The organism is Amycolatopsis nivea (assembly GCF_004522235.1).
In the GTDB taxonomy this organism is placed as follows: Bacteria; Actinomycetota; Actinomycetes; order Mycobacteriales; family Pseudonocardiaceae; genus Amycolatopsis; species Amycolatopsis nivea.
The window spans coordinates 1-57,110 of sequence record NZ_SDLT01000002.1; the positions used below are offsets into that span (position 1 = coordinate 1).

Genomic DNA, 57,110 nt, shown 5'->3' on the forward strand with positions numbered 1-57,110 from the left:
AAAACCTCAACTCGGTGGATCCAGGTCTGATTCCCTCAAGGAGCCCTTCACGGACGTCAGAGGATCTCGGCGGCCGAACCGACGTCCGGCGGGCCGAGGTCCGGGTTCAGTGCTCCGGCGTCGACCAGTTCCACCTCGACCTTGTGCGGCTGGATCCGCCCGTCGCGGATGTCCTCCGCGTAGTGGCAGGCCACCCGGTGTCCGGCGCCGATCTCGCGCAATTGCGGGCGATCGGTGTCGCACAGGCTTTCCTGCTTCCACGGGCACCGCGTGTGGAAGCGGCAGCCCGACGGCGGGTTGGCGGGCGACGGGAGGTCGCCGGCGAGCAGGATTTGCTCGCGGCTGTCCTCCACCACCGGGTCCGGCACCGGGATCGCCGACAGCAGCGCGCGCGTGTACGGGTGCAGCGGGTTTTGGTACAGCTCCTCCGACGTCGTTTCCTCGACCAGCGCGCCGAGGTACATCACGCCGATCCGGTCGGAGATGTGCCGGACCACCGCGAGGTCGTGCGCGATCACCACGTAGGTGAGACCGAGTTCGTCCTGGAGGTCCTCCAGCAGGTTCACCACCTGCGCCTGCACCGAAACGTCCAGCGCGGACACCGGTTCGTCGGCGACGATCAGGTCCGGCTCCACCGACAGCGCCCGCGCGATGCCGATGCGCTGGCGCTGACCGCCGGAGAACTCGTGCGGGTACTTCCGCAGCGAGGACTCCGGAAGGCCCACCGCGCTCAGCAGTTCGCGCAGCCGCTTCGCGGTCGACTCCTTGTCCTTGTCGAGACCGTGCGCGCGCATGCCCTCGACGAGGATCGATTCGACCGACTGGCGCGGGTCCAGGCTCGACATCGGGTCCTGGAACACCATCTGCATCCGCCGCCGCGCCTTGCGCAACTGCTCGCCCTTGAGCTGGGCGACGTCGGTGCCGTCGAACACGACCTTGCCGTCGGTCGGTTCGTTGAGCCGCAGGATCGCGCGGCCGAGCGTCGACTTGCCGCAGCCGGATTCGCCGACCAGGCCGTAGGTTTCGCCGCGGCGGATCGACAGGTCGACCCCGTCGACCGCGAACACGTGGCCCACCGTGCGGTCCACGACGATGCCGCGTTTGATCGGGAAGTGCACCTTGAGGCCGGTGACCTCGAGCAGCACCTCGTCGGTGTTCGCCACCGTCATCGGGTTCCTCCTCCTGCCGCCACGGCGGGTTGCACCGGGTTGTGGCAGCGCAGCAAGCCGTTCCGGTCGGGAACCAGCTCCGGCGAATTCTCCAGGCAGGCCTGGATCGCGTTCGGGCAGCGCGGCGCGAAGGCACACCCGCCGTCCCATGGGATGTTGTCGGCCACCGAACCGCGGATCGGCACCAGCTTCTCGCCGCGGCCCTCGTCGAGCCGCGGGATCGAGGCCAGCAGGCCGTGCGTGTACGGATGCCGCGGCTGCGCGAACAGCGAATGCCGCTCCTGGCGTTCCACGATCCGGCCGCCGTAAAGCACGTTGACCTCGTCGCAGAGCCCGGCGACGACGCCGAGGTCGTGCGTGATCATCACCAGCGCGGTCCCGGTGTCCTGCACCAGTTCCCGCAGCAGGGCGAGGATCTGCGCCTGGATCGTCACGTCGAGCGCGGTGGTCGGCTCGTCCGCGATGAGCAGCCGAGGACGGCACGCCAGCGCGATCGCGATCAGCGCGCGCTGGCGCATCCCGCCGGAAAGCTGGTGCGGGTACTCGGAAAGCCGCCGCGTCGGGTCGGGAATGCCGACCTTGTCGAGCAGTTCCGCCGCTTCGATCCGCGCCTTCTTGCGCGGCATGTCGCGGTGGCGCTCCAGCACCTCGGTGATCTGCAGCCCGATCGGGATGACCGGGTTCAGCGAGGACAGCGGGTCCTGGAACACCATGCCGAGATCACGGCCGCGCCGGTCGCGCATTTCGCGGTCGGACAGGGTCAGCAGATCGGTGCCCTCGAAGCGCACCGAACCGCTGACGGTGTTGCCGCGCTTGGCGAGCAGCCGCATGATCGCGAGCGACGTCACCGACTTGCCGCAGCCGGACTCGCCGACCAGCCCGACCGTCTGGCCGGGTTCGACGTCGAAACTCACGCCGTCGACCGCGGTGAACGGACGCTCGCCGCGGCGCTGGAACACGACCTTCAGGTCGCGGACTTCGAGAAGTGCCACGGGGTCACCGCCGGTTCTTCGGGTCGAGGGCTTCGCGGAGGGACTCGCCGAGCAGCGTGAACCCGAGCGCCACGATGATGATCGCGATCGCCGGGTAGTAGGCCAGCTCGGGCCGGATGTCGAGGAAGTGCTGGGAAGCGTTGCCCAGCATCAAACCCCACTCCGCGCGGGTCGGGTCCGGGTCGCCGAGACCGAGGAACGACAGCGCCGCGGCCTCCAGGATCGCGGTCGCCAGGGTCAGCGTCGCCTGCACGATCACCGGGCCGAGCGAGTTCGGCAGCATGTGCCGGAACACGACGGTCGTCCGCTTCACGCCGAGCGACGTCGCCGCCAGCACGTGGTCCGCCTCGCGCTGGGCGAGCATCGAACCGCGCAGCAGCCGGGCGAAGATCGGCACGCCGATGATCGACACCGCGATGATCACCGTCCACTGGCTCGGCTTCGCGAACAGCGCCGCGATCGAAATCGCCAGCAGCAGCGAGGGAAACGCCAGCAGCACGTCGACGATGCGCATGAGGACGGTGTCGACCCAGCCGCCGAACGCGCCCGCGAGCCCGCCGATGAGCGCGCCGAGCAGCACGCCGATCACCGTGGCGAGCACGCCGACCAGCAGCGTCTGCTGTGCGCCGATCAGCAGCCGGGACAGGAAGTCGCGGCCGAAGTCGTCGACGCCGAGCGGGAAACCGGGCTGTGCGCCCGGAATGATGCCCCGGCCGAGGATGACCTTGTCCTGCAGGTACCGGACCTGTGGGTCCTTCGGCGCGAGCAGCGGCGCGAAAATCGCCAGCAGCAGGAACAGCAGGGTGATCACGCCGCCGACGATCGCCACCGGGCTGCGCAGCATCCGGCGCAGTGCCTCGGCGCCGAGACTGCGCCCGCCCGCCGAAGCCGCGGCGAGCTTGTCGATCGGCTCTTTCTTCTTGTTCAGCAGAGTGTTCACCGCACACGCACCCTCGGGTCGATGAGCCCGTAGGAAATATCCACGAGCATGTTCACGAGCACGTAGACCAGTGCCCCGAGAAGCAGCAGCGCCTGCAGCCGCGGGTAGTCCCGCTTGTCGATCCCTTCGGCGAGAAGGAATCCGAGGCCGCGGAAGTTGAACACTCGCTCGGTCAGCACGGCGCCGCCGAGCAGCGCGCCGGTCTGCAGGCCGATCGTGGTGATCACCGGCAGCAAAGCATTGCGCAGCACGTGCCGCTGGCGGACCACGGGCTGGGTGAGGCCCTTGGAGTTCGCGGTGCGGATGAAGTCCTCGTTGAACACGTCGAGCACCGACGCGCGGGTGATCCGGGTGATCACCGCGAGCGGAATCGTGGCGAGCGCGAGCGCGGGAAGAATGAGGTGCTTGATCGCGTCCCACACCGCGTCCCATTCGCCGGTCATCATTCCGTCGAGAATGGCGAAATGCGTGACGACGGTGGCGTCGATGCCCGGTGCCTGCCTGCCCTGCGACGGCAAGCCGAGCGGCGTGGAAAGCAGGTCCTGCATCATGTAGCCGAGGAAGAAGATCGGCACCGCCACGCCGACCAGGGTCAGCACGATGATGACGTTGTCGACGATCTGGCCGCGGAACCGGGCGGCGAGATAGCCGAACGAGATGCCGAACAGCACCGCGATCAGCATCGCCGTGATGCCCAGTTCGATGGTGGCCGGGAGGAATGTGCCGATCTCCGACATCACCGGCCGGGACGACACGAGCGAATTGCCGAAATCACCGGTGACCGCGCGACCGAGGAATTTGAAGTACTGCACGAAAATCGGCTGGTCGAGGCCGAGCACGTGGTTGAGGTTCGCCAGTTTTTCCGGTGTCGCCTTGTCCCCGAGGAGAGCCGACGCGGGCCCGCCGGGAAGTGAGCGCAACCAGGCGAACACCAGGATGGACAGGATGAGGAGCGTCGGGATCGCTTGTAGCAGCCGACGCACGAGAAAACGGAGCACGAGTAGTCCTTTGTGTACAGCCCGGGAACGAGGCCAAGGGCAGGCGCGGTAGCACCTGCCCTTGGCCTGGCTGCTCAGTGGAGCACGTCAGCCGACAGTGACGTTGTCAAAGCGTTCGTCGGTGAGCGGGCTGGCCACCACGCCCTTGATCTTCGGGCCGACCACGATCGCCGGCGTCGGGTAGGCGATCGGGATGGCGGGCAGGTATTCCATGATCTTCTTGTTGGCTTCCTGGTACGCCTTGGTGTGCGCGTCGCCCGAGGGCGCCGCGTCCGCGTCGGCGAGCGCCTTGAAGATGCCCTGGTTGTTCTGGTCGGTGAGGCCGAACTCCGGCTTCGGGCGGCCGAAGAAGGTGCCGACGAAGTTGCCCGCGTCGTTGTAGTCACCGGTCCAGCCCAGCAGGTGGATGTCCTGCTTGCCGTTCTGCTGCACGTCGTCCTTGTACCCGCCGTTCCACGACTCGGCGACCGGCTGCACGTTGATGCCGATGGCCTTCAGGTCCTCGGAGATCGCGGTGTAGGTGTCGGCCGGGTTCGGCATGTAGGGCCGGGTGACCTCGGTCGGGTAGTAGAACTTCAGAGTCATGCCCTCGGCGCCTGCTTCTTTCAGCAACGCCTTGGCCTTTTCCTTGTCGTACGGGTACTTGGTCACGTCGTCGGTGTAGCCGGAGATCGCCTTCGGCACGAACTCGGTCGCGACCTCGGAACCCTCGGCCAGCTTGGAGCGCACGAACTGCTCGCGGTTGATGCCGTAGGCCAGCGCCTGGCGGACCTTGGGGTTCTGCAGCTTCGCGCCGTTGGGGCCGGCCTGGTTGATGCCGAGGTAGAGCACGTTGAACGACGGGCGGATCAGCACCTGCTCGCCGTCGTTGCGCAGAAGGCCGTAGTCGGCGGGAGCCGGGAAGTCGTAGCCGTTGATGTCGCCGGCCTTGAGCGCCTGCTTGCGGGCGTTCTCGTCCGGGATCACCTTGAACACGAGCTTGTCCAGCTTGGCAGGCTGCGGCATCGTGCTGGTCTCGTTGCGCACCAAGGTGATCTGGCCGTTGCCCTGGTCCCAGCTCTCGAACTTGAACGGGCCGGTGCCGGTCGGGTGCTTGTAGCCGTACTCCGGATACGTGATCGACGTGCCGGAGCCGGTGACCTTGTCCGCGTTGTACTTCTGCAGCGCGGTGGGGCTCTGGATCGCGAACGACGGCAGGGTGAACGCGGCCGGGAAGGCGCCCTTCGCGCGGGTCAGGTTCAGGACCGCGGTGTGGTCGTCCTTCGCCTCGCAGCTCTGGTAGACCGGCTGGCCCTTGGTCGTGCCCTCGTTGTTCTTGAAGCCCTCGAAGACGTCGCCGTAGTAGATCATCTGGCTCTGGGCGGTGGCGCCCTTCATGTTGTACCAGCGATCGAAGTTGAAGCAGACGGCCTTCGCGTCGAACGCGGTGCCGTCGCTGAACTTCACGCCCTGCTTGAGGTCGAAGGTCCAGGTCTTGCCGTCGTTGCTCGGCGTCCACTTCGTGGCGAGCGACGGGGCCAGGTCCGCGGTGCCCGGCTTGTTCTGGATCAGCGTGTCCAGCATCTGCCGGGTGATCCGGAACGTCTCGCCCTCGTCGTTGAAGATCGGGTCGAACATCTTCGGGTTGCCGGTGTTGCCGAAGACCATGGTGCCCCCGGACCCACCGCCTCCGGACTCGTCGCGCTTCGATTCCGCGCACGCGGACAGCGAGACTGCGAGCGCGCCCGCGAGCCCGATCAGAGCTGCCCGGCGTGTTCGGGTCAGCCGCAATTGCTGCATCTGGCACCCCTTGGGAATGTTCGGTGTCTCGAAAGCACCGTCGGCGGTCAGTTCGGGAAGACCAATGCGATCGGTGTGTTCGGTGACACTAGCGGGAACTCGGCCCCCGCTTAAGCACGTGAGGTTACGATCGCGCTACGTAAGGCCCAAATTGAGCGCAACGTGTCGGCAATTGTGTGCACAGCGTAGCGAAAACTGCCGGTTTGGTACGTTGAGTGGCGGTTTGCTCACCCGGTTGGCCTAGCGGTCCGGGTTGTCCGTTCCGGGTGCCGTGGATGTTCCGGAATCTCTCCGGCCGGCCTGGAGAGTTGCCCGCGAAGGCCGCCGAATCGGCCCGAATGCACTCGTGTCCGCCGTGCTCGCGCATTCCGCGCAATAGCCATTTCGCCTGCCGCAAACCGATGTCGAGCCGGGATTCCGGTTGTTCAGACCAGCTGGTCGGCGGCCTCCCGGGTGCCGTCGACGGCGAACCAGCCGCGCTCGAACAACTGCCAGCGGCGCAGTTCGGCCCGTGCGGGCTCGCCGTCCCGGGCGACTGCCCTGGACAACCGTTCAGCCTCGGTGCCGCCCTCGACCCAGCACAGCCACGACAACCGGGACCGCACCGCGCGGCGTCCGCTCGACACGCCTTCCAGCACCAGCACCTCAGGCACCTCGACGCGCACCAGCTCGCCCGGCCGCGGAGTGCCAGAGGTCCAGTCCATCCGCCGGTACTCGCCGGGCAGGCCCTGTGCCAGCGGCGTCAGCACTCCGTCTTCCAGCTGCGGCCACCACGCGACGGGATCGTCCCAGGTGGCGAAGGCGTCCGTGCTGACCAATGCGGCACGCGAACCGAGACCCTCGACCGTCTCGGCGGCGAGAGTGGATTTCCCGGCTCCGGACGGACCGTCGACGGCGAGCACCCGAACGCCGCCGAGCCGGGGCGGGGCGGCGAGCAGCGCGGAGATCAGGGAACGCGTGCCGGCCTCGCTTCGGGCAGGCCGTCCACGGTGTCCGGCGCGGTCGTGCGTTTCTCCAGTTCGGCGATGCGTGCTTCGAGCTCGCGCTGGGTGTCTTCCAGTTCGCAGCGCAGCAAGGCGGTCTCCTCGACCGAGGTCCGTACCTCTTCCTCCAGGTGCCCGACCTCGGTCGAAAGCTGCAGCGAAACCATCGCGAGGACCACTCCGGACAGGAAGAAGACGAAGTTCGACGGGGTCTCCACGCCCGTCAGGTGCGCCACGAAGTTCGCCACCGCGGGCACCACGGCGAGGATCACGACCCCGATGGCCACCACGAGCCAGATGCCAGCGTACTTCTCGCGCAGTTTGCGCCGCCGCATCATCTCGATGACGACGAACAGCACGAGACACGCGATGACGATGCTCAGCACCCGCCAGCCTGCCATGGAGGGCCTCCTTACACGGCGTCGGAAGAATCGACGGAGGGACGGCGGCGGACCAGGGCGAGCAGCAGCGCCAGCCCCGCGCGGCCCAGGTACACGGCGGATTTCACCGGCGAATGGCTCGGCGTGCCGCCCGCCCGCTCCCGCATCAGGACCGGGGTTTCCGCGATCGCGAGCTTCGCCCGGATCGCCAGCATGAGCGCCTCGACCGTGTCGCCGAGGTATTCGGCCGGGTAGCCGGCGGCGAACAGCCGGATCGCGCGCGGTCCCATCGCCTTGAACCCGGACGTGACGTCGGTGAGCCTGGTCCCGGCCAGCTTGCTGAACACCAGCGACAGCACGGCCATCGCGTACTTGCGCGGACCGACGGCCCGGTACGAACCCTTGCCCGCGAACCGGGAGCCGATCGCGAGGTCGGCTCCCTCGTCGAGCAGCCGCAGCAACGCGCCGACCTCGGCCGGATCGTGCTGTCCGTCGGCGTCGACCTGGACCACGGTGTCGTACCCGCGCGAGACGGCGTAACGGAATCCGGTGCGCATCGCGCCGCCGACGCCGAGGTTCACCGACAGCCGGACCACCCTGGCTCCCGCCTCGCGGGCGAGTTCGGCGGTGCGGTCGAGCGAACCGTCGTCGACGACCAGCACGTCCATGCCGGGCAGCGACCGTTTGATCTGGGCGAGCACCGACGAGACGCTGTCCTGCTCGTTGAAGGCCGGGATCACGATGAGCACGCGGCGGGTGTGCACGAGCGTGCCGGACAAGTCAGCCATGAGCGCTCACTCCCCGTGCGAAGTGCTCAGCGCGGGTGCCACCGCGACGCCGGACTGTCCCGCGATCTCGTAAATCGTCGCGTCGGAATTGCGGAAGACGACGTGGAACATCGGGCCCTCGGCGATCCGGGCGACGCCCGCCGACTGGATCGCGGTAGCGGTGGCCAGCCCCTTGCCCTGGATGACATAGCGCACGCGCAGGTCCGTGAGGTCCCTGCGGACCCGCGGCGACGTGCCGACCTGGTCGACCTGGTCGCTGAGGTACGCGGCCGTCGTGCCCGGGCCGGCTCCGTAGAAGTTCCACTCGACGGGCGTCACGCCGGACAGCGCGTACATCCACGCGGAACCGTCGGCCTTGTTGTTCATCACGCGTTCGCCGGGCACCGTGTGCTGCGCGAGCCAGGCGTACGCGGCTTCCTCCGCTTTGGACACCGTGGGCCCGTCCTGGTACCTGGCCGCCAGCCGCACCGCGTTGCGGCCGACGTAACCGCCCCCGCTCAGCCCGCCGAGCACCACAACCAGCAGCAGCACGGCGACGCCGGTGAGCGCGACCGGCTTGAGCTTCACCCGTGGCTGCGTTTTGCGGACCAGCCAGGCGACGAAGGTGTGCGCGAACTCGCCGAACGCCACCGCACCGGCGAGCGGCACGAGCGCGGCGATCCGCCAGTGGTCGTTGTAGAAGACGCTCGTGACCGACCGCACGAGGTTCGATTCGAGCGACACGGAGACCATGAACAGCCCGCCGAACACGACGTACGCGCCGACCAGCCACAGCATCCGCCGGTGCCGCACCATCAGCACGATGCCGATGAACGCGGGCACGCCGACCCACCACTGCGGGAACTCCGACATCGGGGAGAACGTCAGCGTCTCGCCGAGGCCGCCGGCGAGGGTCGCCTCCGTCGGCCAGTGCGCGCTCGTCACGCCGCTCGCGTTGTACAGCGACGGCAGCACGAGCGGCACGCCGAGCGCGATCGCCAGCCCGGCTGTCGCGATCAGCGTGGGAGCGCTACGCCGCCAATCGATCTTCTCGTAGCGCAGCAGCACCGCGAGCAGGATGAGCAGGAAGTACGCGCCGAGCACGAACACGAGGCTGGTGTGCAGCCCGCACAGTCCGGCGACGCCGACCCCGAGCGCGACCGGGCCCGTCGCGCCGTCCGGCTTCAGCAGGTACCGCGCGAGCACGAGCATCGCCGGGATCAGCGCGACGCCCGCGACGTACGGCCACAGCGGACCGCGCCACAGCGAGTCGTACGGGAACGCGCTGAACCACGTGGTGACCGCGGCGGCTGCGGCGGTACCGAGCGCCGGCATGCCCCACACGCGGCACAGCGCCGCGACGCCGACCGGCACGGTGAAAACCACTGCCAGCGCGGCCAGGTTCAGCGTGGGCATCATGGTCAGCCCGCCCTTGCCGAAGACCAGCGAGAGCAGTGCGTGGTAGGTGTCCGGGTAGAAGTAGTTCGTCTGGTGGGGCAGGTTCGCGATCGTGCCCACGGTGGACGGCCGGGCGTCGCCGTGTTCGGCGATCCAGCGGATCAGGTTGCCGTGGAACGGCGCGTCCCAGCCCTGCTGGACCGTGTTGATCCCGTTGGTGCCGCGCAAAAACGCGACCGCGCCCACGACGAGGCCCGCGGCGACGCCCGCCGCCATCACGACGTGGTCGCGCAGCGGGAGCTTCGGAAGTTCTTCGACCGTCCAGTCCGGATGACGGCGCGCGCGCAGCCGTCGCGCGGCGAACGCCAGCCCGAAGCCGACGACCGCGAGCACGAGCGTCCAGAGCGCGACCGCGAGCATCGTCCAGCGGATGCCGAGGCCGCCGAGCACCGGGACGCCGAGCGCGACGACTCCGAAAGTGAGCAGCGGCGCGGTGGCGGCGAGCGTCCATCCGCGCAGCCGGACGGCAGCCCCGAAGACGAGCCCGGGCACCCAGAACGCGAGCAGCACCAGAAGAACGTTCATCGATTTCGCGGTCCAACCGTGAGCACCATTTTGCCTTCGCCGCACACCGATGCCGGAGGCTGCGAAGTCACACTACTGCGGCGCTATTCCGCCGTTTCATCGGAGTGGTTCGTTGCCATGATCGACGAATTGACGAGAACGAATGCGAGCACAACCGCGAGGCCGGTCATTGGCGCGGCGGCGAGTGCGATCACGGCACGGAAAACGGTGTCCCCGGGTACCGCCAGCAGCAGCACCGAAGCCGTGGCCGCGACCACCGTCCACGTGATCAACACGCGCCTGGCCTGGGCGCGCGCGACGAGCACGGCGGTGAGCAACTGCATGGGCACCAGCAGCACCGAGGACCAGACGAGCCCGGCGACCGCCCAGCCGTCCACCTGGTAACCGGCGCCGTAGACGAACCCCACCGCCCACGGGCCGATCAGCAGGCCGACCAGCGCGCCGAGCGCGGCCAGCGCGAGCGAGGCGAACGTGCCGAGCAGCAACACGCGACGCAACCGATGCCGGCCGGCCTCGCTCGTGGAAAGCCGCACGACGAACGGCACCGCAAGCGATTGCACCGGCCCTACCAGCGTCAACGGCAACCGCGCGATGACCAGCGCGGCGAAGACCGCACCGAGCCGGCCGCGGTCGCCGCCCGGCGCGAGCAGGCCGACGAGCGCGGGATATCCGGTGATGACGCTCGCGGTGAGCGCGGCACCGAGCAGCAGCATCAGCATCCGGCGGACGGTGACCGGCCAGCCGTCGCCCTCGGCGCGGACGTCGAGCAGCCGCCAGCCTTGGCGGACGAACAGCAGCCAGGCGAACGAACCCGCCGCGACTGCCAGCGCCAACGGGACCAGCCGGTAGGCCGTCGCGAGGACCAGCAGGCCCAGGACCAGCGCGCGAACCGCGGGTTCGGCGACCACCAGCCAGGCGAAATGCTTCACCTGGTGCTGCCCGATCAGCAGCCCGCGAACGCCGAACTGGCAGGCGAACGCGACGCCGCCGGCCAGCACGACGAGGGCGAGTTCCCCGTAGCCGGGGAAAAGCCGGTCGCGGACCGGCGGGGCGAGCAGCGCGAGCCCGAACGCGGCGGCCACCGCGGCGGCGGTGGCGACGGCCCGGAGCGCACCCCGGCCGGCGAGCCCGCCAGAGAGCGCGGCCACCGCGGACTGTCGGGAAAGCTCCTGCTCAAGCGGGGAAAGCGCGCTGCCGAGACCCATCAGCAGGCCCCAGAAGGTGACGAACGTGGCGTACTGGTCCGGCGGCAGAAGCCGCGCGCAAGCGACGGTGAGGACGTAGCCGAGGACGATCGACGCGAGCAGCGAACCGCCGAGTTTCCCGGCGGTTCGGTGGGTGTCGCGGACGACTCCGCCTGCCGTCTCTTCGGTCACGCTCATCGACGCCGCAGCCGTGCGCGTAATGCCAGGTAGAGCCCCCGAAACACCCCCGAGCCGAAGCCGGCCGCGAAGACCGGCAGCAGGGTGCTGACCGCGCGCGCCTCGGCGTTGGTGGCCCCGCACTTCTTCACCACGGCGGCGGCCGCGACGCTTCCGGTCACCCCGAGTGCGGCCGTTGTCTTCGGCATTTTCACCGCAAGTCCGGCCCCAATCACGCCTACAGCGAGCGAGCAAAATAACGCGTTTCTCGCTGGACCGGGTGAATTTAGGTAGGAATCCACATAGGTTGTCCCCCGAAAGAATGACTGAGCGTAGAACTTTCTGAAGGAATCACGCCCGTGGTAGATCGCGGAGAACTGCGGGGCCAGAAAAATCCGCGCGCGTTCGGCGATCCAGCGCAGCATCCGGGTGTCGTCGCTGGCGAGCCGGACGTCGTCGAACAGCGACTCGAACGCGGCCGCCGCGCCCTCCAGCAGGTCGCGGCGGGCGCAGAAGAACGTGGTGCCCTTGGGGTAGACGTCGAACTCCTCGATGGCGAACGACGTCAGCTTCGGGTCCGCGAAGTACCGTCGCCAGCCGACGGCGACGAGGCCGGCCATGAACCCGGCGTAGGGATTGTGCTCGGAGGCGACGTGGATGTGGCCGTTCCAGACCGCGCGCTCCGGGTGTTCGACCAGCTGCTCGCGCAGGAAGGCGAGGCTGCCCGCGTCGACGATGACCCGGCTGTCCAGCAGCAGCAGCCAGTCGCCGGAGGCCTTCGCCATGCCGGCTCGGCGGGCTTCGAACCGGCCGCCGTTGGGTTGGGTCAGCACCGTGATGCCGTGTTCCTCGCGCAGCCGGGCCAGCTTCCCGGGCGTGCCGTCGGTGCTCCCGTCGTCCACGACGAGCACCTCGACCGGCCACCGGGCCGCCTCGGCGGAGGCGATCAGCGCGCCCACGCTGCGGTCGATCCAGTCCTGTTCGTTGTGGACCGGGATCACGACGCTGAGCGACGGAAGGAGCGGGTGAGCACTCACGCGGCGAGGCTACCCTGCACTTGACCGGCGGGAATGCGCAGTATCCTTGCCGCCGTCGCTAACCCTCTGTTGATTGGGCATCCACGGTGATCTCCTTCGTCGCAGGCACCACCGCGGAACTGATCAAGATCGCGCCGGTCTTCCACCGCGTCGCCGAGCGCGGAGCGACCCCGAAGCTCTGGTTCACCGCACAGCACGTGGACGAGGTCGCCGACGTCCTGTCCGATCTGCGGCTGCCCGAACCGGATCTGTGGTTCGTGCCTCGCGCGCGGGCACGCGACCTCGAATCCCCGGCGCAGGTGCCGGGCTGGGCCGCGCAGGTCATGCGCACCGCGTGGAGTCGCCGCGCCGAACTCCGCGCCCAGTTGAGCGAGGACGGCCGCCCGCCGCTCGTGCTGGTGCACGGCGACACGTTCACCACGCCGTACGGAGCGTTGATCGGCAAGAAGATCCTGAAGGCCCGCGTCGGGCACATCGAGGCGGGCACGCGGTCGGGCAGCATCCTGTCGCCGCTGCCGGAGGAACTGAACCGCAAGATCGCCGGGAAGTTCGTGGACATCCACTTCTCGCCGAGCGAGCGCGAGGTGCACAACCTGCGGGGCGCCCGCGGCGTCGTGGTGAACACCGAGGCGAACACGGCGATCGACTCGATGCGTCAGGTCGTCGACCAGCCGCTGGACGTGCCGGGCCTGCCGGAGAAGTTCGGCCTGGCGACGCTGCACCGGTTCGAACTGGTGTCGCGGGCGGACAAGTACCGCGAGGCACTGGAAATCCTGCGCGCGCAGAGCCGCGAGATGCCGGTCCTGTACCTGGCCGGTGCGCCGGAGCGGGAGAAGATCCGCGCGCTGGGCCTGGACGAGCTTTTCGACGACAAGTTCATCGCGCAGCCGAAGATGCGGTACCTGAAGTTCCTGCCGCTGGTCGCGCGAGCCGAGTACGTGGTCACAGACTCCGGTGGGTTGCAGGAGGAATGCGGTTACCTCGGCGTCCCGTGCGCGGTCCACCGGGCCCGCACCGAACGACACGTGGGCATCGGCGAGAACGTCGTCCTGACCGAGATGCGCGGAGACCGGCTGCGGGAATTCCTGTCCACGTACCGAAATCGCCGCGGACAGTCCTGGACGGACAAATACCATCCGTCGGATATCGTGGTGAACTCGTTGGCACAGCTGGGTTATTGCTGACCCTCGAGCAGCTGGATCTCCCGGACGTAGAAATCCTGCGTCAGCTCAGCCATCTTCTCGAAGAACTGAAGCCCGCCGGCGACCAGCCCCGACAACAGGTCCGCTTCCCCGGCCACCGAGGTCCGGCGGAAATCGCTGCCGCTGACGGTGATCCGAACCAGCCCTCGCGACACCCGGTCCAGCGCGAGCTCCAGCGACTGGTCCGGGAAGGGTGACCGCGCGGAGCCGGTTTTCCGGTACTCCGCGACGAGATGCGCGACCGCAGACCACAGTCCTTCGATCTCCGAAGCCAGATTATCGTCGAGAATCACCACCCCGGACACGGTGAGCATGATCGCGCCGGCCAGGTCCTCGCCGTACCGCGTGTGCGGCCGCTCGGTGCAATCCACGAGGTCCACGAACTCCGTCGTCGACCAGAGCCGGGTACGGACGGGATCCACCCAGGTCATCGTGCCTCCCCCAGTGCAAAAAAGGACGCGGCGCCAAGGCCGCGTCCTTCCCTGTCAACAGCTCAGAGCGCGCGCCGCCCGGACAACGCGCGGCCCAAAGTCAGTTCGTCCGCGAACTCGAGGTCCCCGCCCATCGGCAGCCCCGACGCCAGCCGCGTCACCGAGAGGCCCGGGAAATCGCGCAGCATCCGCACCAGGTACGTCGCGGTCGCCTCGCCCTCGGTGTTCGGGTCGGTCGCGATGATGATCTCCCGGACGTCCGCCTCGCCGATGCGCTTCAGCAGTTCCCGCATCCGCAACTGCTCCGGGCCGATGCCCGACAGCGGGTCCAGAGCGCCGCCGAGGACGTGGTAGCGGCCCTTGAACTCGCGGGTCCGCTCGACCGCCAGCACGTCCTTCGGCTCCTCGACCACGCAGATCACCGTGAGGTCGCGGCGTTCGTCGCGGCAGATCCGGCACGTTTCCTGTTCCGAGACGTTGCCGCAGATCTCGCAGAACTGCACGCCTTCCTTGACCTTGCCCAGCACGTCCTGCAGCCGCGCGATGTCCGCGGGGTCGGCGGCCAGCAGGTGGAACGCGATGCGCTGGGCACTCTTCGGACCGACGCCGGGCAACCGCCCCAGTTCGTCGATCAGGTCCTGGACGACACCTTCGTACAAGTGTCAGCCGCCGAAGCCGAGGCTGCCGAGGTCCGGCATGCCGCCGCCGAGGCCGCCCGCCAGCGGGCCCAGCTTCTGCTCGGTGAGCTTCTGCGCGCTCGCCGACGCGTCGCGCACCGCGGCGACCACCAGGTCGGCCAGGGTTTCGACGTCGTCCGGGTCGACCACCTTCGGGTCGATGACGAGGCCCTTCAGCTGGCTGTCGCCGGACACCGTCGCGGTGACCAGACCGCCGCCCGCGGTGCCGGTGACCTCGGTGTTGGCGAGTTCCTCCTGGGCCTCCACCAGCTTCTGCTGCATCTGCTGGGCCTGCTGCATGATCTGCGACAGGTCGAAGCCGCCGCCGCCGGGTTGCACCATGATCGCACTCGGTCCTTCCGCGTTTGGGTGTTCCTCCCCAGCCTAGCCGCGAGTCCGGCGCGTCCGTCCCCGCGGCACGCGTGTGCTGTGGCACCGTGGTCGCGTGCGAGCGAAGACACTCCCGCTGCTGACCGGCCTGCTGCTGCTCACGGCGTGTTCCGGCGGCGGCGGGACGCCTCCGTCTCCGGCCGCCGCGCCGACGTCGTCCCCGGGATCCGCGACGCCGAGCCCGTCGTCTTCCAGCCCGCCACCGGCGCCGTCCTCGTCTTCCAGCCCGCCCTCGACGTCCGCCGTGCCGCCGGTCGGCTCGGGCAAGGTCGTGGTCCTCGATCCCGGACACAACGGCGGCAACGCCTCGCACCCCGGCGAGATCAACCGGAAGGTGCCCGCCGGGCGCGGGCAGACGAAGCCGTGCAACACCACCGGCACCTCGACCAACGCCGGGTACCCGGAGCACGCCTTCACCTTCGCGGTCGCGCAGCAGGTCGGGAATGCGTTGGCGGCCAAGGGAATCAAGGTCGTCTACACGCGACAGAACGACTCCGGCGTCGGCCCGTGCGTCGACGAGCGCGCGCGGATCGGCAACGACGCGAACGCCGACGCAGTGGTCTCGATCCACGCCGACGGGTCCACTTCGCCAACCGCGCACGGCTTCCACGTCGCGTACTCGGCACCGCCGTTGAACGCCGCGCAGGGCGAACCTTCGCTGAAGCTTGCGCGCACCATGCGCGACGGAATCCGCGACTACGGCTTTCCCACCTCCACTTACATCGGCTCGGCGGGCCTCTCGCCACGGAATGATCTGGGCGGGCTGAATCTGTCGACCCGGCCCGCCGTGCTTGTCGAATGCGGCAACATGCGCAACGCCGACGAGGCCGGTCAGATGTCCTCGGCGGCGGGCCGGGCGCACTACGCGCAGGCCATCGCGAAGGCGATCGAGGCGTACCTGGCCGGTGCCTGACGCAGAGAGCCGAAAGGGCTACTGAGCGGACAGAACACCGGACACCGTCTTCTTTCTTGATCGGTCCCGACTTACCGTCGCTGGGGACCTTTCGAGGAGGCGTCGGTGGCAACTTCACTCCGAGGACGACTGGTACGGCTGTTCGCCGTGGCAGCCATGGCGGGCACTCTCGTGTCGACGGGAGTCGCCGAGGCCGCTCCACAGTCGGTGACCGCCGGGCCAGCGCGGTTCGAAGTCCTGTCGCCGACACTCATCCGCACCGAATACGCGGGTGACGCCAAGTTCGTCGACGCGGGCACGTTCAACGCGATCGGCCGCGGCAGTTTCTCCAAAACCCCTTACACCGCAACGAAACGCGACGGCTGGCTGACCATCCGGACCAGCGCCGTCCAGCTGCGCTACAAGCTCGACTCGGGCGCGTTCTCCGACGACAACCTCACCGTCCAGCTGCGAACCGGCGGCCAGGACGTCACCGCGCGGCCGTGGGCGGGCAAGCTGACGCCGGCCTGCGCTTTCGGCACCCTCTGCGAGGCCGAACATCTGCAGCTCAACGGCCCAGGCACGGCTACCGACCACCGCGGCTACACCGGCGACGGTTTCGCGGCGGGCTTCATCAACCCCGGCGACAGCCTGGCCTTCCGCGCCACCGCTCCCAGTGATCACCAGCTGGACCTGCGCTACGCCAACGGAACCGGCGGCGACGGACAGCACACCGCCCGCACGCTCAGCGTCCTCGTGGACGGTGCGAACGCGCGGACCATCACCCTTCCGGCGACCGCGGACTGGGACACCTGGGCCGTCGCGACCGTGCCGATCACGCTGCCCGCAGGACAGCATCAGGTGACCGTCAAGCGCGGCACCGGCGGCTCGGGCAACGTCAACATCGACAGCCTCGCCCTGGTCAACACCGGTGCCGAGTACCCGCAACCCGTGCCGCCCGCGCCGACACCGTGTGCGTTCGGCGTCCTCTGCGAGGCCGAGCAAGGCGCGCTGTCCGGCGGCGCACACCCGGCCAGCGACCACGACGGACACTCCGGCAAGGCCTTCCTCGCTGGCATGGAGCGATCCGGCGCTTCGGACGCGCTGACGATCACCGGCGTCCCCGCCGACGGTGCCTACGATCTGCAGCTGCGCTACGCCGACGCGACCGCCGTTTCCGGCCAAACCCAGCCAACCTCGTTGACGCTCCAAGCCGACGGCACCGCCACTAACCTGAGCTTGGCGTCGACCAGCAGCTGGAATTCCTGGCGCACCAAGGCAATCCCGGTACAGCTCAAGGCTGGCACCAACACCGTCACACTGTCCTGTCCGGACTCGAACTGCCACGTCAACCTCGACACCGTCGCCGTCACCGCCGCGCATTCGGTGTTGCTCGCCCCGCACGCGCCGCTCGGCGGATACCGACGCGGACTCGACGACGTCGACGGAACCGCGGTCACCGCGCCAGGAATCCTTTACCAGGACGGCTGGTCGCTGCTGGACGACACCGCATCGGCGCTGTACAACCCGCGCACCAAAGTCGTCACCCAGCGACCCAATAGCGAGAACTACCAGGACGGTTACGTCTTCGCTTACGGCCAGGACTACGGCCAAGCGCTCCAGGAACTGGCCCAGCTGACCGGACCGTCGCTGCTGCTGCCCCACTGGGCTTACGGCGTCTGGTATTCCGAGTACTACGACCGCACCGCCGCTGACTTCGAGCAGACGATCGTGCCGAAATTCCGCGAGCAGCAGGTGCCGCTCGACATGCTCGTCGTCGACACCGACTTCAAATCGCCGGACCGGTGGAACGGCTGGGAAATCGACCCGACCCGCTTCCCCGACCCGAAGGCGTTCTTCCAGTGGGCGCACGACCAGGGCCTGCACACGTCGCTGAACATCCATCCGAGCATCCGCGGCGACGACCCGCAGTTCCCGGCCGCACAGGCGACCGCGAAGGGCAAACTTCAGCCCAGCTGCGGAAAAGACTGCTACGTCTTCGATTTCGGCGACCCCGACCAGCTGCGGGCCTACTTCGACCTGCACCGGCCGATGGAACAGCAGGGCAACGACGTCTGGTGGCTCGATTGGTGTTGCGACGCCTCGAAATCCAGCCTCGCCGGCGTCACCCCGGACGCGTGGATCAACCAGCAGTACGCACAGCACGGCGGCTTCGCGTTCTCCCGCGCGTACGGCTCGCTGCAAGCCGGCGGATACAGCTCGCCGACCGCCGTGCCGACCGGTCCGTGGGCGGACAAGCGCACCACGCTGCACTTCACCGGCGACACCATTTCCGACTGGGCAACGCTGGCCTTCGAGGTCGGCTACACCCCCGGTGAATCCGCGGCGACCGGACTGGCTTCGGTGAGCCACGACATCGGCGGCCACACCGGCGGGTTGCAGCAGCCGGGCACGGAGCCGGGCAGCACCAAGCTGCCGGACGACCTGTACGCGCGCTGGGTGCAACTCGGCACGTTCCAGCCGATCGACCGGCTGCACTCCAACCACAGCGACCGGCTGCCCTGGCAGTACGGAGCCGCCGCGGACGCGTCAGCGACGAAATTCCTGAACCTGCGCGAAAATCTCGTGCCGTACACCTACTCGCTCGCGCAGCAGGCCACCGCGACCGGAATGCCGATCGTGCGACCGCTGTACCTGCAATATCCGGACCAGCAGGAGGCGTACGCGCAGGCAGGCGGGGAATACCTGTACGGCCCGGACGTCCTCGTGGCTCCGGCGACCAGCCCGGGTGCCACCGCGACCACGAGCGTCTGGTTCCCGCCGGGCAGCGACTGGACGGACTACTTCACCGGCAAGACCTACCGCGGCGGCACCAGCGCGCAGATCACGACGGGCTGGGACACGATGCCGGTGTTCATGCGCTCGGGCGGAATCATGGTCACCCGCAGCGGAAATGTCGCCGGGGACGCGCACGATCCGCTGACCGCCGCGACCGTCACGGTGGCTGGCGGCCACAACGGCGCGTTCACTCTCCAGGAAGAGCGGTCCTCGACTGCCTTGCGCTACACCGAAAATGCCCACTCGGCAATGCTCGCGATCGGTGCCTCGCAACGCGCTTGGACGGTCCGGTTCACCAATGCCGCCAAGCCAGCCGCGGTGTACGTGGACGGTCGGCGCAGCGGAAGCTGGACCTGGGACGCCGCGACCCGGACCGTGACCGTGCAGGCACCGCCGACGTCGCACCCGCTCACGGTCCGGCTGATCCGCTAGTCCAGCGGACGCGCGCCGAGGTGATCCGAGAGCAGCTTCCTTGCGATCTGCTCCGGATCCTCCTCCGCGGGCGGCGGCGGAGGCGGCGGGACCGGGCTGGAATCCTCGGAGTAGATGTCGTCGTCCTCGTCCGTGGGCTCGGGCGGGAGCGGGATGTCCGGTTCGCTCGTGGTGACGCGCGGACGGCTCGGCGCTTCCGCCGCGGGCTTCGGCGGGGCAGGCGGCGCTGCCGAGGGGGCTTGCGCGGCCGCGGACGGACGTGTGAACGACCGTTCCGGAGCCGGTGCCGCCGGTTGCTGCCGGGGAGCCTGCCGCGCGGGAGCGGCCGCCGGGGCCGCGCCGTGCACGCAGCGGACCTGCCATTCGCCGCCGAGCACCTCGCTCAGCCCGGCCGCGATCTTGCTCGCGTTGCCCTGGTCGCTCAGCCGCCGGGCGAGCGGTTCGGACTTGTGCGTCAGCGTGACCGCCGAACCGTCGACCTCGGCGACCGTCGCCTGCGTGAGCATGGCTTCGAGCGCCCGGCCGCCGGTGAATTTACGCAGCGACGCCAGCAGTTGCGGCCACTTCTCGCGCACCTTGGCCGCGTCGATTCCGCCCGCGGCCGGGGCCTCCTCAGCAGGCGGAGCGGGCGGGGCCTCCGGTGCGGGAGCAGCCGCGGCAGGCGGTTCGACGGGAGCCGGACGGCTGACCTCCGGACGCGCCGGGCGCGCCGGTTCTTCGGCCGCCGGACGCGCCTCCGCCGCCGGACGTTCGGCGGGAGCTTCCTGCGCCGGACGCTGCGAAGGCCGCTGGAACCGAGCCGGTGCCTCCGCCGGAGCAGCGGTAGCCGCCGGAGCGGGTGCGGGACCGGCATTGGGCGCGGAAACAGCAGGGGCCGCGGCGGGAGCAGGCACGCCAGCGGGCCGCCGCTCGAGCCGTTCGATCCGCGCCAGCAAGGCTTTCTCCGCCTCGGTGACCGACGGCAGCAGCATCCGCGCGCAGAGCAGTTCGAGCACGAGCCGCGGCGACGTCGCGCCGCGCATCTCGAGCAGTCCACTGTGGACGATTTCGGCGTAGCGGGACAGCGTGGCCGGGCCGAGCTTCTCCGCCTGCTCGGTCATCCGCTTCAGCTCGTCGTCCGGCGCGGCGACCAGGCCGCGTTCGCCCGCTTCCGGGACGGCGCGCATCAGCAGCAGGTCGCGCAGGCGGTCGAGCAGGTCGGTGGCGAAGCGGCGCGGGTCGTGTCCGGCGTCGGCGAGTTTCTCGACGGTGCCGAACACTTCAGCCGGGTTGTCGTTCGCGAGCCCGTCGATCACCGCGTCGATCAGCGCGGTGTCCGTGACGCCCAGCAGCGCCACCGCCCGCGGGTACGTGACGCCTTCCGGACCGGCCCCGGCGAGCAGCTGGTCGAGCACCGACTGCGTGTCGCGAGCCGAACCGCCGCCGGCGCGAATCACCAGCGGGTACACCGCCGGTTCGACCGTCGCGCCCTCGGCGGCGACGTTGCGTTCCAGCAGCTCCCGCATCGAGCTCGGCGGGATCAGCCGGAACGGGTAGTGGTGCGTGCGCGAGCGGATGGTGGTGAGCACCTTGTCCGGCTCGGTGGTGGCGAAGATGAAGATCAGGTGCTCAGGCGGTTCTTCGACGATCTTCAGCAGGGCGTTGAAGCCCTGCGTGGTGACCATGTGCGCCTCGTCGATGATGAACACGCGATAGCGCGATTCGGCGGGCGCGTAGAACGCCTTGTCCCGCAGTTCGCGGGCGTCGTCCACACCGCCGTGGCTGGCCGCGTCGAGTTCCGTGACGTCGACGCTGCCAGGGCCTTCCGGCGCGAGCGCGCGGCACGAGTTGCACTCGCCGCACGGATCCGGGGTCGGGCCTTTGGCGCAGTTGAGCGAGCGCGCCATGATCCGCGCACTCGACGTCTTACCGCAGCCGCGCGGCCCGGAGAACAGGTACGCGTGGTTGATGCGCCCGGCGGCGAGCGCCGTGCGCAGCGGTTCGGTCACATGCTCCTGGCCGACGACCTCGGCGAAGGTCGCCGGACGGTACTTCCGGTACAGCGCGAGAGCCACGAGCCCGAGACTACAGTGAGCACGGTGAGCCCCTCCCGTTCCGGTCGCGGCCGTGCGCCGAGCGGCCCGCGGCCGGGCACTTATCCGGTGCGGTTCGGGACCGCCGAGCTGCTGCGCGACGCCGATCGGCCCAACGCGTGGATGCTTTCGGTGGGCGGGGTGGCGCAGTCCTACGTCGATCTGGACGACCCGACGAACCTCGAGTTCGACTACGTGCGCCGGCTCGGCGACCTGGTCGACTTCCTTCCGCCCGGCCCGCTCGACGCGCTGCACGTCGGCGGCGCGGGCTGCTCCCTGCCGCGCTACGTCGCCGCGACGCGACCGGGTTCGCGGCAGCTGGTCTTCGACGCCGACGAGCCGCTGATCGACCTGGTCCGCGAACAGCTCGACCTGCGCAGCGTCCCGAAGCTGCGGGTACGGATCGAGGACGGCCGCACGGGCGTGCGCAGCAGGCACGACGCGACGGCGGACCTGATCGTGCTCGACGCCTTCGAGCGCGCGACGCTGGCAAGCGGCTTGGCGACGGTCGAGTTCGTCACCGAGGTGGCCCGCGTGCTCCGACCGGGAGCCACGATGCTGGCGAACATCTCCGACGGCCCCGGCCTGCCGTTCGCCCGCCGGTTCCTCGCGACGCTGGCGGAGGTGTTTCCGCACGTCGTCCTGCTGGCCGAGCCCAGCGTGCTGCGCGGCCGCCGGTTCGGGAATCTCGTGCTGGCCGCCTCGCGGCTCGACCTGCCGACCGCGGAGCTGACCCGGCGCGCGGCGTCCTCGCCGTATCCGGCGCGGGCGGTGCACGGCGATGAGCTGCGGCAGCTGCGGGGGAAGGCCGCACCGGTCTTCGACGCGGAGGCACTGCCCTCGCCGACGCCGCCGGATGACGTGTTAGGCCTGTTTTAAGGCATACTGCGCCGTCTGTTGCTGATTCGACGACAGTCACGGCGGGAAGGGTTCCAGCGAGCAGATCGGCTGCGGTCCGTGCCCGCCTACTTTTCGCCGAATCAGCAAAAAAAGCGGGTTCCCCCCGTACCCGCCAGAGCCCGCTTATCCTTGCTGCCTTCCGGCCCTGGGGAAGTTCACAGGGTGGACGCCACGGGGGGTCCCCGCAGACGACTATAGCGGACTCGGTTGCCGCGCCTCCGACCCCCGCACCACGGCGGCCTCGACGAGGTCGAGCACCTCTCGCACGGACGCCGGGTCGCGGGCGTCGAACGGATGCACCGGAATGCCGTCGCGCACGGTCAACGCCCAGCGCACGTCGTGCAGCGGACGCGTGAGCAGGCCGTCGAAGCAGTTCACCCCGACCACGAACGGCAGCCGCAGCCCTTCGACCGCGTCGAGCACCGGGTAGGCGTCCGCGATCCGCCGCGGGTCGACCACCACGAGCGCCGCGTCCGCGCCCCGCACGAGGTCGGGCCAGCGGAACCAGAACCGGGCCTGTCCCGGCGCACCGAACAGGTAGCGGCACCGCTCGCCCTCGCCGAGCCTGCCGAAGTCGAGCGCCGCGGTGGTGTCGCCGGCGTCGGTGCGCACCGGCGCGATCTCCGAAACGGCGTGCACCGCCGTCGTTTTCCCGGCTCCGGCCGGGCCAAGCACGAGGATCTTCACGGGTCAGGCGAACGCGGTGTTCTTCAACTCCTCGACCAGCGCGGGGGTAAGGACTTCGGACGCGCGGTTGGCGAACATCGCCATCTCGTAGGCGATCGTGCCGAGGCTGGCCTGCTTGTTGGCCAGCACGCCGAGCGAGCAGCCGATGCTGATGGTGCAGACCACGAGGTAGCCGCGTTCCAGCTCGACCACGACCTTGTCCGGATCGCCGAGCGGATGGCTTTCGGACACGCTCTGTGCCAGCGCGAGCATCGCCGAGCAGGTCGCCGCGAGCCGGTCGGCGTCCGCGCGGTCGAGGTCCTGCGACGCGGCGATCAGCAGCCCGTCCGCGGACACCGCGAGCGCGGCGATCGCGCCCGCGGTGTGCAGCGCGAAGCGGTTGACCAGCCAGTTGAAGTTCTGCGCGGCGGCGGGAACGGTCATGATCCTCCTTGATCGGCCTGCTGGGCGGTGACTTGCTGTGCTTTGGCGACGCCGTCGGAAAACGAGTCGAAGGTGGCCCGCTCGGCGGCCGGATCGCGCAATTCGCGGCGCGGCAACGGGGTGCGGACGATCTGCGGCAGTTTGAGCCCGGGGGCCAGCTGCGCACCGGGGACGCGGCGGAAGACGCCGTCGCGGGATTCCGGCTGCACCACGGTGAACTGGTGCGTCGGAGACGGGTCCGCGGTGTCCGGAACGTCCTCTGTGGACTCTTCGGGCTCGTCAGGAATTTCCAGCGTTCCGGCGCGGGAAGCGAATTCCGGCTCCGCTTCCGGCCATTTCGGAGCCTCGTCCTGCGTCGGCTCGTCGGCTTCCGGCTCCGGCGGGTCGGTGAACCACCGGAACCCGGCCGGAGTCGGCGTGGACAACGCGGCGATCGCGGGCGCGGGCAGCAGCACCGGCCGCGGGTCAGGCACCTGCCCCGGCTCGAAAAGCCCAGGCCCGCGCCGGAAATCGACGTCGCGGGTGAACAGCGCCTGCGGTACCGAGACCTTCGCCGTCACGCCACCGTCCGGAGTGGACTCCAGTTCGACCCGCAGCGAATGCCGCTGCGCGAGCCGTCCGACCACGGCCAAGCCGAGCTGCTGGCCGGACGCCTCGTCGACCGGTTCGGCGAGGCGGCGGTTCTCCTGCGCCAACCGGTCCGCGGACAGCCCGACGCCGTGATCGGCGATGCGCACCAGCAGGTCGCCCGACGACTGGAACTCCGTCGAAATCTCCACCAGCGACTCCGGCGGGGAGAACGCGGCGGCGTTTTCCAGCAGTTCGGCGAACAGCAGCACCAGGTCGATCCCCAGCGACGGCGCGAGCAGCGCCTCCGCCGGTTCGCCGAGCCGGATCCGGGATTCGTCGTCGATTTCCGCGGCGGCCGAACGCAACGCGGTGGCCAGTTCGATCGGACCGCCGACCCGGGTTTCGTCGCGATTTCCCGTCACCACAAGCAGATCGTCCGCGGTGCGCCGCAGCCGGAGGGCCGCGTGCCCCACGCGGTGCAGCCCGGCGAGCAGCACCGGATCGTCGGCGCCGCGCGTCAATTCCTCGATCGCGGTGCGCTGGCCCGCGACCAGATTCTGCGTGCGCTTGGCCGCTCCGACCAGCAGCTGCACCCCGGCGCGACGCGTGTTCGCCTGCTCGGTCACCGCTTCCACCGCGGTGCCGCGGAGCCGGTTGAACGCCTCGGCCAGCTCGGCCAGTTCGCCGCCGGTGTCCGCCTCGAGCGCGGGCAGCAGCGGTTGCGGCGGACCCGATCCCGGTTCGGCGGCCTGAACCAATTCAGGGGCGGCGAGGTCGGCGGTCGAGCGGGCTTGCCTGCTCAGCCGCCGCAGCGGCCGGGCAATGGAGCGCGCGGCCAGCACGGACAACGCGGCAACCAGTCCGAAAAGGACAATCGCGGCGCCGCCGACGATGAAGGCCGTCCGGGTCGCGCTGGACGCTTTCGCGGAGGCCGCGCCGGCAATCGCGTCGGCGATCCGGGTCTCCATCGCGTCGCGCTGATCGGCGAGCTGAGTACCGGCAGTGACCACATCGGACACAAACTGCCGGTCCTGCCGCGGCGCCGTGGCCAGCCGGTCAAGCTGCTGGGCCGTCGCTCCGGCCTCGACCGCGTCGACCTGTGCCGCGTCCTGCTTCCCCGCCAGCCGGGCGAACTGTTCTCCGTAGACGGCAGCGCGCTGACCTGCGCGATCGGCTCCGGCGGACGCGATCAGCGCGCTCGCCCGGGCCGCTCGCTGTTCGTCCGCGCGCAGCAGGGCGTCGAGCGTCCTTGCCCCGGAGCTGTCCGAAGTGGCCAGTCCCAATGCGTCGATCAGCCCAACGGACATGGAATCGTAGCCAGAAGCGACATCAGCTACGGAAATCTGACGATTGAGCGCCTTCTGCCGCAGTTTCGCCAGTTCACCGCCGGGGCTGGCCAGGCTGTCCGCGACGCCGTGCGCAGCGCTGTCGACCGTCTGCTGCTGCCGGACGAGCGCCGAGTTGGTGGCCGACGGGTCAGCGACAAAGGCGGCCGTGAGCAGGCTTTCCCGCTGCAACTGTCCGACCAGGCCGCCCATCCGCTGCCCTCGGGCCGCGGTGTCCGAAGCGGTCGCGGCTGCCGACGCGGCGGTGACCTGGGCAACCACGAGCGGAACTGCCGCTGCCAAGACCAGGACCAGCGGAGCCACGACCAGCACGGTTACTCGCGCCTGCACGGTGCGGATCCCGAGGCGGTCAAGCAGCCGCGCAGCGGATTCCCGCGACCGGGGCGAGCCGTCGCGCATCCACGTCACCTTCCGTTCCCGAGGAGTCCCGACGAGACCGAGGCGTGGAGTGCACCGAACGGGGACACCCGCAGGACGCTACTACTCTCAGTAGTACTCGTCGCGGTACGCACATGGTCGGACACCCCACGTCTGCGCAGAGCTTAGCGAGATCGGCAAGGGATGGACAATGCCCTCTTGCACCGTGTCGCGCCCTGACACGCTGGGGTTTTCCCGGCGAGCGGCACGCGAGCGAGCAGGACCCGGAGCAGAATGGCCGATATGCGCACCGCACCTGTCGCCGCCGACGTCGCCGCTGCCCATCTCCGCCTTCGACCACACGTCCGGTGGACACCGCTGTTACGCACCGAAATCGACGGCCGTCCCCTCGTGCTCAAGCTGGAGCAGCTCCAGCGGTCTGGTTCGTTCAAACTCCGCGGCGCGGTGAACGCCCTGCTCAACGGGCCTAAGCCGAAGCGCGTCGTCACGGCGTCGGGCGGCAATCACGGCCTTGGCGTCGCCACCGCCGCGCAGTCGCTGGGCATTCCCGCTGTCGTCTACGTGCCGGAGTCCGTGCCCGAAGCGAAGGCCGCCGGCATCGAAGCGGCCGGCGCGAAGCTCCTCCGGCACGGCGCGGCGTACAGCGAGGCCGCCGCAGCCGCGCTGGCCGTCGCAGAAGAACCCGGCACCCGCTACCTGCACGCGTACGACGACGCCGACGTGATCGCCGGGCAAGGAACCGCGACCGCGGAGATCGTGGCCGACGCACCGGACGTCGATGCCATTGCCGTCGCGGTGGGCGGCGGTGGACTGGCGTCCGGTGCGACGCTGGCCGCGGACGGCCGTCAGGTGTTCGCGGTGGAGCCGGAGCACTGCCAGGCACTGCACGCCGCCCTCGCCGCGGGCGAGCCGGTGGACGTCACCATCGACTCGGTCGCCGCCTCCGCGCTCGGCGCGACCCGTGTCGGCGAGCTGGCGTTCAGCATCCTCAACTCGCCAGGCGTCACGTCCGTGCTGGTGTCCGACGCCGAGCTCCTCGCCGCGCGCGACCTGCTGTGGCGCGACTTCCGGCTCGTCGTCGAACCGGCCGCGGCGGCCCCGCTGGCCGCCTGGCTGGCCGGTCGGATCCCGGCCGAGCTGCCGTGTTTTGTGTTGTGCGGAGCCAATACCTCGGTCACTTTTGCGTGAGGTCGTAGACCTTCGCGCCGCCGACCGTGGTGGGGTGGAAGTGCTGCTCGACCCAGGCGGTGATCCTCCCGGACGTGCCGCGGCTGCCACCCGGGCCGCCGCGGCCGTTGCGCGCTCCGACGACGAAGTAGTGGATCTCCCCGCTCGCCACGTACTGCTGGAATTGCGCGAGGGTCGGCGCGGGGTCGCCGCCGCTGAACCCGCCGACGGCGAGCACCGGTTTGCCGCTGCCCAACGCGAGCCCGGCGGCCTGCATCGCACCGGTTTCCGCGGCGGCCCACTTCGTCGTCGTGGACTCCAGCAGCCGATTCAATTCCACATTGGACTGTTGCGGTCCGCCGAAACCGATGCGGCCCTTGTGCTGCGGTCCGGATGCCGGGCTTCCGCCGGTATGCGCCGTCGACGCGGTAGCCACCGTGAATGAGGCCATCCCCAGCAGGGCAGCCACGAGTGCAAGCACCGCGACTGCCCGGCGCGCAGTCCCGATCAGCAACGCGAAAACGCCCAAGACGCCCAGCACCAGCACGGAGTATCGCACCCATGGCTGCCAGCTCGGCGTCCGTTGCAGGAGAACGAAACTCCACGCGACCGTCGCCGCCAGCATCACCGCGAGCACCGCCCGCGGCGCGAGATAAGCACGGCCACGCCACAGTTCGGTAGCGGAAATCGCGACGGTGGCAGCGATTCCCGGAGCGAGCGCGACCGTATAGTACGGGTGGATGATCCCGCTCATATAGCTGAAGACGAGGACGCTGAGCATTGTCCAGGCGCCCCACAGCAGCAGCGCGGCCCGAGTCCGGTCAGTCCGCGGCGCACGCCGGGTGAACCACAACCCGGCCACGAGCCCGATCAAGGCGGCTGGCAGCAGCCAGGACGCTTCGCCGCCGAATTGCTCGGTGAACAAGCGAGTCAGGCCCGCCTGACCGCCGAAACCGTGTCCGGCACCGGAAAACTCCGGCATCTTCGGCCGGGCGTCCCCACCGTGCGACTGTCCGAAAATCCGGCCGAGCCCGTTGTACCCGAAGGCCAATTCCAGCACGCTGTTGTTCGTCGACCCGCTGATGTAGGGCCGATCCGCGACCGGCCACAACGCCACCGCGAGCACCCACCAACCCGCGGAAACCACCACCGCACCGGCGGCGGCGAGCAATTGCCACATCCGCCGTCCCAAGGAAGTCGGCGCGGCAACCGCGTAGGCGAGCACGAAGGCAGGCAACACCAGGAATGCCTGCAACATCTTGTCGAGGAATCCGAAACCGATCGCGACCCCCGACAGCAGCAGCCATTTCGTGCTCGCCGTTTCCAGCGCCCGCACCAGGAAATACCCGCCCGCGACGAGCAGCAGCACCAGGAACGCGTCCGGGTTGTTGAACCGGAACATCAGCGCGGCGACCGGGGTGAGCGCGAGCAACGCGCCGGCCAGCAATCCGGCGACCGGACCGGAAAACCGCCGCACCGCCAGGTACAGCAGGCCGACCGAGCCCACGCCGGCGAGCGCGTCCGGCACCAGCATGCTCCAGCTGGAGAAGCCGAAGAGCCGCCCGGACAATCCCATCACCCACAGGGAAAGCGGCGGTTTGTCGACGGTGACCACATTGCCCGGGTCGAGCGAACCGAAGAACCACGCTTTCCAGTCCCACGTGCCCGCTTGCACGGCCATCGCGTAGAAATCATTGCCCCAGCCGGAAATCGCGACATTCGTGAGATACAACGCGGCGGTGCCCAGCAGCAGCACCGCGACGGCGAGGCGCACCCAGCGCGGCGCGACGGCAGTCGTCATGCCCGTCATTCTCACGGCCCCGGCTGTGCGCGGGCTGTGAATCGCTCACTAAGGAGTGTTGGCACCGTCACGCAATTGCGGGAACGAGGCCACGAATTCGGTACGCCCCGGACCGCTGTTCACCATCACGCGTCCGGAATGCGCGGCCACGACCGCAGCGACAATCGCCAGCCCCAGCCCAGTGCTTCCGGCGGCGCGCGAACGCGAATTGTCGCCGCGCGCGAACCGCTCGAATACCTCGGGCAGGATTTCCGGCGGAATTCCCGGCCCATCGTCCACAACGGACAAAGTGACCCATCCGTCCCTAGTGGACAGTGCGGTGGTCACTATGGTGCCCGCGGGCGTGTGCGTGCGGGCGTTGCCGAGGAGGTTCAGCACGACCTGGTGCAGTTGCCCGGCATCGCCGAGCACCGCGATCGGTTCGCCGGGAAGTTCCAGCAGCCATTTGTGTTCCGGGCCGGCGACGTGCGAATCGGCGACCGCGTCCGCGACCAGCCGGGACAAATCGACCGGCTCGTGCACGACCGGACGCCCGGAATCGAGCCGGGCGAGCAGCAGCAAATCCTCCACCAGCGTCGTCATCCGCGCCGATTCGGATTCCACCCGGCTCATCGCGAACGCGATGTCCGGCGGCACCTGTTCGCTGCCGCGCCGGGTCAGTTCGGCATATCCGCGAATCGCGGCGAGCGGCGTGCGCAATTCGTGGCTCGCGTCCGCGACGAACTGCCGCACCCGGCTTTCGCTGGCATGCCGGGCGGCGAGCGCTTCGGCGATGTGACCGAGCATCCGGTTGATCGCCGAACCGACCTTGCCGACCTCGGTGCGCGGGTCAGTGTCCACTTCGGGCACTCGCTCGGACAACGCGACCTCGCCGCGGTCCAGCGGCAGTTCGGACACCCGGGAAGCGGTGGCGGCGAGCCGGTCCAGCGGAGCCATCGTGCGCCGGATCGTGACCGCACCAGCGAACCCGGCGACGAGAATCCCGCCGAGCGCGACGCCGCCGAAGATGAATCCCAGCCGCCACAACGTTTCCGAGACCCGGCTCATCGGCAGCCCGATCACGGTGAACTCGCCGCGCGGCGAATACGTCGCGACCACCCGGTATTTCTTGAGACTCCCGGGAAGTTCGACCGTGCGGCTCTGGCCGTTCGGCGCGAGGACGAGCAGGACCCGGTCCTGCTCCGGGGTCAGCGGGACGAGGCCGAACGGGCCGATCACCTGCCCGTTGACCTTGCCGTCGTGGACGACCAGGCTGAGCGTCCCCTCGGGCTGGCCGAGCACGCGCAGCGGATCCGGCGGCAGCTTGCCGGAACCGTTGATCGGCGGTCTCGGAACGCCGTGCCGGAACCCGCGGTCGCTCGCCGCCGACAGCTGCCCGTCGAGCTGCCCGACGAGAAAGCTGTTCAACGCGAACTCGGTGACCACGCCGACGACCAGGCAGACCAGCGCGAGCAGCGCCGCCAGCTGAACGATCAGCCTGCGGCGCAACGACCACGGACGGCGGCGCTCAGCCCGCGGCGGGTTTGAGGACATACCCGGCGCCGCGCATGGTGTGGATCATCGGTTCCCGATCGGCGTCGATTTTCTTGCGGAGGTAGGAAATGTACAGCTCGACGATATTCGCCTGGCCGCCGAAATCGTAGCTCCACACGCGGTCGAGGATCTGCGCCTTCGACAGCACCCGGCGCGGATTGCGCATCAGGTAGCGGAGCAATTCGAACTCGGTCGCCGTCAGCGGCACCAGATCGCCGCCCCGGTGCACCTCGCGACTGTCCTCGTCCAGGGTCAGATCGCCGACCACCAGCTGCGAGCCGGTCGATCCGGACACCCCGCCCGCCCGGCGCAGCAGCGCGCGCAGCCGCAGCGCCACTTCTTCCAGGCTGAACGGTTTGGTCACGTAATCGTCGCCGCCCGCGGTGAGCCCGGCGATCCGGTCCTCCACCGCGTCCTTGGCGGTAAGGAAAAGAACCGGCAGATACGGCGTTTCGGCGCGCATCCGGCGCAGCACCTCGAGGCCGTCGAAATCGGGCAGCATCACGTCGAGCACCACGGCGTCCGGCCGGAAATCGCGGCCGACGCGCACCGCCTCGGCGCCGGTGCCCGCGCTGCGCACCTCCCAGCCCTCCATCCGCAGGGCCATGGACACGAGTTCGGCCAGCGTCGACTCGTCGTCGACGACCAGCACGCGGACCGGGCTGCCGTCCGCGCGGCGCAGTTCGGCCTTGCCCCGGCCGGCAGACGCGGCGTTCACACTGCTCATGGTGCCATCTTCGGGCCCCGTCTTCAGGTCGGCCTGTGCGCCGGCTGTGTGTTTCCTGTGCGCCGTTCCCCCGCCTGGGTGCACAGGTGTCCCCCACGTCCGGCACAGCTTCCGCACAGCGGCCGCCCCGACGCTCGGAAAGGACAAGCGCGAACGTTCCGGAGGAGACCATGACGACCGATCCAGCAGAGGGCGCGACCTGGGGAGAGCAGCCCGCCCCCGCATCCGGCGGCAGCGGCCAGGGCAAGGCGTGGTCCGGCCGGAAAACCGCGATCGCGGCGGGAGTCGCGGTGGTGATCGCGGTCGGTGGTGGACTGGCGATCTGGGCGGGTACCAGTGGCAATAACGCGGCCGCGCAGCAAGGGCCGGGCGGATTCGGTGGGCCAGGTGGGCCTGGTGGGTTTGCCGGTCGCGGGGGGATGGGCGGGATGGCTGCGCTGCGGGATGCGTTGCATGGCGATTTCGTGGTGGCGGATTCGGCTGGCGGGTATGTGACTGAGCGGCTGCAGACGGGGACGATCACCGAGCTCAGTGCTACTTCGGTGACTTTGACTAGCAAGGACGGTTATAAGCAGAGCTATACGTTGGATTCTTCTACGGAGAAGAGTGGGTCGCCTAAGGCTGGGGACAATGTGACTGTGGTGGCGAAGGTGCAGGGGGCTACGGCTACTGCTACTTCTCTGGGGGAGGCGCAGCAGTTTGGGGGGCAGCCTCGTCGGCGGGGGTAGGTGCTTGGTGAGTGGTTGCGTGGGGCACCCCGAAGTTTGATTGTGCTGACGGTTCGGGGGTGCTTGTCAAGGCGGGAAAGATGCCTTGACAAGCACCCCCGAACCGCAGGGAGGCTTCGTATCGGGGTTGGGGGAGGGCTGGGTGCCTCGCTCGTTGGGTGCATCGGTGCGGTTTTTGGGGTGGGTACCTCGACCGTTGGGAGCACCGGCTGCGGTTTGGGCGGAGGTGGGGGCTTGCGCCCCAATGTGGCATTGGGTGCGTCAGATGCACCCAATGTGGCGTTCGGTGCGTCAGATGCACCCAATGCCACATTGGGGGCACATCCGGGCCGGGGCTGGGCTGGGCGGGTCGCGAGGGGGAACCTTGAGACACTCCTCAAGAGGGTCCGTCTAGCTAGGAGATGCTCGTGAAGCGGTGGATCACGCTGGCGTGCGGTGTGGTGCTGGTGCTCGTCGGCGCGGTGTGGGTGCTGCAGGGCGTCGGGGTGCTGACCGGCAGTTTCATGACCGGCCAGAAGCTCTGGTTCCTGATCGGGCTGGTCGCGTTCCTCGTCGGCGTGGTTCTCGTCGCGGCCACCACCTTCCGGAAACGCGTGCGCTGATCACCGGGTGAAGATCTCGAACACCGGGTAGCCGGGCGCGATCTCCAGCAGCTTCTCCTCCGGTGCCTTCGCGTCCACGCCCTCGAAGAACGTGCCGACCTCGAATGCCCAGCGCTTGAGGTACGAGCGCAGGATGGCGGGCTTCTCCTCGTCGGACAGCTCGCGGTAGGTGAACGTCTCGGTGCGGCGGCCGACGGTCAGCTGGCCCTCGCCCGCGGCGCGCAGGTTCCGCACCCACTGGGTTTCGCCGCGTGCGGCCACCAGGTACTGCTTGCCCTCGAACGGCAGCAGGTTCACCGGCACCTCGCGCAGTTCGCCTGACTTGCGGCCGCGGACGCCCAGCACCCGGCTGCCCCACACGCTGAGGCCGCGCTTGGTGAGCCAGCGGACGAAGCCGTTGAACGCCGCGGTCGCCTTGCCCGGTTCGAGGTAGCGGGTGCTGGTCATCGGGTCCTCCTCGATCTGCGAGAGCGGTGCTCTCTGTTGTGAACAGTGAACACCCACAGGCCGTCTCGCGTCAAGAGCAGTGCTCTCGGTTTTGCGCAGCGCTCTCGTTCGAGGCACACTGATCGCATGACTGCCGCACCCCGGACCGCCCGCGAGCGGGTCCGTGCAGAGCTGACCCGCGAGATCAAGGACGAGGCCCGCCGTCAGCTGGCAGACGTCGGCGCGCACGGGCTTTCCCTGCGTGCGGTCTCCCGTGAACTGGGGATGGTCTCGTCGGCGCTGTACCGGTACTTCCCGAGCCGCGATCACCTGCTCACCGCGCTGATCGTCGACGCGTACAACGCCGTCGGCCAGGCCGCCGAACAGGCCGACCCGCACACCGGCGACCCGCGCGAACGCTGGCGGGCCATCTGGCGCGCGACCCGCGACTGGGCCCGCGCGAACCCGCACGAATACGCGCTCATCTACGGGTCGCCGATCCCCGGTTACCAGGCTCCGCAGGACACCGTCGGCCCCGCCGGGCGAGTGGCCTTCGCGCTGGTCGCGGTGCTGCGCGACGCCCATCCGCACGAGCCGGCGGTCACCGCGCCGATGTCGGAGGAACTGCGCGCGCAGGCCGACCAGCTCAGCCGGACTCTGGACCTCGACGCGCCGGCCGAGGTCGTCATGCGCGCCATCGCCGCCTGGACCCAGCTGTTCGGCGCGCTCAATTTCGAGCTGTTCGGCCAGTACGTCGGCAGCGTCGACCCGGCGGACGCGTACTTCGAACACCTCGTCGGGCAGATGGCGGACTTCGTCGGTCTGTAGTCCGGGGTAAGTTCGCCGTGGCGCCAAAGCGAAAGGCAGGTTCGACGTGACGGGATGGGCCGGACGGGTCGGCAGGATCCGCGTGATCGGCACCGGGGTGATGGGACGCGGCATCGTCCAGCTCGCCGCGACCGGCGGGGTCACCGTGGAACTCGCGGACGTGCAGCCGGAAGCGGTCGCCGCGGCGATCGACCACGTCGGCGCGATGGTCGACCGGCTGGTCGCCAAGGAGAAGCTGAGCGAGGAGAAGGGCCGTGCGGCGAAGGAACGCCTCGTCCCGGTCGACGGCCCGCTTGCCCCCGCCGACGGGGTGGACCTGGTGATCGAAGCCGTCCGCGAAGACCTCGACACGAAGCAGACGCTCTTCGCCGGGCTCGAGAAGATCTGCGGCCCCGAAACGATCTTCGCGACCAACACCAGCTCGCTGTCGGTCACCCAAATCGCCGCCGGGCTCGCTGACCCGACGCGGATGATCGGCCTGCACTTCTTCAACCCGGTCCCGCTCATGCGCCTGGTCGAGGTCATCCCCGGCGCGCGCACCGCCGACTGGCTGCCCGGTGAAGCCCTCGAACTCGTCCGCGGCTGGGGCCACGAGCCGGTGCTGGCGAAGGACGCCCCCGGCTTCCTCGTCAACCACGCGGGCCGCGGCCTGAACACCGAGGCGCTGCAGATTCTTTCCGAATCCCTCGCCGCTCCCGCCGAGATCGACCGCATCGCGCGCGACGTCCTCGGCCTCAAACTCGGCCCGTTCGAGCTGCTGGACCTCACCGGTTTGGACGTCTCGCACGCGGTGCTGGAAAGCATCTGGAGCGGCTTCCACTCCGAACCGCGCCTGCGCCCGTCGTGGCTCACCCGCCCGCGCGTCGCCGCCGGACTCTTCGGCCGCAAAACCGGCGAAGGCTTCTACCGCTATGTCGACGGAAAACAAGAGGTCCCGCCGGAGCCCACCGCTCCGCCCGCCCCGACCACGCCGGTCTACGCCGCCGACGAACGCCTCGGCCGTCTCCTGTCCGCAGCAGGCGTCGACGTCGTCCCCGACGCCTACCCCGACACGGTTCTCCTGGTGACCCTGCGCGGAGAGTCCACTGTGGACGCTGCGAGGCAACTCGAACTGCCCGCCGCGCGCGTCGTCGGAATCGACGCCCTCGGCTACGAATCGCGCTTCACCATGTCTGTCCACCCTGGACTGGACCCGCACTACGGCCGCGCCGCCTGGGGCGCCCTGGCCGCCACCGGAACCCCGGTCACGGTCGTCCGCGACGGTGCCGCCCCCATCGCGCAACGCCTCCTGGCCTCGATCATCAACACGGCTTGCTACATCGCCGACCAGGGTCTCGCGGCCCCCGCCGACATCGACACCGCGGTGCGCCTTGGCCTGGGCTACCCCCGCGGCCCCCTGGCATGGGGCGATTTGGTCGGCCCGGAAAAGGTCCTGCGCATCCTGAACGGCCTCCTGCGCGGCACCGGGGATCCGCGCTACCGCCCGAGCAGCTGGCTGACCGAACGGGTGGCGCTGGGTCTGCCACTCGCCTCCACCGGCACCCGTCCGGCTGATCTGGCCTGAGTTTTTGTCGGTGGTGCGCAGTAGCTTTTCGGCATGACTGCCACCATCGATCTCACCCTGGACTGCACCAACGCACAACTCCTCGCGGGTTTCTGGAAAACGGCACTCAGCTATGTCGACGAACCTCCGCCGCCACAAGGGGACCAGGCCCCGGCTGGCGGCCCTGGATCAAAGCCGAGGCTGGACGCCTGGGGTCGGCGGGCGGGAGATTCTGGCGGAATTCGAGGGGCGCCATGTGGTGATGGCGGATCCGGAGGGGAGCGAGTTCTGCGTCGCGGCGGTCTCGGCTTAGGTTGTCGAGCTGCTTCGGCTTAGGTTGTGCCGCAACGAAATCTGCCGCAACGGGTCTTCCACATGCCACTATGCCGTCGCAGAATCCCTTCGCCGCCACGGAAACCGTCTCCGGAAAACCGTCAAGACCTGTGCTCGGGAGCCGCCCCGATCCAACGGCGGTAAGCGGCTTCATCGACGTTGCTCCCGCAGACGATCGTGACCACGTGCCGTCCAGCGAAGCGGTCGCGGTTTTCGAGGATCGCGGCCACGCCGAGCGCGGCTGAGGGTTCGACGACGAGTCCGGCGCGCTCGAACAGCAGCCGCATGCCAGTGATGATCGACGCCTCCTGAACCAGGACGGCGTCGTCGGCAACGAGAAGGAGGTCATTCAGCACCGCTGGAATAGGAAAGCGGCCCGCGACGCCGTCGGCGATGGTGTCGGTCGAGTCGGTTGAGACGACGCGCTGCTGGTGCCAGGAGCGCGTCATCGCCGGTGCGCCCAGTGGCTGGACGCAGATCACCTCGACCTCGGGCGCGCGCTCCTTGAGCACGTGTCCCACGCCGGTGGCCAGTGCCCCGCCGCCCAAAGCGATCAGTACGGCATCGAACGCGGGCAGGGTGTCCGCCAGTTCCAGGCCGATGGTTGCCGCGCCTTCGCAGGTCTCGAGGTCCAGGCTGTCTTCGACCAGCCGGATGCCGTCGCGCCGTGCGATGGCTGCTGCTCGTTCGCGTGCCGTTTCGATGTCGCCGTCCACCAGTTCCAGCCGGGCGTCCAGCGCACGGATCCGCTCGAGCTTGGCGGCGGGTGCGAAGCGGGAGGCCACCACGGTCACGTCGAGTCCTCGGTCGCGGCCGGACCAGGCGAGGGCTTGGCCGAGGTTTCCCGCGCTCGCGCAAACGACAGCGGAGGCGTGGTTGTCGGCGAGCGCGCTGGCGACGACTTCGGTGCCGCGCGCCTTGAAGCTGCGGACCGGGTTCGCCGTTTCGAGCTTGATGCTCACCGCGCAGCCGAGGTCGCGTTCCAGCGCTTCGCAACGGAACAGCGGAGAGTCGAGGAAGGCAGGATCGATCCGCCGGCGAGCGGCCCGGATCCGAGCAGTGTCGAGACGCGTCATCGGCTGGCTCCTGCGTACTGGTCTAGAACGGTGAATACGGTGAGCGCGTCCCGAAGCGCTGCGACGTCGTGAGTCCGGATGAAATCGACGCTGTGGCTGGCGGCATAAAGCTCCGCGGCGAGGCTGGCCGGACCGATCTCTGACAGCTCGCGTCCGGTGATCGCGCGCAGGAACGACTTCCGGGACGGCGAGACCATGATCGGGACACCGAACCGGGTCCGGATCGCGCGGAGTGCCGCCAGGACAGCCAGCGACGGTTCCGGCGTGGCGCCGAGAAAGTATCCGAGTCCGGGGTCGATGATCAGCCGTTCGCGGTCGATGCCAGCCGCTTCGAGCGCGGTCAGCCGCTGGTCGAAGAACTGCTCCAGCGACGTCAGCACCGCCTGCGGGTCGGTGCGTACTTTGGTCGCGGGCCCCCGCCGCTGCACCGAGTGCATGACGACGAGGCGGCATCCCGTACCGGCCAGCTCCGCATACCGTTCAGGGTCCGGAAATCCCTGGATGTCGTTGAGAAACGCGGCACCGCGAGAAGCGGCGAACAGGTGGGTCCGGGGCTGGAACGAGTCGACCGACACCGGGACGCCGTCGGCGACCAGGTGGTCGAGGACCAGGTCCAGCCGCCGGATTTCCTCGTCGGCGGTCACCGACTCGGCGCCCGGATGACTGGCCGCGGGGCCGAGTTCGACGACGTCCGCGCCCGCCGCCAGTAATCGGCGAGCGTGCGCGAGCGCGTTCGCCGGGGTCAGGAATCTGCCGCCGTCGGAGAACGAGTCCGCGCTGACGTTCACGATTCCCACCAGCCGCGGCCGGTGCCAGGACGCTTCCGAAAAAGCCAGAGCTTGAACCATCGCCGTGTCTCCCGGATCTCGATCCCACAAGAGCCCAGGCGTACGGCACGACGTCACGTGGACGAGGTCGCTCCCCGATGGTGATCCATCTTCACACGCCAGTCACGACCTGCGGACACAGTAACAAGAAACTCCGGTGCGGAGCTACCACCAGGACGGCCGTCGGCGAGGACACCGACGGCAGCCCCGAGCCGACTCACCACCGGTAATTCGTGGTCACGCCATACCGGTAAATCACATAACCGCCCTGGAAATCGCTTCGGGCCCCGCCACTGATCGGGTACTCATCCGAGGTGGGCAACCCCAAATAACCCCACTCCCAGCCCAGCGCGGCCCACCGCTTGCGAATCTCCCCCTGCACCATGTGCGCCCCGGTACGCGGGCTCCAGTAAATCGACCCGCCGCCGTTGAAGTGGTTGTAGCGCGCGATCCCGTTAGGCGTACTGGTTTCATCGGTAGTCGGGTAACCGAGACCGCGCTCCCAGCCGAGAGCAGCCCACTTGTCCCGAATCGCCCCACCAATCTGATGCGCCCCAGTAGACGGCGTCCAGTAGATCGACCCGCCCACCGTGAAGTGGTTGTACCGGCCGACCCGGTCCGGAGTCGCGGACTCATCCGTAGTCGGGTAACCAAGACCGCGCTCCCAGCCGAGAGCAGCCCACTTGTCCCGAATCGCCCCACCAATCTGATGCGCCCCAGTAGACGGCGTCCAGTAGATCGACCCGCCCACCGTGAAGTGGTTGTACCGGCCGACCCGGTCCGGAGTCGCGGACTCATCCGTAGTCGGGTAACCAAGACCGCGCTCCCAGCCGAGAGCAGCCCACTTGTCCCGAATCGCCCCACCAATCTGATGCGCCCCAGTAGACGGCGTCCAGTAGATCGACCCGCCCACCGTGAAGTGGTTGTACCGCCCCACTCCGTCCGGCGTCGCAGACTCATCCGTGGTCGGGTAGCCAAGCCCCCGCTCCCAGCCCAGCGAAGCCCACTTGTCCCGAATCGCCCCGCCGATCTGATGCGCGCCACCTGTAGGCGTCCAATAAATCGAGCCACTGGTGAAGTGGTTGTACCGCCCGACCCCGTCGGGAGTCCCGGACTCGTCGGTGGTCGGATACCCGACCCCGCGTTCCCAGCCGAGAGCGGCCCACTTGACCAGAATCTGTCCCTGGACCGAATGCGCCCCGGTGGACGGCGTCCAGAAAATAGCCGCGGCCTGGCTTCCCGGCGTGCCGATCAAATGGTTGTACCGGCCCACCCCGTCCGCGGTCCGGGTCTCGTCGGTCGTCGGCGGCCCGTACACCTGATGCCCGCCGATCGCGAGATAGCGGGCCAGGATCTCCCCGCCGATCTCGTGCACCCCGGTAGCCGCGGACCAGTACAACCGCCCATTCGCATACGGCCGGTACCGCACCGGCCCGTCAACGACCTCGGGACCCGTCGGCGCGCCGATCGAACTCCGCAACTCCGGCTCAGCCGCATACCGCTGATCGATCGCCGTCAGGTAGTTGGCGGTCAGTGTCATATCACCAGCGCCGACAGTGATCGACCACGAAGAGGTAGCCGGACCTCCCTGCCAACCGGTGAACTTGGAAACCCCATCGGTGCCAACCAACGCAGCAGTCACGTCAAAGGTCGCACCCTCAGTGACCATCGCACTGCTGACGCCACCCTCGCTCGGGATGCTCAACGCGGCCGGCTGCGTGCCCACCAACGTCAACCGATGCTGGCGCGGGTAAGCGACATACGTCTTGCTCGCCTGCACCCCGGCGCTGTCCGTGACTGTCGCGGTGAATTCCATCCGAGAATCCGTGTGATCGGTAAACGGAACCGTCAACGTCGGCCCCGTCGCACCGTCATTGGGATGCACGTGGCAGGCGCCGAGATCCGGACAGTGCCGAATCAACGACGTCCACGTGACGGGAAGCTCGCCATCCTCCGCGTCAGTCGCCTTGGCGGACAACGAAACCTGCTCACCCACCGCAAAAGTCTTGTCCGGCGCGGACAAATTCAGCACCGGCGAATGATTGCCCGGGGCGACAGTGATCTTCGCGGTCCCGACGCCGCCGAGCGGATCCGAAACCGTCAACGTCGCGGTGAACGAAGCGCCGTCCCCGTACTGATGGCTGACCTGAATCCCGGTGCCGGTGCTGCCGTCGCCGAAGTCCCAGGAATAGGTGAGTGGATCGCCGTCAGCGTCAGTCGAATCATTGGCAGCAAAGGAAACCGTGCGAGTATCCGGATCCGTCGAGGAAGTAGCCTTCGCCACCGGCGGAGCATTGTTCGTCGAGTAGCTCAACCGCCGCAGTACACCGGAGTTGAGGTCCGTGAAGACGATGTCCCCGTTGGGCGCAGCGGAAATTCGGGTAACCCCGCCGACATTCTGGAACGGCGCGGGACTCGTGGGCGCCTGGGTGAGCTTGCCCTGCGCGTCGTACCGCAGCGTCCAGATCTTCTGCCCCGCGTAGTCCCCGAAGAAGTACGCACCCTGGTAAGCGGCCGGATAAGTCGTGCCGCCATACACAATCCCGCCGGTGACACTGTTGCCCTGCGCCGGACCGGTCCCGTGCTGGTAGTCCCACAACGGCGGCGTGTTCACCGCCACGGCACAACGCGCGTCAGCCGAATAGCCCGGCGTCGGGTGGTTCCCCTCGTAGCAAGGCCAGGCGAGATTCGCGCCCGGCTGCACGACGTCCACCTCTTCCCACGTGTACCAGCCGACATCGCCGACCACCGGCAGCCCGCTCTTCGGGTCGAGGCTGAACCGGAACGGGTTGCGGAATCCGCTCGCGAACACCTTGCTGCGAGCGGAATCCGGCGCGGCGGCGTTGTAGTACGGATTGGTCGGCACGCCCTTGCCGTCCGCGGTGAGGTGCAGGATCTTGCCGAACGGCGAATCGAGGTCTTGCGCGACGAAGGCGACCGGGTTGGTCTTGCCCGCGTCGCCGTTGTCTCCGACGGAGTACCAGAGCGTGCCGTCCGGCGCGGGGTAAACCGTGTCGAGGCCGTGGATGTAGTACGGACTGCCGGGCAGGTCGAAAATCACCTTCTCGCCGGTCAGCCCGGACGGATGTCCCGCGCCGTCGAGCCGCACGGTGAACTTCGCGGCGCGCATCGTGTACTGGCCGTTGCCGAGCGAGACCGAGCGGTTCAGGTACACCTGGTGCGAGCTGGCGTAGTCCGCCGCGAGCGCGATGCTCGTGAGGCCCATGTCGCCCTGCGTCTCGACCGGGAAGGTCGCGATCCGCTGCGGCGCGCCGCTGCCCGCGGCCGGGACCCAGTTGACGACGCCGGACTTGCCGAGCGCCAGCACGCTGTCATCAGGCAGCCAGGCGAAGTCGGTGAACTCGTACTGCCCGAGCCCGGTGGGCAGGTCCCGCAAAACGAACCCCGGCGGCAGCGCCGGGGTGTCGGCTGCTGCCGCCGGGGCGACGGCGGTGATCGCGGTGGGGACAGCGACGACCGCTAATGCGGCCACCACCAGGGAACGGAGCTTGCGCCAGGCCATTCGGGACCCCTTTCTCAGCGACCGGTAATCGCTCAGAAGGGGGACGAAGTTGCCTCTATCGGGTGATATTTATTCGACCGTGACGCGGTCGGTCAGGGCACGACCTGGACCACGTCCCCAATGTGCAGGGTGTTGAAGAACCGCAGCGACGACGTCGCCGACAGGTGGATGCAGCCATGCGAGTACACCTTCAGGCTGCCGGTGTGGAACGCGTCGCCCGGATAGAAGAAGACCGAGTTCGGCATCGGCGCGTTGTCGAACTGCTTGCTCAGGTGCAGCTTTTCCTTGGACAGCACGTGGAACGTGCCGGTCGGGGTCGCGTGCCCCTTGCGTCCGGGCAGCATCGAGACGGGGCCGTAGATCACCTTGCCGTCCTGCAGCAGCCAGGCGCGGTGCGCGGAAATGTCCACGCAGGCGCTGGTGCCCGAAGCGGCGGCGGCCGCGGCGCACGGGACGTCGGCGGTGCTCGGCTCCGGGTCGGCCTTCGGCTTGGGAGCGGGCTTCGGCGTCGGTTTCGGACTCGGCTTCGCGCTGGTGCTCGCCGGGCTGCTGCTGGTCGCCGGGGCAGAACTGCTGGTCGGCGCACTGGAGGACGAGACGGGCACGCTCGCCGCCGCGGGCACCGCGCCGCCGCCGGCAGCCGATCCGGCCGTGCTGCCGGAGCACGCCACGAGCCCGAAAGCCGCGGCCAGCGCCGCCATCCCCACCAGAACCCTCTTCACGATCCGGTACCCCCGCGTTCGGTCGGGTCGCATTCGGCAGGACCCGTATCACCCGAATAGACGACCATCACCCCTTCGTGGTTGCTCGGCAATGGTCACGATCCGGCTTCTCCACCCCGGGGTTGAGCCGCGGATCCACCTGGCCCCAGCCCGTACGCCGACGAAACCCGCATCGATTCCGGCGAGGCTGGAAGCATGAACCTCGGCCCGCTCACCATCGTTCTCTACGCCGCGATCGCAGCGCTCGTCCTGTACCGGGTCGTCTACCGGCAGTGGCGCGGCACGCTCCTCAGCCGCAAGCGTTTGCTGACGCTCCCGTTCATCCTGACCGCGATCGGCGTGTTCTCCGCCGCCACTGCGTTGCAAAGCGCGACCACGACGGAGTACGCGCTGCTGGCTGGCGACGTCGTGGTCCTCGGACTGCTTGGCGTCCTGCGAAGCTCCACTTCGGTCCTCAGTGCACGCGAAGGCACGACGTTCGTGAAGGGCACTCCGCTCACTCTGGTGCTGTGGTTCGCCACCATCGGCGTACGCGTCGCCTTCTCCTTCATCGGAGCCGCGCTCGGCGTCAGCAACACCGTGACGTCCTCGACGATCATGCTCACGATCGGCGTCAGCATCGGCGTACAGAACGCCTTCACCTACTACCGCATTCAGAAGCGCGGTCTGCCGCTCTCGGAACAGACGCCAACGAGCATCAGCGCTCGCCGCTAAGCCCCACCATGCGCGCGTACATCCGCGAAGGACTCAACACCGTCGCCGGATGCAGGAACCCCGGCAACGGCGGCAAGTCCCGCGCGAAAGGCACAAGATGCGCGTACAGGACCTCCGCCCCAGACGGCCGCACAGAAGGATCCTTCGCGAGCGTCACAGCGAGAAGCGTGTTCAACTCCCGAGGCACACCGGGCACCACCGGCGCTGGTTCCTTCACCTGCTTGTCGAAGACCGCGTACGCCGTCGGCCCGGTGAAGACCGGACGGCCGGTGAGCATCTCGTGCAAGACGCAGCCGAGCGCGTACAGGTCGCTTCGCGGCTCCGCGTGCCCACGCTGGATCTGCTCCGGGGCCATGTACGACGGTGTCCCCAGCAACTGCCCCGCGCGCGTGAAGCGAGCAGTGTCGGCTTCGCGCAACACAGCGAGCCCGAAGTCCATCACCTTCACACTGCCGTCCGGGCAGAGCATCAGGTTGGCCGGCTTGAGGTCACGGTGACAGACCGCGCGAGCGTGCGCCGCCGCCAGGACCGCGGCCGCTTGCGCCGCGATCGCCGCCGCCCAGGACACCGGCAGCGGGCCGTGTTCGGCGAGCAGATCGTCCAGCGTCACGCCTTCGACGAACTGCATGACCTGGAACAACCGATCGTCATGGGCACCGAAGTCGTAGAGCGTGGGCGCGCCGGGATGGTCGAGCGTCGCGAGGATCCGCGCTTCCCGGGCGAAGCGTTCTTCCAGCTCTTCGTCGCCGCCAGGAAGCCGAAGCAGCTTGATCGCGACCTGCCTGCCGAGCCGCCGGTCGAGCCCGCGGTGCACTGAACCCATGCCGCCCCGCCCGAGCGGCAGATCGTCGACCTCGTAGCGGTCCGCGATCAGCATGGGCCCCCTCACAGCGCTCACCCGCCACCGGGCTTCAGCCGTCCTTCGGCGAGTGCGGCAAAGCCTAGCCGCACCAGGTCGCGGCCGATTTCCGCGGTTTGCCGCAGTGCCCGGTCGAAGTCGGCGAGCGCGCGGAAAGCGACGCCGTACGCACGCTGCGTTTCGAGCGGATGCCGCGGCACCTTCAGCCGCCGCGCGTCGATCCGGGTCGACGCGCTGTGCACCGGGAAGTCCGCGGCGCGCAGGCATCCGGCGAGGAACTGCGGGTCGAGCCGCTCCGGATCCACGCGATAACGGGAAAGCGCGGGCCCGAGCCGCACCGGCGCTCCACTGTGGACGATCACGGCGCCGGTGACCGACGCGACCACGTCCCCCTCCTGGGCGAGCACCGCCGCCGGATCCGGCGCGGCGTGCCCGGTCGGCGGGCCGCCGATGAGGACGTCGTCGGTGGTCAGCACGGGTTCGTCGCCGTCAGCGGTACGCGGCGGCGCGTGCGTGATCCGCAGCGCGCCCGCCTTCACCAGCTCGCCGACGGTCGTGTGCGCCGTTTCGCCGGACGCCGGTTCCAGCTTGGGCAGCTCAATCCCGATCTGCCCGAAAACCCGTTGCGCGGCAAGGAAAGCCTCGCCGGAATCGCTCTCACCGGGACGGCCGGACGGACTCAGGTCGACGTCGTCGTCGAGCACGTCGATGATGCGTTCGCCGGTGTCCGGATCGGCCAGGAAGTCCTGCCACACCTGCTCGACGTCGTCCGCGGTGGTGTCGGCGATCAGCACCGTCGCCGGCGCGCGCTGCTCCGGCTCCGGGCGCGTGAGCAGCCAGAGATCGGTGCCCGGCGCGAGCGTGCACACCGCGCGCAACGCGCCCGCCCGAAGCAGGTTGGCCCGGATGCGTTTCCCGCTCCGCCGCCCCGCCGCGGCTCCCGGCATCAGCACCGCGACCGCGCCACCTGGTTTGACGTGCGCGAGGCAGTGCTGCACCCACGCCAGCTCCGACTCGCCCCGCGGCGGCAGCCCGTACTCCCAGCGCGCGTCGCCGACGAGTTCCTCGTGCCCCCAGCCGCGCTCGTTGAACGGCGGATCGCACAGCACGACGTCAGCCAGCCGGTCCGCGAAAGCGTCCGCGCGCAACGCGTCCGAGGCGTGCACCTCCGTGTCCGCGCCGTGCAGCCGCAGCCGGATGCCCGCGATCCGCGCGGTGTCCGGGTCGACGTCCTGCCCTCGCGCCCGGGTCGCCGCGGCGGCCAGCAACAGCGACCCGAACCCGCACGCCGGGTCGAGCACCGTGGCCCCCTTCGCGCCGGTCAGCCGCACCATCAGGTCGGCGTACGCGGTGGGCGTCGTGGAGAGCCGGCGGGCGTGTGCTTCGAAGAAACGGTCGCAGAGCTGCTCGAACGTCTCCGCCGCGCCTTCGCTCGCGGCGAGCTGCGAGATCAACGCCAGCAACCCCGGATCGTCCGGCCCCTCAGCGTCGTCCGCGAGGTACTCGCCGACCGCCGCCAACCGCGCGCCGAGGTCGAGGTCGTCGCCGAGCGCACGCAGCCGTTGCCACGCTTCGTCGATCGGCGCCAGCTCGAACGGACGACCGCGCCCGCGCAGCCACGCCTGTACCTCCGGAAGCGAAAACAACGGGCTGGACGCCGTGCCGCCCACTGGTTTGGGAAAATCGTCATGGCGCCGCCGCCAGTTGCTCACCGCCGCCCGGCGCACGCCCGCCAGGCGCGCGATGTCGGCCGCACTCACCGCCGCGTCGTCTGCCATGGGGAGCACGATAGCCGACGACAGCGGTTTCCATCGTTTTGCTTGTTAACTCAGTCAACCAATGGTTTTATGGGGGCATGGCCACCGAGCAGACCCGGTTCATCCTGCGCTACTCCGCAGGCTCGGACCAAGGGCGACGACGCACCAACAACGAGGACTCCGTCTACGCCAGCGGGCGGATGCTCGTGGTGGCCGACGGGATCGGCGGCCAGCCGCACGGCGAGGTGGCCAGCTCGACCGCGGTCAGCGTGCTGGCCTCGCTGGACGCGGAGCTGCGCACGCTCGACCTCACCGCGCACAACCTGTCGAACCTGCTCTCCGACGGCGTCCGCCGGGTCGCCGGGCAGCTCGCGCAGGTGGCCGAGGAAACCCCCGCGACGCACGGCATGGGCACCACGCTGACCACGCTGCTGTTCGACGGCACCCACTTCGCCGCGGCGCACGTCGGCGACTCCCGCGGCTACCTCCTGCGCGACGGCGAACTGCAGCGCATCACGCGCGACCACACCCTGGCACAGGCCCTGGTCGAAGACGGCACCATCAGCGCCGCCGACGCCGACCACCACCCGCGCGGCTCGATGCTGATGAAGGCACTCCTGAGCACCGGCTCGGCCGAACCGGACGTCTGGGAGTTCACCCCGCAAGCAGGCGACCGCTACCTGCTCTGCTCCGACGGCCTCACCGCGGGCGCCAGCGAACCGGCCATCCAGGACGTCCTCTCCGACGGCACCCCCGAGGAAATCGTCCCCCGCCTCATCGCACTGGCCAACGAGGGCGGCGGCCCGGACAACATCACCATCGTGGTCGCCGACGTCGTGCCGGCCTGAGTCCGTCGCCGCAGGTCGGACCACCTGCGGAAGGCCGGAGGGCCATCCGGTATTCTTCCCCACGGAGGATTGGCCGAGCGGCCTAAGGCGCACGCTTGGAAAGCGTGTTGGGTTCACGCCCTCGCAGGTTCGAATCCTGTATCCTCCGCTGCAACACCACGAAGGTCCCGTCCGCAGTGCGGCCGGGACCTTCGTCGTTCAGCGGATGCGAGCGATCACCAAAGCCGCGCCGGCGGTCAGCGCCGCGCACACCGCCGCCGCCACTCGGGTTTCCGTGCTGAAGGCCGCGAAAGCCGCCTCGCGCAGTGCGTCGCCCGGTGGGAGCTTTGCCGCGGACTCCAAGGTTTTCCCGGAATCGGACGGCATCGCCGCGCGGTAGACGGCCGCGCCGATGCTGCCCAGCAGGGCGATGCCCATCGCGCCGCCGAACTCCGCGGACGTCTCCGCCATCGCCGACGCCATTCCGGCTCGCTCCGGGGGCGCGGCGGACAGGATCACGTCCGTCACCACCGCCGCGACTCCGGCGATGCCCAGCGACACCACCGTGAGCGCCGCGATGAAGTACCCGATTCCGGGCGGCGGCAGCGTCAGCAGGACGAACCCCGCCGCGGCCACCAGCAGGCCGATCGTCATCACGCGCGGTTTGCCGATCCGGCCGGCCAAGGTGGCGGCCGCCCCGATCCCGACTGGCATCACGGCGAAGGTCGGCAGCGACCACAGCGCCGACTCCAGCGGGCTCATGCCCCGCACGACCTGGAGGTACTGCCAGGTGAACAGGTTGAACCCGACGAGCGCGAACGTCGCCAGCAGGTCGATCAGCAACGGCACCGCGAACGCACGCGACCGCACCAGCGCGAGGTCGATCAGCGGACGCGCGGCGGTGCGCTGGCGGCGTACGAAAGCCACGCCTACGGCGAGACCGGCGACGCAGCTCGCGATCGACAGCCAGTCGAAGCCGTGCGCGGCGATTTGCTTGACGCCGTAGACGATTCCGAGCACGGAGACGATCGACAGCACCGCGCCGAGCAGGTCGAACCGGCCTGTCGCGGGGGCGCGGTGTTCCGGCAGCAACAGCGGGCCGAGCGTCAGCAGGAGAACCATCACCGGCACGTTGATCAGGAACACCGAACCCCAGTGGAAGTGCTGGAGCAGCAGGCCGCCGATGATCGGCCCCAGCACGGCGCCGCCCGCGAACCCTGCCGTCCACAGTCCGACGGCGGTGGCGCGCTGCCGGGCGTCGTGGAACATGCCGCGGATCAACGCGAGCGTGGACGGCGCGAGCGTCGCGCCGGCTATGCCGAGCAGCATCCGGGCGACGATGAGCGTGGTCGGCGTAGCGGCGAAGGCGGCGAGGACCGACGCGCCGCCGAACGCCGCCGCTCCGGCGAGCAGCAACCGGCGACGGCCGATCCGGTCGCCGAGCGTGCCCATCGTGATGAGCAGGCCGGCCAGCAGGAAGCCGTACGAGTCCATGATCCAGAGCAGCTGCGAACCGCTCGGCTCCAGATCGGCGGTCAGCGACGGCATGGCCACGAACATCACTGACATGTCCATCGACGCCAGCACGCACGGCAACAGCAGGACGGCCAGTCCGGCCCATTCCCGCGGACCGGCTTTCGCGGGGGAGGTTTCTTCGAGCATGCGTACAAAGTACGCATGCTCGCTGCCGCGCTTCAAAGTCTTTTATCCAGCACCTTTACCGCGCACCTGACCGACGGGCTAGACTTTCCGCACGCTCGGTCGACGTGTGACGAAAAGAGGTGTCTCGAGTGAAGTGCGGGTCCTGCGGAAAGCCGCTCGCCGCTCCGGACCGGGGCCGCCCGCGGCAGTACTGCTCAAGGGCCTGCCAGGCGAAGGCGTACCGGGCGCGCAAGGCGGAGTCCGAGGAAGACCGCGGCCACCTGACCGTCGACCGGATCGTCCGAGCGGGGATCGCGGTCGCGGACGCCGAGGGGCTCGAAGCGTTGTCGATGCGCCGGGTGGCCGCCGAACTCGGTGCCGGAACCATGGCGCTTTACCGACATGTCGCGTCCAAAGACGACCTGGTGGCGTTGATGGTCGAGGCGGCGCTCACCGAGGTCCCGCTGCCGGAAACCCCGCCGCGCGACTGGCGCGACGGGCTCGAGCGCGCCGCCTTCCTCGACTGGGACCTCTACCACCGGCACCCGTGGATCCTGGCGAAAGTGCTGGTGACGACCCGGACCCACGACAGCCCCGCGCTTTCCGCGGGCAGCGAGCACGCGTTCGCCTCCTTCGACGGTCTCGATCTCGACCCCGCCGACGCGTTCCGGTACATGTTCCTGTTCGCCTCGTATGTGCAAGGCGTAGCCCTCACCTACGTCAGCGACGTGGAGGCCGAACGCCGCGGCGCACCGGCGCATAACCCGAGCTTCGCCGACTACCCGCGGCTCGGCAGCGCGATGCGGTCGATGGCCGAGCCGTGGGACCTGGACGAACTGTTCGCGTCCGGGCTTTCCGGTGTCCTGGACGGGATCGCGGCCGATCTGGCGCGCCAGGGAATCCGCTGACGGCGCGCCGTCCCACCCCTCGGACGCTGGCAGACTTCGTTCATGGACCACAGCGCCGCGCAAGAGTTCGCCGACCACTGGGCAAAGGCTTGGAACGCCCACGATCTCGACGCCCTGATGACCCACTTCGCCGAGGACGTGACCTTCCGGTCCCCGGTCGCGGTCCAGGTGATCGGCGGCGACGGCGTGCTCCGCGGCAAAGCGGCGTTGCGCGCGTACTGGGCCGAAGGGCTCCGCCGGATTCCCGATCTCCGCTTCGAGGTCGTCGGCGTCTACGTCGGACTCGGCGCGCTCGTCATCAACTACCGCAACCAGAAGGGCGGACTGGTCAACGAGGTCCTGGTCTTCGACGGTCCGCTCGTCGTCGAGGGCTACGGCACTTACCTCGGCGACGACCCGAATCCGGCAGGCGCTCGCTGAACCGGGCGGCGGGCCGTCGCTGTCCGCAACCGCGGCAGGGGCTGGGATCGGCCGAACGGTCCTACCCGCTAGGCTTCGCCGCAGACTTCATCGCAGCCGTCCGGAGAGGTTTCCCGGTGTCACGAATACCGTTTTGACCTGGGCGTTGGCCGGCGCACCCATCCCGATAACCCGCAGGTCAGAAGGCTGAAACGCGGGTTTCGGGCCCCGCGTGCGCACCCGATGAGCCGACGCCCGACAGGCCCCGGACTGCCGACCGCGTCCGGGGCTTTGTCGATTCTCCCGTTCCCACTTACTTACCGAAGACACCTGATCACGCTAAGTTTGTATGTGGTCGTTTCAGCCCACGACGCACCGAGGAGCCCGCCCCCATGGCCGGAGTGGAAGAGATCCGCGCTGGTATCGCGCTCGCGAACGAGAAGGCGTCCGCGAGCATCGCCGCGCTGCAGCAGGCAGCGCAGGCACTCGAAGAAGCACAGCTGTCGCTGTCCCAAGCCACCCAGGGCAGCAGCCAGCACGAGGTGAACCAGGCGCACGGCCTGCTCGCCGAAGCGCTGCAGGGGATCACCGGCATGCAGAGCACCATCCAGGCCGGCATCTCGTCGGCCGATTCCTACTCGGCGCGGCTTTAACGCCGATGTCGGGGCTCGCCGAAATCCACCAGTTGCTCACCGCCGCGCGAGCGGGGGTCGGCGACGGACGGGCGCATGCCGAGCGGGCGCAAGCTCTGCTCGGCGACGCCCGGCGCGCACTCGTCGACGCGCAAGCCAAGGCAGATCCGTGGCTGCCGCAGCAATTGGCGCAGGCCGACGAGGCACTCGAGCACCTCCTCACCCGTTTAGCCGCCGCCGACGAATTAGTGGGCGGCTACCAGTCACGCCTGTAGGGATGAGATGGCCAGCAAGTCAGCCGAGCAACGCAACCGTGTGCAAACCGCCCTCGACCGGGTCCGGCACCAGATCGGGCTCGTGCTCGGGGCCGCGGCGGGCGCGCGCGAAATGGCCGAGGCCGAGGTGGCGCGGCTGACGCTGGAACAGGAGATCGTCCGGGTCGGCATGGACCACGCCGACCCGGCGCAGCAGACGGAGTGGGCCCGGCATCCGGCGGCGCACGACGTGTTCGCCGCGCTCGGCGGCACCCGCGCCGCCTTCTACACCGACTGGAGCGCCGGTCCCGGCGAACTGCGCGACCTCGTCGCCGCGCACGCGCCGGGCCCGGCCGGGCGGCCGCCGAGCGAATGGCTCGGCCGTGTCGGCACGAATCCCGGCGTCACCGCGCCCGGGCTGTGGCGGGTCGGTTCGGCCACCGCGGCCGGACGCGACATCTCGCGCACGTTCGATGTCGCCGTGCCGCTGCTGGACGAATCCCACCTGGCCATCACGTCCGCGCCGAAAACGCGGCCGGTGGTGGACGGGATCGTGCAGGGCCTGCTGATGCGCGTGCTGTCGGCGTTCGAGCCCGGCGCGGTGAAAATCCACCTGTGGGACGTCGGGCAGCTCACCGCGATCCTGCCGGACCTGTACCCGCTCAGCCGCACCAGCGCGCTGTCGCTGTACGACCCGACACGACTGGAGGACCTGCTCGACGAACTCGCCGGGCACATCCGCCGGATCCACGCCACCGGCATGCAGGCGGGCCACACCTCGTTGCGGGAACTGCGAAAAGCCACCAACCAGCGGTTGGAGCCGTACCGGATCGCGGTGCTGTACGGCAACGGCGAAACCCTCGACGCGGAACGCGCGCGCGACCTCAAACGCGTGGCCAGCGGCGCGCTCGCGGCGGGGATCTGCCTGATCCTGGTCGACGTGCCCACCGCGGTGAGCGCGTCGATCGAAACGCTGAGCCTGCTGGACGAACGCCGCGCGGTCAGCAGCATGACCGGCAGCGACCTGGTCGTTGACCTGGATCCGCCGATGCCGTCCGGGCAGGTCATCCGCGCGGCGAACCGCATCGCCGAAGCACTGATCTCGAAGCAGGGCGGCCCACGGTCGTTCGCCGATCTGATGCCCGCCGAGATCGGCCAGGAAAGCTCCGCGCGGGAACTGCGCGCGCCGATCGGGTTCCACGAGGGCGAAGCCGTCGAAGTCGTGATCGGCGACGCGAGCCCGCACGCGCTCATCGGCGGCCCGAGCGGTTCCGGGAAAACGAACTTCCTTTACGCGTTGCTGGGCAGTCTCGCCGCGCGCTACACGCCGGACGAACTGGCGTTGTACCTGCTGGACTTCAAGGAAGGTGTCTCGTTCGCCGGTCTCGCTCCCGGTCGTAAGGACTCCAGCTGGCTGCCGCACGCGAAACTAGTCGGCGTCAACGTCAACACCGACCGCGAATTCGGGTTGGCGCTGCTGCGTTTCCTCGCCGACGAACTGCGCCGCCGTTCCGCCGCGGCCAAGGAACACGAGGTCACGAACCTGGCCGACCTGCGAGAACAGGATCCGGGCGGACACTGGCCACGGATCGTCGCGGTGATCGACGAGTTCCAGTACCTCTTCGCCGGACGCGACCAGGTCACCGCGCAGGCCACGCAATTGCTCGAAGACATCGCTCGGCGCGGACGTTCGCAAGGCATCCACCTGGTGCTGGCGAGCCAGGACGTCGCCGGGATCGAAGCGTTTTGGGGCAAACCCGCGGTCTTCGAACAGTGCACGCTGCGCATCGCGATGCCGAAGGCGCGCCGGGTCCTCGCGGAAACGAACAACGCGGCCGTATCCGCACCCAAGTGGCACGCGGTGATCAACCACGATTCCGGTGTCGCACACGGGAACCAGCTCGCCCACGTCCCGGATGCGAGCAGTCGCAACGTTTTCGTGAACCTGCAGCAGAAACTGTGGGAACTCTACGCTGGCCGCTTCACCCGGCCACGCCTGTTCGACGGTGCGCATTCGCCGGTGCTGGAACAGTTCCCGGCTTATATGGAACTCAAGCCGAGCCCCCAGCCGCGAGCGATCCTCGGCCAGTCGATCGACGTCACCGAAGCCGCGTGCGGTGTCGAACTCCCCCGGGTACCCGGCCGGAACATCGCCGTACTCGGCGGCGCGACCGCGGAGGCGTTGTCCATTATGGACTCCGCCGCTCGATCGCTTTCCCGGCAAATGGAACTCGGGCAGGTCGAGTTTCTGTTGCATTGCCCCATCGTGGCGAGTTCCCCGGCAGTGTTGGATTTGAAGAGCCGCCTGGAAGCCGAGGGGCACATCGCGACGCTCACCGAAGACCTTTCCACCGAGCTGGAATCGATCGTCGAATCACTTTCCACGACGACGCCGCGCATCCTGCTGCTGTACGGCGTGGACGCCGCGTTGCCTTCGTTGGAGGCAAAGGCCGTCGGACAGTTGAAGAGCGGCCTCGACCATCTGCGCACGCTGCTGAAAAACGGCCCCGCGCATGGCGTGCACACCATCGGCTGGTGGCGCAGTACCGCGCGACTCAAGGACACCCTCGGCTTCGGCGGCACGGACGACATCGGCACCTGGGCCGCACTGGACGTTCAAGGGAATGATTTGTCACCGTTCGCCGCGGGCCAGGTCGTGCATTGGTCGCCGCGACCGGGCCGGGCATTGTTCTTCGACCGCACCACGCACGGGGCACCGGAAGTCATCATCCCGTTCCAACGCCCAGAAACCGAGCCGACCGCGGGAGGCACGCCGTGACCGAGGGAACCACCAGCCCGGCAATGCGGTACAAGGAAATCGTCGGCCTAGCCCGTGGTTCGGCAGACAGCCTGCGCGCGTGGGAACTGGCCCGAGCGGACGAAATCGAACGCCAACTGGCAGACGCGCACGCGGCGGTGGCTGCCGCGCAGGATCGGGAGGAGAAAACCCGAGAGCGCGCCAACCGGTGGTGGAAGATGGCGCTGCACAACGTTTCGAGGCTGAGTTTTGTGGAGGCGCTGGACGACCCGCAGCCGGTGACTACTGCTCGGCCGCAGTATTTGGACCGGTATTTGGAAGAGGTCAAGCCGAGTTATCAGGAACTGGTACAGGCGGTGCTGGGGCTTGGCTGGCGGGCGAAGCGTTAAGCCGCAAGGGGAACCCTGACGGAACCAGGACTCCCCTCACAGCCAACTACCTACGCCGTCCGGTGCAACCACCGGTCAAGCTGGTCCAGCACATCATTCGCGAAATCCGCGAACGGATTCCCCGCCGAAGGCCGGAACCGCACCACCTGCGGGTCATGGTCGCTAGCCTGGTCAGCGAACTCAGCATTCACATGCACCACGTCATAATCCACCCCACGCGGCGCGGCCGACGCCAGAATATGGTCCAGCACCTGCGACTGACCCTCGTACACATAGCTGTACCGCTCAGCCGGCGGCAGCGTCGAGATCAGGTCCTTCAACAACCCGCCCGACGTCAGCTTCGCCAGCGCGGGCGAGAACTGGTAGTCGTTCAGGTCACCGGCCACCACGACGTTCGCCCGCGGGTCCGCGTTCAGCAGTTGCGAGACGAACCCCTGCAGCACCGTCGCCTGCTTCTGCCGCTGCACCTCGGAGCTGCGCGTCGGCGGCTGGTAGCGGCCGTGTGTCGGCTGGTCGCCGCCCTTGGAGTTGAAGTGGTTGGCCAGCACGAAAACCGTGCGTCCGCGGAACACGAACTCGCCCGCCAGCGGCTTGCGGCTGTCCTCCCACGCGTCGTTGCCCGGGTCGACCCGGCCCGGCGACTGCGTCAGGTGCGCCTTGCCGTGGTCGGAAACCACGCCGACCGAAGACGTCGGGCTGCCGCCCGGACGATCCACAAAGGACACTCGCGACGGGTTGAACAGGAAGCCGACGCGGATGTTGCCGCCCGGTTGTCCGCCGTCCTCGTCGTTCACCGGGTCGATCTGCCGCCACTGGTACTGCGGGCCGCCGGCGGCGACGATCGCGTCGGTGAACTTCTTCAGCGTCGCGTCGGCGTCGACGGTTCCGTCGTCCGTCGCACCGCTGTTGTCCTGGATTTCTTCCAGGGTAACGATGTCCGGCGTCGCGAGGTTGTCGACGATGCCGTGCGCGAGCTGCGCGTACTTGGTGTCCGAATCGGACGGTGCGAGGTTCTCGACGTTGTACGTCGCCACCGCGAGCTCGCCCGGACGCTGCTTGCGCGTGGTTTCCTTCTGCAGCTTGTTGTCCTTGGCCGCACCCAGCTTCGACGCGAACAGCGTGTACCCGCCGAAGTTGCTGTATTCCACCGGACCGGAGGTGACGCCGGTGAGCACGTCGCCGGTGTTGACCTTCGGCGTCGCCTGCTGCGCGGCAGGAATGATCGACTGTACCTTCAGCACACCGGTGTTGATCTTGTCGTAGCCGAGGTAAACCGTGCCGCCGCGCGGAGTCGGGTTCTGCTGCGGCTTCGTGGTCACGTAAAGCTCGCCGTACTTGTTGCTCGGGCCGACCACGCGCGCGTCGGAGACCTGGACGATCTCGCTTTCGTGCGATTCCCAGAAGTCCAGCGCGTACTTCGACGGTTCGAGCGGCAACGGCTCGATGTTGCCGCCCGCGTTGGGAGCCAGCACATCCGGCACCTGGTCCGGCGTCAGCACGGTCGGGGCGGGCAGCGGGTTGCCCGAGGAGCCGACCATCCACTGTGCACTCGTCAGCTCGGTGAGCGACTGGTAGTTCGAGGTCGCGGGCGCGTCCGGGTAGTACTCCTTGACCTTGCCCTGCGCGGTGACCGCGTCGCCGACCGCCACCGCCGGGGTCGTCGATCCGGTGAACACGAATAGGCCCTCGCTGGTGCGCGGGTCGCTGTCGGGATGCGGGTCGGTGATCCAGAACCCGCGCGCCGAGCCGAAGCTCCGCACCGCGGTGACGACGCCGGTGACGTCCTCGACCTGCTTGTCCTTGAACGGCGAAATCCGCGTCGTGCCCTGGATGTCGTGGATCTTCGCCGGAACACCCGGTTCGCCCGGCTGCGTACCGGTGGTCTCGCCCTTGGTGTTGGTAGGCGTCGGGTCGCCGACGGCGAAGTCCGCACTGTTGTCGTCGGTGTCGGCGAGCGTCGCGGCACGCGCGACCGAGGTCGTGTTCGACGCCGCGGCGGCCGGGTTTCCTTCGCGGACAACGGCATCGCCGAAGCCGACGAGGTCCTTGACGTGGCTGTCCGCCAAGCAATCCGCAGCGGACTTGCAGGTCAGCGGCGCGCTGTCGGACACGAGCGCGACCGTCCCCGCGGTCGCGGACATCGCGATGCCCCCGGTCGCGTCGGGCGTCGGCAGCGCGATCGTGCCGCCGTTCCCCTTCCCCTCCGCGACGAGGTAGCGGCCCTTCGGCGCGACGGACCCGGCGAGCGGCGTGACCTGCCACTTGCTCGACGCGCTCGCCGAAGCGGGCAGGTACTGGACGCTGTACCCGTCGAGCGCGACGGGCGCGCCGCCGTGGTTGGCCAGCTCGATGAAGTCGTTGGTCAGCGTGGCGCCGGAATTGCCGCCACCGCCGTAGACCTCGGCGATCAGGGCGTCCGCGCTTGGCGCCGCCGAAGCGGGCGCGGCCAGTCCGCCCAGCGCGAGAGCAGCTGCGGAGACGGCAACCGCGCCTCTGGTCAGTCTTGCCCCACCGGCGCTGCGGCCCCCGGCGGGACGACGGGATATGGTCACCCTGAGTCCCCTCTGCATGTCAACGGTCGAGGCATCGTCCCCCGAACAAGCGAAGCAGAGGAAGACGAAAGGGCAACGATTCGTAACGAGCTGGAGGGATTTCCTCCTTTGGACGGGTTGACGCAATGATCACGCTCGTACTCGGCGGAGACGTCAACCTGCAGGGCCGCGCGAAGCCGGAAACGGCGTTCGACCCGTTGACCTCGCTGCTCACCGGCGCCGACGTGCGGTTCGTGAATCTCGAAGGACCGCTGTCCGGCTCGACCGGCATGGACATCCCGCACAAACCGAACTGGCGGCACTCGCCGCCGGAGATGGTCGCCGCGCTGACCGCCGCCGAGATCGACGTCGTGTCCGTCGCCAACAACGTCACCTACCCGCCGGCCGCGGCGATGGCGAGCCTCGCCGTGCTGGACCGCGCCGGGATCGCGCATTGCGGCGCGGGCGCGAACCTCGCCGAGGCGCACGCGTCGGCGATCCTCGAACGACCCGGCGGCCGGATCGCGTTCCTCGCCTACACGTCGCTGTGCTGGCCCGTCGGGCAGGAAGCGACGGAGGACTCGCCGGGCGTCGCCGCGGCGGGCGCTTACACGTCGTACCAACCGGATCCGCGCGTCCTGGACGTCCCCGGCCGCCCGCCGATCGTGCACACCACGCCGGTCCGCCGCGACCTGGAGCTGCTGCTCGCCGACATCCGCCGCGCCCGCGCCGAGGCCGACCACGTCGTGGTGTCGATGCACTGGGGCCTCCCCGGCGACGAACTGGCCGAATATCAGGTGACCTACGCGCACGCGATCATCGACGCCGGCGCCGACCTGGTCGTCGGGCACGGACCGCACACCGTGCAGCCGGTCGAGGTGTATCGCGGCCGCCCGATCCTCTACAGCCTCGGCAACCTCGTCTTCGACTGGCCCGCGGTGCGCGACCGGCACCGGGACGGCCTGCTCGCCGGCTGCGTCGTCGGCGAGCAGATGCGGGTCGAATTAGTGCCGATCCGCCGCGACGAAGACAACGAATGCGTACCGTTGACCGGAGACGACGCCGACGAAGCACTGCAGCGGTTCGTGGAGCTGTCGGCTCGCCGCGGCACGAAGGTGACAGTCAGTGATGGCTTCGCGACAGTCGAAGGACTTCGCGGCTAGACCGCTGGTCCCGCCGTCACCCGGACGGCGCATCTGCCTTAAATGCAGCTCAAGCCCGGGGTCGACTGGTACCGGGCGGGAGTACCTTACCGATGAGCGCGGAAACTGTGGCCCAGACCACTTTCGGGCCGCCCCGCCGCTCACGGGTAGCACCTCGCGGGGGAGGCGACACGGTCACGTGGGGGTTGACCGTCGTCGAGTGCGCAGGTGTCACCACCCGGGAAAACAGCCGCGGGCGCGGGACTTTCCGCTTCGCCCGCGACCGCGGCTCCACGGATTTGCCCCGGGGAAGCCTCGCGAGTGGCGAGGCGCCGCCTTGACCGCGCAGGGGAGCGCGGGAGGGGGAGGAAGGCGGCCCGCCTCGCCACTCGCGAGCATTAACCGCTGACGAGGGCCGTCGCGACGCCGTCGACCGCCCGCGCGCAACTCTCGCCGTGGGTGAGCGGCAGGTAGTGGCCCGCCCCCGGCACGATCTGCAGCGCCCCGTCCTGGCACGCAGCCAAAAACCGCCGCTCGCCGAGGCGGAAGTGGTCGTGGCGGCCGTTCAGCAGCAGTACCCGCCCCGGGTACCGGGCGAGGTCGGCGAGCGGGTCCATCCCGGCGGCCGCCTCCATCACGTCCGGGATGACTTCGGAAGCGATTCCCGCGGCGATGACCGGCTCGGCGACTTCCGCGGGGAGAACCCGGCGGAGCAGCCATGCGCTGAAGGAAGCGCCGTCGTCTACGGCAGTCGCCAGCCCACGGCGTGCGAACCGGAATCCGCCGCGCAGCACCGAACTCGGCTGGAGCGAACATCCGGCTCCCACCAGCGAAACGACCCGCTCCGGATGCCGGGCCGCGGTCGCGATCGAGAC

At 69.1% G+C, this 57,110-nt stretch carries 50 protein-coding genes, 1 tRNA gene, 1 other RNA gene and 1 riboswitch (1 of these 53 running past the window's edge); of the genes, 20 read left to right on the forward strand and 32 right to left on the reverse strand.

What is annotated here, in order from left to right:
- Positions 1–56: 56 nt before the first annotated feature.
- From EIZ44_RS02090 to EIZ44_RS02140, 11 genes are all read right to left on the reverse strand, one after another.
- Complete coding sequence (locus tag EIZ44_RS02090; protein ID WP_043834533.1) at positions 57–1,169, reverse strand: ABC transporter ATP-binding protein; 1,113 nt, start codon at positions 1,167–1,169, stop codon at positions 57–59.
- A complete protein-coding gene (locus EIZ44_RS02095; RefSeq protein ID WP_037808482.1) occupies positions 1,166–2,161 on the reverse strand; it encodes an ABC transporter ATP-binding protein in 996 nt (331 codons plus the stop codon). Before EIZ44_RS02095 ends, EIZ44_RS02090 begins: the two co-directional genes overlap by 4 nt.
- 4 nt (positions 2,162–2,165) lie before the next feature.
- The gene (locus EIZ44_RS02100) at positions 2,166–3,101 is read right to left on the reverse strand and encodes an ABC transporter permease (protein WP_037808484.1); all 936 of its coding nucleotides are present in this window, start codon (positions 3,099–3,101) and stop codon (positions 2,166–2,168) included.
- The gene (locus EIZ44_RS02105) at positions 3,098–4,099 is read right to left on the reverse strand and encodes an ABC transporter permease (RefSeq protein WP_134727574.1); all 1,002 of its coding nucleotides are present in this window, start codon (positions 4,097–4,099) and stop codon (positions 3,098–3,100) included. The genes EIZ44_RS02100 and EIZ44_RS02105 overlap by 4 nt, the downstream gene beginning before the upstream one ends.
- Before the next feature lie 87 nt (positions 4,100–4,186).
- Entirely contained in the window at positions 4,187–5,878 is a 1,692-nt protein-coding gene (locus tag EIZ44_RS02110; protein WP_167753949.1) for an ABC transporter substrate-binding protein, read from the reverse strand.
- A gap of 425 nt (positions 5,879–6,303) precedes the next feature.
- The gene (locus EIZ44_RS02115; protein ID WP_240691203.1) at positions 6,304–6,780 is read right to left on the reverse strand and encodes a uridine kinase family protein; all 477 of its coding nucleotides are present in this window, start codon (positions 6,778–6,780) and stop codon (positions 6,304–6,306) included.
- Positions 6,781–6,824: 44 nt separating this feature from the next.
- The gene (locus EIZ44_RS02120) at positions 6,825–7,262 is read right to left on the reverse strand and encodes a DUF2304 domain-containing protein (protein ID WP_037808489.1); all 438 of its coding nucleotides are present in this window, start codon (positions 7,260–7,262) and stop codon (positions 6,825–6,827) included.
- A gap of 11 nt (positions 7,263–7,273) precedes the next feature.
- Positions 7,274–8,029, reverse strand: coding sequence for a glycosyltransferase family 2 protein (locus tag EIZ44_RS02125; protein ID WP_051728631.1), 756 nt, complete (start codon positions 8,027–8,029; stop codon positions 7,274–7,276).
- Between the two features lie 6 nt (positions 8,030–8,035).
- Positions 8,036–9,991 carry a DUF6541 family protein gene (locus tag EIZ44_RS02130; RefSeq protein WP_134727575.1) on the reverse strand — a complete coding sequence of 652 codons (1,956 nt, stop codon included), beginning with the start codon at positions 9,989–9,991 and terminating at the stop codon, positions 8,036–8,038.
- Positions 9,992–10,074: 83 nt separating this feature from the next.
- Positions 10,075–11,373, reverse strand: coding sequence for a hypothetical protein (locus tag EIZ44_RS02135; RefSeq protein ID WP_134727576.1), 1,299 nt, complete (start codon positions 11,371–11,373; stop codon positions 10,075–10,077).
- A complete protein-coding gene (locus EIZ44_RS02140) occupies positions 11,370–12,389 on the reverse strand; it encodes a glycosyltransferase family 2 protein (RefSeq protein ID WP_134727577.1) in 1,020 nt (339 codons plus the stop codon). Before EIZ44_RS02140 ends, EIZ44_RS02135 begins: the two co-directional genes overlap by 4 nt.
- Positions 12,390–12,475: 86 nt before the next feature.
- Between EIZ44_RS02140 and EIZ44_RS02145 the strand changes: the two genes are divergently transcribed.
- Positions 12,476–13,573, forward strand: coding sequence for a UDP-N-acetylglucosamine 2-epimerase (locus EIZ44_RS02145; RefSeq protein WP_037808497.1), 1,098 nt, complete (start codon positions 12,476–12,478; stop codon positions 13,571–13,573).
- Here the strand turns inward: EIZ44_RS02145 and EIZ44_RS02150 are convergent.
- From EIZ44_RS02150 to EIZ44_RS02160, 3 genes are all read right to left on the reverse strand, one after another.
- Complete coding sequence (locus EIZ44_RS02150) at positions 13,564–14,022, reverse strand: hypothetical protein (protein WP_134727578.1); 459 nt, start codon at positions 14,020–14,022, stop codon at positions 13,564–13,566. The two genes, EIZ44_RS02145 and EIZ44_RS02150, sit on opposite strands and share 10 nt — an antisense overlap.
- Before the next feature lie 62 nt (positions 14,023–14,084).
- On the reverse strand, positions 14,085–14,681 hold the full coding sequence (gene recR / locus EIZ44_RS02155; RefSeq protein WP_037808499.1) for a recombination mediator RecR: 597 nt from the start codon (positions 14,679–14,681) through the stop codon (positions 14,085–14,087).
- A gap of 3 nt (positions 14,682–14,684) precedes the next feature.
- Positions 14,685–15,041 (reverse strand): YbaB/EbfC family nucleoid-associated protein, encoded by a 357-nt coding sequence (locus tag EIZ44_RS02160; protein ID WP_037808500.1) that lies wholly within the window; start codon positions 15,039–15,041, stop codon positions 14,685–14,687.
- 103 nt (positions 15,042–15,144) lie between these two features.
- Here EIZ44_RS02160 and EIZ44_RS02165 point away from each other — a divergent pair, with 103 nt between their 5' ends.
- Positions 15,145–16,002, forward strand: coding sequence for an N-acetylmuramoyl-L-alanine amidase (locus tag EIZ44_RS02165; RefSeq protein ID WP_439098578.1), 858 nt, complete (start codon positions 15,145–15,147; stop codon positions 16,000–16,002).
- 105 nt (positions 16,003–16,107) lie between these two features.
- Entirely contained in the window at positions 16,108–19,212 is a 3,105-nt protein-coding gene (locus tag EIZ44_RS02170) for a TIM-barrel domain-containing protein (RefSeq protein ID WP_134727579.1), read from the forward strand.
- On the opposite strand, the gene EIZ44_RS02175 is transcribed toward EIZ44_RS02170, so the two are convergent.
- Positions 19,209–21,266 carry a DNA polymerase III subunit gamma and tau gene (locus EIZ44_RS02175; protein WP_134727580.1) on the reverse strand — a complete coding sequence of 686 codons (2,058 nt, stop codon included), beginning with the start codon at positions 21,264–21,266 and terminating at the stop codon, positions 19,209–19,211. The two genes, EIZ44_RS02170 and EIZ44_RS02175, sit on opposite strands and share 4 nt — an antisense overlap.
- Positions 21,267–21,290: 24 nt before the next feature.
- Between EIZ44_RS02175 and EIZ44_RS02180 the strand changes: the two genes are divergently transcribed.
- The gene (locus EIZ44_RS02180; protein WP_134727581.1) at positions 21,291–22,163 is read left to right on the forward strand and encodes a fused MFS/spermidine synthase; all 873 of its coding nucleotides are present in this window, start codon (positions 21,291–21,293) and stop codon (positions 22,161–22,163) included.
- Positions 22,164–22,271: 108 nt separating this feature from the next.
- On the opposite strand, the gene ffs is transcribed toward EIZ44_RS02180, so the two are convergent.
- From ffs to EIZ44_RS02200, 4 genes are all read right to left on the reverse strand, one after another.
- An RNA gene (gene ffs / locus EIZ44_RS02185) (signal recognition particle sRNA small type) lies at positions 22,272–22,371 on the reverse strand.
- Between the two features lie 5 nt (positions 22,372–22,376).
- Complete coding sequence (locus EIZ44_RS02190) at positions 22,377–22,871, reverse strand: GTP-binding protein (RefSeq protein ID WP_134727582.1); 495 nt, start codon at positions 22,869–22,871, stop codon at positions 22,377–22,379.
- Between the two features lie 3 nt (positions 22,872–22,874).
- The gene (locus EIZ44_RS02195) at positions 22,875–23,294 is read right to left on the reverse strand and encodes a roadblock/LC7 domain-containing protein (RefSeq protein WP_009084595.1); all 420 of its coding nucleotides are present in this window, start codon (positions 23,292–23,294) and stop codon (positions 22,875–22,877) included.
- Positions 23,291–25,609, reverse strand: coding sequence for a sensor histidine kinase (locus EIZ44_RS02200; RefSeq protein WP_134727583.1), 2,319 nt, complete (start codon positions 25,607–25,609; stop codon positions 23,291–23,293). Before EIZ44_RS02200 ends, EIZ44_RS02195 begins: the two co-directional genes overlap by 4 nt.
- Before the next feature lie 261 nt (positions 25,610–25,870).
- Between EIZ44_RS02200 and EIZ44_RS02205 the strand changes: the two genes are divergently transcribed.
- The gene (locus tag EIZ44_RS02205; RefSeq protein WP_134727584.1) at positions 25,871–26,776 is read left to right on the forward strand and encodes a serine/threonine dehydratase; all 906 of its coding nucleotides are present in this window, start codon (positions 25,871–25,873) and stop codon (positions 26,774–26,776) included.
- On the opposite strand, the gene EIZ44_RS02210 is transcribed toward EIZ44_RS02205, so the two are convergent.
- From EIZ44_RS02210 to EIZ44_RS02220, 3 genes are read right to left on the reverse strand one after another with little or no spacing between them, the layout of a single operon-like run.
- A complete protein-coding gene (locus EIZ44_RS02210) occupies positions 26,763–28,556 on the reverse strand; it encodes a glycosyltransferase family 39 protein (protein ID WP_134727585.1) in 1,794 nt (597 codons plus the stop codon). The two genes, EIZ44_RS02205 and EIZ44_RS02210, sit on opposite strands and share 14 nt — an antisense overlap.
- A 48-nt stretch (positions 28,557–28,604) precedes the next feature.
- The gene (locus EIZ44_RS02215) at positions 28,605–30,089 is read right to left on the reverse strand and encodes a sensor histidine kinase (protein WP_134727586.1); all 1,485 of its coding nucleotides are present in this window, start codon (positions 30,087–30,089) and stop codon (positions 28,605–28,607) included.
- Positions 30,064–30,816: a response regulator transcription factor gene (locus tag EIZ44_RS02220; RefSeq protein WP_043834561.1), complete on the reverse strand. Its 753-nt coding sequence runs from the start codon at positions 30,814–30,816 to the stop codon at positions 30,064–30,066. The genes EIZ44_RS02215 and EIZ44_RS02220 overlap by 26 nt, the downstream gene beginning before the upstream one ends.
- A 170-nt stretch (positions 30,817–30,986) precedes the next feature.
- On the opposite strand from EIZ44_RS02220, the gene EIZ44_RS45325 reads away from it, so the two are divergent.
- Both EIZ44_RS45325 and EIZ44_RS02230 read left to right on the forward strand, forming a co-directional pair.
- Complete coding sequence (locus tag EIZ44_RS45325; RefSeq protein WP_134727587.1) at positions 30,987–31,544, forward strand: hypothetical protein; 558 nt, start codon at positions 30,987–30,989, stop codon at positions 31,542–31,544.
- A gap of 407 nt (positions 31,545–31,951) precedes the next feature.
- Positions 31,952–32,146 carry a hypothetical protein gene (locus tag EIZ44_RS02230; RefSeq protein ID WP_037809354.1) on the forward strand — a complete coding sequence of 65 codons (195 nt, stop codon included), beginning with the start codon at positions 31,952–31,954 and terminating at the stop codon, positions 32,144–32,146.
- Here the strand turns inward: EIZ44_RS02230 and EIZ44_RS02235 are convergent, their stop codons facing one another.
- Positions 32,147–32,593: a nitroreductase family deazaflavin-dependent oxidoreductase gene (locus EIZ44_RS02235; protein WP_037808522.1), complete on the reverse strand. Its 447-nt coding sequence runs from the start codon at positions 32,591–32,593 to the stop codon at positions 32,147–32,149. It lies immediately after the preceding gene.
- Positions 32,594–32,719: 126 nt separating this feature from the next.
- Here EIZ44_RS02235 and EIZ44_RS02240 point away from each other — a divergent pair, with 126 nt between their 5' ends.
- Both EIZ44_RS02240 and EIZ44_RS02245 read left to right on the forward strand, forming a co-directional pair.
- On the forward strand, positions 32,720–33,400 hold the full coding sequence (locus EIZ44_RS02240; RefSeq protein ID WP_037808524.1) for a TetR/AcrR family transcriptional regulator: 681 nt from the start codon (positions 32,720–32,722) through the stop codon (positions 33,398–33,400).
- 46 nt (positions 33,401–33,446) lie between these two features.
- Positions 33,447–34,964, forward strand: a complete 1,518-nt coding sequence (locus tag EIZ44_RS02245) for a 3-hydroxyacyl-CoA dehydrogenase (protein WP_134727588.1) — start codon at positions 33,447–33,449, stop codon at positions 34,962–34,964.
- A gap of 413 nt (positions 34,965–35,377) precedes the next feature.
- Here EIZ44_RS02245 and EIZ44_RS02255 read toward each other — a convergent pair whose 3' ends face one another.
- From EIZ44_RS02255 to EIZ44_RS45335, 4 genes are all read right to left on the reverse strand, one after another.
- Positions 35,378–36,352: a threonine ammonia-lyase gene (locus EIZ44_RS02255; protein WP_134727589.1), complete on the reverse strand. Its 975-nt coding sequence runs from the start codon at positions 36,350–36,352 to the stop codon at positions 35,378–35,380.
- Complete coding sequence (gene folP / locus EIZ44_RS02260) at positions 36,349–37,200, reverse strand: dihydropteroate synthase (protein WP_134727590.1); 852 nt, start codon at positions 37,198–37,200, stop codon at positions 36,349–36,351. The genes EIZ44_RS02255 and folP overlap by 4 nt, the downstream gene beginning before the upstream one ends.
- 25 nt (positions 37,201–37,225) lie before the next feature.
- A riboswitch (ZMP/ZTP riboswitch) is annotated at positions 37,226–37,316 on the reverse strand.
- 80 nt (positions 37,317–37,396) lie between these two features.
- Complete coding sequence (locus EIZ44_RS02265; RefSeq protein WP_134727591.1) at positions 37,397–40,702, reverse strand: PQQ-dependent sugar dehydrogenase; 3,306 nt, start codon at positions 40,700–40,702, stop codon at positions 37,397–37,399.
- 92 nt (positions 40,703–40,794) lie between these two features.
- Positions 40,795–41,112, reverse strand: a complete 318-nt coding sequence (locus EIZ44_RS45335) for a L,D-transpeptidase (protein WP_199817306.1) — start codon at positions 41,110–41,112, stop codon at positions 40,795–40,797.
- Here EIZ44_RS45335 and EIZ44_RS45340 point away from each other — a divergent pair.
- Both EIZ44_RS45340 and EIZ44_RS02275 read left to right on the forward strand, forming a co-directional pair.
- Entirely contained in the window at positions 41,105–41,623 is a 519-nt protein-coding gene (locus tag EIZ44_RS45340) for a hypothetical protein (protein WP_240691205.1), read from the forward strand. The two genes, EIZ44_RS45335 and EIZ44_RS45340, sit on opposite strands and share 8 nt — an antisense overlap.
- On the forward strand, positions 41,620–42,138 hold the full coding sequence (locus EIZ44_RS02275) for a hypothetical protein (protein ID WP_134727593.1): 519 nt from the start codon (positions 41,620–41,622) through the stop codon (positions 42,136–42,138). The genes EIZ44_RS45340 and EIZ44_RS02275 overlap by 4 nt, the downstream gene beginning before the upstream one ends.
- Here EIZ44_RS02275 and EIZ44_RS02280 read toward each other — a convergent pair.
- Both EIZ44_RS02280 and EIZ44_RS02285 read right to left on the reverse strand, forming a co-directional pair.
- Positions 42,122–43,015, reverse strand: coding sequence for a serine/threonine-protein kinase (locus tag EIZ44_RS02280; RefSeq protein ID WP_134727594.1), 894 nt, complete (start codon positions 43,013–43,015; stop codon positions 42,122–42,124). The two genes, EIZ44_RS02275 and EIZ44_RS02280, sit on opposite strands and share 17 nt — an antisense overlap.
- Positions 43,016–43,032: 17 nt before the next feature.
- Positions 43,033–44,775 carry an HsdM family class I SAM-dependent methyltransferase gene (locus EIZ44_RS02285; protein WP_134727595.1) on the reverse strand — a complete coding sequence of 581 codons (1,743 nt, stop codon included), beginning with the start codon at positions 44,773–44,775 and terminating at the stop codon, positions 43,033–43,035.
- Positions 44,776–44,852: 77 nt separating this feature from the next.
- Here EIZ44_RS02285 and EIZ44_RS02290 point away from each other — a divergent pair, with 77 nt between their 5' ends.
- Together EIZ44_RS02290 and EIZ44_RS02295 are read left to right on the forward strand one after the other, a co-directional pair.
- On the forward strand, positions 44,853–45,602 hold the full coding sequence (locus EIZ44_RS02290; protein ID WP_037808538.1) for a PP2C family protein-serine/threonine phosphatase: 750 nt from the start codon (positions 44,853–44,855) through the stop codon (positions 45,600–45,602).
- A gap of 63 nt (positions 45,603–45,665) precedes the next feature.
- A tRNA-Ser gene (locus EIZ44_RS02295) sits at positions 45,666–45,750 on the forward strand.
- Positions 45,751–45,800: 50 nt separating this feature from the next.
- On the opposite strand, the gene EIZ44_RS02300 is transcribed toward EIZ44_RS02295, so the two are convergent.
- Complete coding sequence (locus EIZ44_RS02300) at positions 45,801–47,243, reverse strand: MFS transporter (protein ID WP_134727596.1); 1,443 nt, start codon at positions 47,241–47,243, stop codon at positions 45,801–45,803.
- 128 nt (positions 47,244–47,371) lie between these two features.
- Here EIZ44_RS02300 and EIZ44_RS02305 point away from each other — a divergent pair, with 128 nt between their 5' ends.
- The 6 genes from EIZ44_RS02305 (at position 47,372) to EIZ44_RS02330 (ending at position 52,562) form a co-directional block, all read left to right on the forward strand.
- Positions 47,372–48,130, forward strand: coding sequence for a TetR/AcrR family transcriptional regulator (locus EIZ44_RS02305; protein WP_205673025.1), 759 nt, complete (start codon positions 47,372–47,374; stop codon positions 48,128–48,130).
- 42 nt (positions 48,131–48,172) lie between these two features.
- Complete coding sequence (locus tag EIZ44_RS02310) at positions 48,173–48,550, forward strand: YybH family protein (protein WP_037808544.1); 378 nt, start codon at positions 48,173–48,175, stop codon at positions 48,548–48,550.
- Positions 48,551–48,921: 371 nt separating this feature from the next.
- The gene (locus tag EIZ44_RS02315; RefSeq protein ID WP_009084635.1) at positions 48,922–49,182 is read left to right on the forward strand and encodes a hypothetical protein; all 261 of its coding nucleotides are present in this window, start codon (positions 48,922–48,924) and stop codon (positions 49,180–49,182) included.
- A gap of 5 nt (positions 49,183–49,187) precedes the next feature.
- Positions 49,188–49,436: a hypothetical protein gene (locus EIZ44_RS02320; protein ID WP_043834588.1), complete on the forward strand. Its 249-nt coding sequence runs from the start codon at positions 49,188–49,190 to the stop codon at positions 49,434–49,436.
- Between the two features lie 7 nt (positions 49,437–49,443).
- A complete protein-coding gene (locus EIZ44_RS02325) occupies positions 49,444–52,194 on the forward strand; it encodes an FtsK/SpoIIIE domain-containing protein (protein ID WP_134727598.1) in 2,751 nt (916 codons plus the stop codon).
- Positions 52,191–52,562 (forward strand): hypothetical protein, encoded by a 372-nt coding sequence (locus EIZ44_RS02330; protein ID WP_037808549.1) that lies wholly within the window; start codon positions 52,191–52,193, stop codon positions 52,560–52,562. Before EIZ44_RS02325 ends, EIZ44_RS02330 begins: the two co-directional genes overlap by 4 nt.
- A 50-nt stretch (positions 52,563–52,612) precedes the next feature.
- Here the strand turns inward: EIZ44_RS02330 and EIZ44_RS02335 are convergent, their stop codons facing one another.
- Entirely contained in the window at positions 52,613–55,114 is a 2,502-nt protein-coding gene (locus EIZ44_RS02335) for a DUF8508 domain-containing protein (protein ID WP_338081052.1), read from the reverse strand.
- Positions 55,115–55,239: 125 nt separating this feature from the next.
- On the opposite strand from EIZ44_RS02335, the gene EIZ44_RS02340 reads away from it, so the two are divergent.
- Complete coding sequence (locus EIZ44_RS02340) at positions 55,240–56,256, forward strand: CapA family protein (RefSeq protein ID WP_134727599.1); 1,017 nt, start codon at positions 55,240–55,242, stop codon at positions 56,254–56,256.
- A 377-nt stretch (positions 56,257–56,633) separates the two neighbouring features.
- Here the strand turns inward: EIZ44_RS02340 and EIZ44_RS02345 are convergent, their stop codons facing one another.
- On the reverse strand, positions 56,634–57,110 hold the 3' portion of the coding sequence (locus EIZ44_RS02345; protein WP_134662094.1) for an alpha/beta fold hydrolase. Its footprint extends 231 nt past the window's final position; 477 of the gene's 708 nt are visible here — the last part of the coding sequence; its start codon lies off the right edge, out of view; its stop codon occupies positions 56,634–56,636.

Excerpts from the sequence above, each read along its gene's own strand:
- EIZ44_RS02090 (WP_043834533.1), bottom strand. The coding sequence starts at position 1,169 with ATGACGGTGGCGAACACCGACGAGGTGCTGCTCGAGGTCACCGGCCTC.
- EIZ44_RS02110 (WP_167753949.1), bottom strand. The coding sequence starts at position 5,878 with ATGCAGCAATTGCGGCTGACCCGAACACGCCGGGCAGCTCTGATCGGG.
- EIZ44_RS02120 (WP_037808489.1), bottom strand. The coding sequence starts at position 7,262 with ATGGCAGGCTGGCGGGTGCTGAGCATCGTCATCGCGTGTCTCGTGCTG.
- EIZ44_RS02125 (WP_051728631.1), bottom strand. The coding sequence starts at position 8,029 with ATGGCTGACTTGTCCGGCACGCTCGTGCACACCCGCCGCGTGCTCATC.
- EIZ44_RS02130 (WP_134727575.1), bottom strand. The coding sequence starts at position 9,991 with ATGAACGTTCTTCTGGTGCTGCTCGCGTTCTGGGTGCCCGGGCTCGTC.
- EIZ44_RS02135 (WP_134727576.1), bottom strand. The coding sequence starts at position 11,373 with ATGAGCGTGACCGAAGAGACGGCAGGCGGAGTCGTCCGCGACACCCAC.
- EIZ44_RS02150 (WP_134727578.1), bottom strand. The coding sequence starts at position 14,022 with ATGACCTGGGTGGATCCCGTCCGTACCCGGCTCTGGTCGACGACGGAG.
- EIZ44_RS02160 (WP_037808500.1), bottom strand. The coding sequence starts at position 15,041 with ATGGTGCAACCCGGCGGCGGCGGCTTCGACCTGTCGCAGATCATGCAG.
- EIZ44_RS02195 (WP_009084595.1), bottom strand. The coding sequence starts at position 23,294 with ATGACCGTTCCCGCCGCCGCGCAGAACTTCAACTGGCTGGTCAACCGC.
- EIZ44_RS02200 (WP_134727583.1), bottom strand. The coding sequence starts at position 25,609 with ATGCGCGACGGCTCGCCCCGGTCGCGGGAATCCGCTGCGCGGCTGCTT.
- EIZ44_RS02205 (WP_134727584.1), top strand. The coding sequence starts at position 25,871 with ATGCGCACCGCACCTGTCGCCGCCGACGTCGCCGCTGCCCATCTCCGC.
- EIZ44_RS02210 (WP_134727585.1), bottom strand. The coding sequence starts at position 28,556 with ATGACGACTGCCGTCGCGCCGCGCTGGGTGCGCCTCGCCGTCGCGGTG.
- EIZ44_RS02215 (WP_134727586.1), bottom strand. The coding sequence starts at position 30,089 with ATGTCCTCAAACCCGCCGCGGGCTGAGCGCCGCCGTCCGTGGTCGTTG.
- EIZ44_RS02220 (WP_043834561.1), bottom strand. The coding sequence starts at position 30,816 with ATGAGCAGTGTGAACGCCGCGTCTGCCGGCCGGGGCAAGGCCGAACTG.
- EIZ44_RS45325 (WP_134727587.1), top strand. The coding sequence starts at position 30,987 with ATGACGACCGATCCAGCAGAGGGCGCGACCTGGGGAGAGCAGCCCGCC.
- EIZ44_RS02235 (WP_037808522.1), bottom strand. The coding sequence starts at position 32,593 with ATGACCAGCACCCGCTACCTCGAACCGGGCAAGGCGACCGCGGCGTTC.
- EIZ44_RS02240 (WP_037808524.1), top strand. The coding sequence starts at position 32,720 with ATGACTGCCGCACCCCGGACCGCCCGCGAGCGGGTCCGTGCAGAGCTG.
- EIZ44_RS02255 (WP_134727589.1), bottom strand. The coding sequence starts at position 36,352 with ATGACGCGTCTCGACACTGCTCGGATCCGGGCCGCTCGCCGGCGGATC.
- folP (WP_134727590.1), bottom strand. The coding sequence starts at position 37,200 with ATGGTTCAAGCTCTGGCTTTTTCGGAAGCGTCCTGGCACCGGCCGCGG.
- EIZ44_RS02265 (WP_134727591.1), bottom strand. The coding sequence starts at position 40,702 with ATGGCCTGGCGCAAGCTCCGTTCCCTGGTGGTGGCCGCATTAGCGGTC.
- EIZ44_RS45340 (WP_240691205.1), top strand. The coding sequence starts at position 41,105 with ATGTCCACGCAGGCGCTGGTGCCCGAAGCGGCGGCGGCCGCGGCGCAC.
- EIZ44_RS02275 (WP_134727593.1), top strand. The coding sequence starts at position 41,620 with ATGAACCTCGGCCCGCTCACCATCGTTCTCTACGCCGCGATCGCAGCG.
- EIZ44_RS02280 (WP_134727594.1), bottom strand. The coding sequence starts at position 43,015 with ATGCTGATCGCGGACCGCTACGAGGTCGACGATCTGCCGCTCGGGCGG.
- EIZ44_RS02285 (WP_134727595.1), bottom strand. The coding sequence starts at position 44,775 with ATGGCAGACGACGCGGCGGTGAGTGCGGCCGACATCGCGCGCCTGGCG.
- EIZ44_RS02290 (WP_037808538.1), top strand. The coding sequence starts at position 44,853 with ATGGCCACCGAGCAGACCCGGTTCATCCTGCGCTACTCCGCAGGCTCG.
- EIZ44_RS02300 (WP_134727596.1), bottom strand. The coding sequence starts at position 47,243 with ATGCTCGAAGAAACCTCCCCCGCGAAAGCCGGTCCGCGGGAATGGGCC.
- EIZ44_RS02310 (WP_037808544.1), top strand. The coding sequence starts at position 48,173 with ATGGACCACAGCGCCGCGCAAGAGTTCGCCGACCACTGGGCAAAGGCT.
- EIZ44_RS02315 (WP_009084635.1), top strand. The coding sequence starts at position 48,922 with ATGGCCGGAGTGGAAGAGATCCGCGCTGGTATCGCGCTCGCGAACGAG.
- EIZ44_RS02320 (WP_043834588.1), top strand. The coding sequence starts at position 49,188 with ATGTCGGGGCTCGCCGAAATCCACCAGTTGCTCACCGCCGCGCGAGCG.
- EIZ44_RS02325 (WP_134727598.1), top strand. The coding sequence starts at position 49,444 with ATGGCCAGCAAGTCAGCCGAGCAACGCAACCGTGTGCAAACCGCCCTC.
- EIZ44_RS02340 (WP_134727599.1), top strand. The coding sequence starts at position 55,240 with ATGATCACGCTCGTACTCGGCGGAGACGTCAACCTGCAGGGCCGCGCG.